63 protein-coding genes and 3 pseudogenes (1 of these 66 cut by a window edge) are annotated in these 55,255 nt (G+C 53.4%); 44 read left to right on the top strand and 22 right to left on the bottom strand.

Annotation, left to right across the window (positions count from 1 at the left end; all coding sequences use genetic code 11):
• From HV477_RS22565 to HV477_RS22595, 7 genes and pseudogenes are all read left to right on the top strand, one after another.
• Positions 1-660 (top strand): annotated as a pseudogene (locus HV477_RS22565) (hypothetical protein); the annotation flags it as partial.
• Positions 661-663: 3 nt separating this feature from the next.
• Positions 664-1,578, top strand: coding sequence for a hypothetical protein (locus tag HV477_RS22570; RefSeq protein WP_175065399.1), 915 nt, complete (start codon positions 664-666; stop codon positions 1,576-1,578).
• Positions 1,571-2,854 (top strand): DUF2800 domain-containing protein, encoded by a 1,284-nt coding sequence (locus HV477_RS22575; RefSeq protein ID WP_175065400.1) that lies wholly within the window; start codon positions 1,571-1,573, stop codon positions 2,852-2,854. Before HV477_RS22570 ends, HV477_RS22575 begins: the two co-directional genes overlap by 8 nt.
• Positions 2,855-2,877: 23 nt before the next feature.
• The gene (locus HV477_RS22580) at positions 2,878-3,426 is read left to right on the top strand and encodes a DUF2815 family protein (RefSeq protein ID WP_175065401.1); all 549 of its coding nucleotides are present in this window, start codon (positions 2,878-2,880) and stop codon (positions 3,424-3,426) included.
• A 49-nt stretch (positions 3,427-3,475) separates the two neighbouring features.
• Positions 3,476-4,111 carry an Nmad5 family putative nucleotide modification protein gene (locus HV477_RS22585; protein ID WP_175065414.1) on the top strand — a complete coding sequence of 212 codons (636 nt, stop codon included), beginning with the start codon at positions 3,476-3,478 and terminating at the stop codon, positions 4,109-4,111.
• Positions 4,101-4,322, top strand: coding sequence for a hypothetical protein (locus HV477_RS22590; RefSeq protein ID WP_046376871.1), 222 nt, complete (start codon positions 4,101-4,103; stop codon positions 4,320-4,322). The genes HV477_RS22585 and HV477_RS22590 overlap by 11 nt, the downstream gene beginning before the upstream one ends.
• A gap of 81 nt (positions 4,323-4,403) precedes the next feature.
• A complete protein-coding gene (locus tag HV477_RS22595; protein WP_175065402.1) occupies positions 4,404-4,688 on the top strand; it encodes a hypothetical protein in 285 nt (94 codons plus the stop codon).
• 71 nt (positions 4,689-4,759) lie between these two features.
• Here HV477_RS22595 and HV477_RS22600 read toward each other — a convergent pair whose 3' ends face one another.
• Together HV477_RS22600 and HV477_RS22605 are read right to left on the bottom strand one after the other, a co-directional pair.
• Positions 4,760-5,233, bottom strand: coding sequence for a hypothetical protein (locus HV477_RS22600; protein WP_175065403.1), 474 nt, complete (start codon positions 5,231-5,233; stop codon positions 4,760-4,762).
• A gap of 237 nt (positions 5,234-5,470) precedes the next feature.
• Positions 5,471-5,641 (bottom strand): hypothetical protein, encoded by a 171-nt coding sequence (locus HV477_RS22605; RefSeq protein ID WP_175065404.1) that lies wholly within the window; start codon positions 5,639-5,641, stop codon positions 5,471-5,473.
• Positions 5,642-6,151: 510 nt separating this feature from the next.
• Between HV477_RS22605 and HV477_RS22610 the strand changes: the two genes are divergently transcribed.
• From HV477_RS22610 to HV477_RS22650, 9 genes are all read left to right on the top strand, one after another.
• Positions 6,152-6,916, top strand: coding sequence for a BRO family protein (locus HV477_RS22610; protein WP_175065405.1), 765 nt, complete (start codon positions 6,152-6,154; stop codon positions 6,914-6,916).
• An 85-nt stretch (positions 6,917-7,001) separates the two neighbouring features.
• Positions 7,002-7,745 carry a Rha family transcriptional regulator gene (locus HV477_RS22615; protein ID WP_175065415.1) on the top strand — a complete coding sequence of 248 codons (744 nt, stop codon included), beginning with the start codon at positions 7,002-7,004 and terminating at the stop codon, positions 7,743-7,745.
• Positions 7,746-7,760: 15 nt separating this feature from the next.
• Positions 7,761-9,821: a DNA polymerase gene (locus HV477_RS22620; RefSeq protein ID WP_175065406.1), complete on the top strand. Its 2,061-nt coding sequence runs from the start codon at positions 7,761-7,763 to the stop codon at positions 9,819-9,821.
• A 5-nt stretch (positions 9,822-9,826) separates the two neighbouring features.
• Positions 9,827-10,045: an ANR family transcriptional regulator gene (locus HV477_RS22625; protein ID WP_046376875.1), complete on the top strand. Its 219-nt coding sequence runs from the start codon at positions 9,827-9,829 to the stop codon at positions 10,043-10,045.
• Positions 10,042-10,311: a VRR-NUC domain-containing protein gene (locus HV477_RS22630; RefSeq protein ID WP_175065407.1), complete on the top strand. Its 270-nt coding sequence runs from the start codon at positions 10,042-10,044 to the stop codon at positions 10,309-10,311. Before HV477_RS22625 ends, HV477_RS22630 begins: the two co-directional genes overlap by 4 nt.
• Positions 10,308-10,538, top strand: a complete 231-nt coding sequence (locus HV477_RS22635; RefSeq protein ID WP_175065408.1) for a hypothetical protein — start codon at positions 10,308-10,310, stop codon at positions 10,536-10,538. Before HV477_RS22630 ends, HV477_RS22635 begins: the two co-directional genes overlap by 4 nt.
• Positions 10,535-11,152, top strand: a complete 618-nt coding sequence (locus tag HV477_RS22640; RefSeq protein ID WP_175065409.1) for an HNH endonuclease signature motif containing protein — start codon at positions 10,535-10,537, stop codon at positions 11,150-11,152. Before HV477_RS22635 ends, HV477_RS22640 begins: the two co-directional genes overlap by 4 nt.
• A 2-nt stretch (positions 11,153-11,154) precedes the next feature.
• The gene (locus HV477_RS22645) at positions 11,155-12,549 is read left to right on the top strand and encodes a DEAD/DEAH box helicase (RefSeq protein WP_175065410.1); all 1,395 of its coding nucleotides are present in this window, start codon (positions 11,155-11,157) and stop codon (positions 12,547-12,549) included.
• A gap of 1 nt (position 12,550) precedes the next feature.
• A complete protein-coding gene (locus HV477_RS22650) occupies positions 12,551-12,727 on the top strand; it encodes an Arc family DNA-binding protein (RefSeq protein ID WP_175065411.1) in 177 nt (58 codons plus the stop codon).
• On the opposite strand, the gene HV477_RS22655 is transcribed toward HV477_RS22650, so the two are convergent.
• The gene (locus tag HV477_RS22655) at positions 12,696-13,025 is read right to left on the bottom strand and encodes an Arc family DNA-binding protein (RefSeq protein WP_175065412.1); all 330 of its coding nucleotides are present in this window, start codon (positions 13,023-13,025) and stop codon (positions 12,696-12,698) included. The two genes, HV477_RS22650 and HV477_RS22655, sit on opposite strands and share 32 nt — an antisense overlap.
• Positions 13,026-13,141: 116 nt before the next feature.
• Here HV477_RS22655 and HV477_RS22660 point away from each other — a divergent pair, with 116 nt between their 5' ends.
• From HV477_RS22660 to HV477_RS22670, 3 genes are read left to right on the top strand one after another with little or no spacing between them, the layout of a single operon-like run.
• Complete coding sequence (locus HV477_RS22660) at positions 13,142-13,318, top strand: hypothetical protein (RefSeq protein ID WP_175065413.1); 177 nt, start codon at positions 13,142-13,144, stop codon at positions 13,316-13,318.
• A gap of 60 nt (positions 13,319-13,378) precedes the next feature.
• Positions 13,379-14,152, top strand: a complete 774-nt coding sequence (locus tag HV477_RS22665; protein WP_254621697.1) for a Rha family transcriptional regulator — start codon at positions 13,379-13,381, stop codon at positions 14,150-14,152.
• 55 nt (positions 14,153-14,207) lie between these two features.
• Complete coding sequence (locus HV477_RS22670) at positions 14,208-14,459, top strand: pyocin activator PrtN family protein (RefSeq protein WP_046376880.1); 252 nt, start codon at positions 14,208-14,210, stop codon at positions 14,457-14,459.
• An 81-nt stretch (positions 14,460-14,540) separates the two neighbouring features.
• Here HV477_RS22670 and HV477_RS28545 read toward each other — a convergent pair.
• Positions 14,541-14,606 (bottom strand): annotated as a pseudogene (locus tag HV477_RS28545) (hypothetical protein); the annotation flags it as partial.
• A gap of 87 nt (positions 14,607-14,693) precedes the next feature.
• Positions 14,694-16,004 (bottom strand): conjugal transfer protein TraF, encoded by a 1,311-nt coding sequence (locus HV477_RS22675; RefSeq protein ID WP_001039339.1) that lies wholly within the window; start codon positions 16,002-16,004, stop codon positions 14,694-14,696.
• Positions 16,005-16,250: 246 nt separating this feature from the next.
• Between HV477_RS22675 and zur the strand changes: the two genes are divergently transcribed.
• Positions 16,251-16,766 (top strand): zinc uptake transcriptional repressor Zur, encoded by a 516-nt coding sequence (zur, locus tag HV477_RS22680; RefSeq protein ID WP_000416271.1) that lies wholly within the window; start codon positions 16,251-16,253, stop codon positions 16,764-16,766.
• 99 nt (positions 16,767-16,865) lie between these two features.
• Here the strand turns inward: zur and HV477_RS22685 are convergent, their stop codons facing one another.
• From HV477_RS22685 to HV477_RS22705, 5 genes are all read right to left on the bottom strand, one after another.
• Positions 16,866-17,075, bottom strand: coding sequence for a CsbD family protein (locus tag HV477_RS22685; protein ID WP_001030592.1), 210 nt, complete (start codon positions 17,073-17,075; stop codon positions 16,866-16,868).
• A 21-nt stretch (positions 17,076-17,096) separates the two neighbouring features.
• Complete coding sequence (locus tag HV477_RS22690; protein ID WP_001575282.1) at positions 17,097-17,210, bottom strand: hypothetical protein; 114 nt, start codon at positions 17,208-17,210, stop codon at positions 17,097-17,099.
• Positions 17,207-18,532, bottom strand: a complete 1,326-nt coding sequence (dinF, locus tag HV477_RS22695; RefSeq protein WP_001128116.1) for an MATE family efflux transporter DinF — start codon at positions 18,530-18,532, stop codon at positions 17,207-17,209. The genes HV477_RS22690 and dinF overlap by 4 nt, the downstream gene beginning before the upstream one ends.
• A gap of 178 nt (positions 18,533-18,710) precedes the next feature.
• Positions 18,711-19,319, bottom strand: a complete 609-nt coding sequence (gene lexA, locus HV477_RS22700) for a transcriptional repressor LexA (protein ID WP_000646079.1) — start codon at positions 19,317-19,319, stop codon at positions 18,711-18,713.
• Positions 19,320-19,427: 108 nt separating this feature from the next.
• Positions 19,428-19,796 carry a diacylglycerol kinase gene (locus HV477_RS22705; RefSeq protein ID WP_000002902.1) on the bottom strand — a complete coding sequence of 123 codons (369 nt, stop codon included), beginning with the start codon at positions 19,794-19,796 and terminating at the stop codon, positions 19,428-19,430.
• Positions 19,797-19,966: 170 nt separating this feature from the next.
• Here HV477_RS22705 and plsB point away from each other — a divergent pair, with 170 nt between their 5' ends.
• Entirely contained in the window at positions 19,967-22,387 is a 2,421-nt protein-coding gene (gene plsB / locus HV477_RS22710; protein WP_000017360.1) for a glycerol-3-phosphate 1-O-acyltransferase PlsB, read from the top strand.
• A gap of 98 nt (positions 22,388-22,485) precedes the next feature.
• Here plsB and ubiA read toward each other — a convergent pair whose 3' ends face one another.
• The 5 genes from ubiA to malK form a co-directional block, all read right to left on the bottom strand.
• On the bottom strand, positions 22,486-23,358 hold the full coding sequence (ubiA, locus tag HV477_RS22715) for a 4-hydroxybenzoate octaprenyltransferase (protein WP_000455249.1): 873 nt from the start codon (positions 23,356-23,358) through the stop codon (positions 22,486-22,488).
• 13 nt (positions 23,359-23,371) lie between these two features.
• Entirely contained in the window at positions 23,372-23,869 is a 498-nt protein-coding gene (gene ubiC / locus HV477_RS22720; RefSeq protein ID WP_000019230.1) for a chorismate lyase, read from the bottom strand.
• Between the two features lie 179 nt (positions 23,870-24,048).
• Positions 24,049-24,966, bottom strand: a complete 918-nt coding sequence (malM, locus tag HV477_RS22725) for a maltose operon protein MalM (RefSeq protein WP_000782504.1) — start codon at positions 24,964-24,966, stop codon at positions 24,049-24,051.
• A gap of 163 nt (positions 24,967-25,129) precedes the next feature.
• Positions 25,130-26,488 carry a maltoporin gene (locus HV477_RS22730; protein ID WP_079899277.1) on the bottom strand — a complete coding sequence of 453 codons (1,359 nt, stop codon included), beginning with the start codon at positions 26,486-26,488 and terminating at the stop codon, positions 25,130-25,132.
• Between the two features lie 88 nt (positions 26,489-26,576).
• Positions 26,577-27,686 (bottom strand): maltose/maltodextrin ABC transporter ATP-binding protein MalK, encoded by a 1,110-nt coding sequence (gene malK / locus HV477_RS22735; RefSeq protein WP_000179176.1) that lies wholly within the window; start codon positions 27,684-27,686, stop codon positions 26,577-26,579.
• Positions 27,687-28,047: 361 nt separating this feature from the next.
• On the opposite strand from malK, the gene malE reads away from it, so the two are divergent.
• From malE to malG, 3 genes are all read left to right on the top strand, one after another.
• Entirely contained in the window at positions 28,048-29,238 is a 1,191-nt protein-coding gene (gene malE / locus HV477_RS22740; protein ID WP_000695415.1) for a maltose/maltodextrin ABC transporter substrate-binding protein MalE, read from the top strand.
• Between the two features lie 131 nt (positions 29,239-29,369).
• Entirely contained in the window at positions 29,370-30,914 is a 1,545-nt protein-coding gene (gene malF / locus HV477_RS22745) for a maltose ABC transporter permease MalF (RefSeq protein WP_000382565.1), read from the top strand.
• 14 nt (positions 30,915-30,928) lie between these two features.
• Complete coding sequence (gene malG / locus HV477_RS22750) at positions 30,929-31,819, top strand: maltose ABC transporter permease MalG (RefSeq protein WP_001252081.1); 891 nt, start codon at positions 30,929-30,931, stop codon at positions 31,817-31,819.
• A gap of 164 nt (positions 31,820-31,983) precedes the next feature.
• Here the strand turns inward: malG and psiE are convergent, their stop codons facing one another.
• The 6 genes from psiE to pgi form a co-directional block, all read right to left on the bottom strand.
• Positions 31,984-32,394, bottom strand: coding sequence for a phosphate-starvation-inducible protein PsiE (gene psiE, locus HV477_RS22755; protein ID WP_079899278.1), 411 nt, complete (start codon positions 32,392-32,394; stop codon positions 31,984-31,986).
• Positions 32,395-32,536: 142 nt separating this feature from the next.
• The gene (locus HV477_RS22760; RefSeq protein WP_079899279.1) at positions 32,537-34,633 is read right to left on the bottom strand and encodes a YjbH domain-containing protein; all 2,097 of its coding nucleotides are present in this window, start codon (positions 34,631-34,633) and stop codon (positions 32,537-32,539) included.
• Positions 34,633-35,370 carry a capsule biosynthesis GfcC family protein gene (locus tag HV477_RS22765; protein WP_000977979.1) on the bottom strand — a complete coding sequence of 246 codons (738 nt, stop codon included), beginning with the start codon at positions 35,368-35,370 and terminating at the stop codon, positions 34,633-34,635. The genes HV477_RS22760 and HV477_RS22765 overlap by 1 nt, the downstream gene beginning before the upstream one ends.
• Positions 35,367-36,005 carry a YjbF family lipoprotein gene (locus HV477_RS22770; protein ID WP_000824800.1) on the bottom strand — a complete coding sequence of 213 codons (639 nt, stop codon included), beginning with the start codon at positions 36,003-36,005 and terminating at the stop codon, positions 35,367-35,369. The genes HV477_RS22765 and HV477_RS22770 overlap by 4 nt, the downstream gene beginning before the upstream one ends.
• Positions 36,006-36,068: 63 nt before the next feature.
• Positions 36,069-36,311 carry an exopolysaccharide production protein YjbE gene (gene yjbE / locus HV477_RS22775; RefSeq protein ID WP_001541297.1) on the bottom strand — a complete coding sequence of 81 codons (243 nt, stop codon included), beginning with the start codon at positions 36,309-36,311 and terminating at the stop codon, positions 36,069-36,071.
• A 443-nt stretch (positions 36,312-36,754) separates the two neighbouring features.
• Complete coding sequence (pgi, locus tag HV477_RS22780; protein ID WP_000790027.1) at positions 36,755-38,404, bottom strand: glucose-6-phosphate isomerase; 1,650 nt, start codon at positions 38,402-38,404, stop codon at positions 36,755-36,757.
• 344 nt (positions 38,405-38,748) lie between these two features.
• Here pgi and lysC point away from each other — a divergent pair, with 344 nt between their 5' ends.
• Positions 38,749-40,098, top strand: a complete 1,350-nt coding sequence (gene lysC / locus HV477_RS22785; RefSeq protein ID WP_000136394.1) for a lysine-sensitive aspartokinase 3 — start codon at positions 38,749-38,751, stop codon at positions 40,096-40,098.
• Positions 40,099-40,229: 131 nt separating this feature from the next.
• Here lysC and HV477_RS22790 read toward each other — a convergent pair whose 3' ends face one another.
• Entirely contained in the window at positions 40,230-40,577 is a 348-nt protein-coding gene (locus tag HV477_RS22790; RefSeq protein ID WP_000615248.1) for a Mor transcription activator family protein, read from the bottom strand.
• A 576-nt stretch (positions 40,578-41,153) separates the two neighbouring features.
• Between HV477_RS22790 and HV477_RS22795 the strand changes: the two genes are divergently transcribed.
• The 19 genes and pseudogenes from HV477_RS22795 to HV477_RS22885 form a co-directional block, all read left to right on the top strand.
• Complete coding sequence (locus tag HV477_RS22795) at positions 41,154-41,441, top strand: putative holin (RefSeq protein WP_001226439.1); 288 nt, start codon at positions 41,154-41,156, stop codon at positions 41,439-41,441.
• Between the two features lie 2 nt (positions 41,442-41,443).
• Positions 41,444-42,049: a lytic transglycosylase domain-containing protein gene (locus tag HV477_RS22800; protein WP_001270437.1), complete on the top strand. Its 606-nt coding sequence runs from the start codon at positions 41,444-41,446 to the stop codon at positions 42,047-42,049.
• Positions 42,050-42,061: 12 nt separating this feature from the next.
• On the top strand, positions 42,062-42,376 hold the full coding sequence (locus HV477_RS22805; protein ID WP_000777266.1) for a membrane protein: 315 nt from the start codon (positions 42,062-42,064) through the stop codon (positions 42,374-42,376).
• Positions 42,377-42,535: 159 nt separating this feature from the next.
• Positions 42,536-42,991, top strand: coding sequence for a Gp37 family protein (locus HV477_RS22810; protein WP_077464477.1), 456 nt, complete (start codon positions 42,536-42,538; stop codon positions 42,989-42,991).
• Positions 42,988-43,185, top strand: coding sequence for a hypothetical protein (locus tag HV477_RS22815; protein ID WP_000875314.1), 198 nt, complete (start codon positions 42,988-42,990; stop codon positions 43,183-43,185). Before HV477_RS22810 ends, HV477_RS22815 begins: the two co-directional genes overlap by 4 nt.
• Positions 43,175-44,602: a phage tail sheath family protein gene (locus tag HV477_RS22820; protein ID WP_079899280.1), complete on the top strand. Its 1,428-nt coding sequence runs from the start codon at positions 43,175-43,177 to the stop codon at positions 44,600-44,602. The genes HV477_RS22815 and HV477_RS22820 overlap by 11 nt, the downstream gene beginning before the upstream one ends.
• On the top strand, positions 44,602-45,126 hold the full coding sequence (locus HV477_RS22825; protein ID WP_000907494.1) for a phage major tail tube protein: 525 nt from the start codon (positions 44,602-44,604) through the stop codon (positions 45,124-45,126). The genes HV477_RS22820 and HV477_RS22825 overlap by 1 nt, the downstream gene beginning before the upstream one ends.
• A gap of 51 nt (positions 45,127-45,177) precedes the next feature.
• Positions 45,178-45,495: a phage tail assembly protein gene (locus HV477_RS22830; protein WP_079899281.1), complete on the top strand. Its 318-nt coding sequence runs from the start codon at positions 45,178-45,180 to the stop codon at positions 45,493-45,495.
• Positions 45,455-45,583, top strand: coding sequence for a GpE family phage tail protein (locus tag HV477_RS22835; protein ID WP_001185654.1), 129 nt, complete (start codon positions 45,455-45,457; stop codon positions 45,581-45,583). The genes HV477_RS22830 and HV477_RS22835 overlap by 41 nt, the downstream gene beginning before the upstream one ends.
• Before the next feature lie 96 nt (positions 45,584-45,679).
• Positions 45,680-48,034 (top strand): phage tail tape measure protein, encoded by a 2,355-nt coding sequence (locus tag HV477_RS22840; protein WP_079899282.1) that lies wholly within the window; start codon positions 45,680-45,682, stop codon positions 48,032-48,034.
• Positions 48,034-48,987, top strand: a complete 954-nt coding sequence (locus HV477_RS22845) for a phage tail protein (protein ID WP_079899283.1) — start codon at positions 48,034-48,036, stop codon at positions 48,985-48,987. Before HV477_RS22840 ends, HV477_RS22845 begins: the two co-directional genes overlap by 1 nt.
• Positions 48,987-49,196 carry a tail protein X gene (locus HV477_RS22850; RefSeq protein ID WP_001269716.1) on the top strand — a complete coding sequence of 70 codons (210 nt, stop codon included), beginning with the start codon at positions 48,987-48,989 and terminating at the stop codon, positions 49,194-49,196. Before HV477_RS22845 ends, HV477_RS22850 begins: the two co-directional genes overlap by 1 nt.
• A complete protein-coding gene (locus HV477_RS22855; protein ID WP_058116570.1) occupies positions 49,184-50,227 on the top strand; it encodes a phage late control D family protein in 1,044 nt (347 codons plus the stop codon). The genes HV477_RS22850 and HV477_RS22855 overlap by 13 nt, the downstream gene beginning before the upstream one ends.
• Before the next feature lie 9 nt (positions 50,228-50,236).
• The gene (locus HV477_RS22860) at positions 50,237-50,959 is read left to right on the top strand and encodes a phage baseplate assembly protein V (RefSeq protein WP_079899284.1); all 723 of its coding nucleotides are present in this window, start codon (positions 50,237-50,239) and stop codon (positions 50,957-50,959) included.
• A gap of 98 nt (positions 50,960-51,057) precedes the next feature.
• Positions 51,058-51,417 carry a GPW/gp25 family protein gene (locus HV477_RS22865; protein ID WP_001093501.1) on the top strand — a complete coding sequence of 120 codons (360 nt, stop codon included), beginning with the start codon at positions 51,058-51,060 and terminating at the stop codon, positions 51,415-51,417.
• Positions 51,408-52,525, top strand: a pseudogene (locus HV477_RS22870) (baseplate J/gp47 family protein). The gene HV477_RS22865 and the pseudogene HV477_RS22870 overlap by 10 nt, the downstream one beginning before the upstream one ends.
• Positions 52,518-53,150 carry a phage tail protein I gene (locus tag HV477_RS22875; protein WP_079899286.1) on the top strand — a complete coding sequence of 211 codons (633 nt, stop codon included), beginning with the start codon at positions 52,518-52,520 and terminating at the stop codon, positions 53,148-53,150. The pseudogene HV477_RS22870 and the gene HV477_RS22875 overlap by 8 nt, the downstream one beginning before the upstream one ends.
• Positions 53,151-53,152: 2 nt before the next feature.
• On the top strand, positions 53,153-54,907 hold the full coding sequence (locus HV477_RS22880) for a tail fiber protein (RefSeq protein ID WP_079899287.1): 1,755 nt from the start codon (positions 53,153-53,155) through the stop codon (positions 54,905-54,907).
• A gap of 5 nt (positions 54,908-54,912) precedes the next feature.
• Positions 54,913-55,255 carry the 5' portion of a DUF4376 domain-containing protein gene (locus HV477_RS22885; RefSeq protein WP_000049617.1) on the top strand. It continues 272 nt past the right edge of the window, so the window shows 343 of its 615 coding nt (coding positions 1-343); the start codon lies at positions 54,913-54,915; its stop codon lies off the right edge, out of view.

The raw sequence follows: 55,255 nt of genomic DNA on the forward strand, positions 1-55,255 counted from the left end.
GGCAACTGCTCCGCCGCCAGCAACACAGGCGACTGCTCCGCCGCCAGCAACACAGGCAACTACTCCGCCGCCAGCAACACGGGCTACCGCTCCGCCGCCAGCAACACAGGCAACTACTCCGCCGCCAGCAACACGGGCTACCGCTCCGCCGCCAGCAACACAGGCGACTACTCCGCCGCCAGCAACACGGGCTACCGCTCCGCCGCCAGCAACACAGGCGACTGCTCCGCCGCCAGCAACACAGGCGACTACTCCGCCGCCAGCAACACGGGCTACCGCTCCGCCGCCAGCAACACAGGCGACTGCTCCGCCGCCAGCAACACAGGCAACTACTCCGCCGCCAGCAACACGGGCTACCGCTCCGCCGCCAGCAACACAGGCGACTGCTCCGCCGCCAGCAACACAGGCGACTACTCCGCCGCCAGCAACACGGGCTACCGCTCCGCCGCCGAGGTGATCGGATCTCACTCAGTGGCGGTCGCGTTCGGTATTGAGAGCAAAGCCCGCGCCTCAGAATCCAGCGCCATTGTCGTCTGCTACCGCAACGATGAAGGCGAATTAATCCACATCCGGGCCAGCAAAGTAGGTGAGAACGGCGTTAAACCTGACACCTGGTACACCCTGGACGAAGACGGCCAGTTTGTAGAAATTGAGGAATAATCCATGAGCTTAGAAGCAAATCTCGAACTTAATAACCAGTTACTTACGCAGCAAAACGAACTACAGGCGCGCAATATCGCACTGCTTGAGCGTCTCGTCAGTACGCTGGCGTCTGGTGTGGCTATGCGCCCGGATACCACAGCGAAAGTACAGGAATATCGCGAAGAGCGCCCGGAACCGAAGCCGGAGCCACAGCCTGAAACTAAAGCGGCGCTGGCACTGGACGATCTGGAGTTCAGTGACGTTATCGCGCTGGCGGTTTTCTACCCCGAACAGGTGGAACTCAGCGAGACCATGCTGCAACGCGCGATTGACTACCGTGATGCTGAGGGTGGAAAACGCGTAATACAGATCGACGCGCTGGACAGCGCATTGCTGGGGGTAAAACGTGCCACAGAACTGCATAAAGATGTTCTGTTGCAACTGGCCCGCGCCATTCTGGTAAACCAGGAGGATTTACCGACCCTTGCCAGCCGCCGTGCATTCGCTGAAACCTGGCTGGATGCAAAACCGGGCGAGCGTGACACAGTGAAGCCGAAGAAGGCCAGTAAGCAGCCGCGTAAAGGTCCGTTCTTTGTGCGCCATGAAGACGGCAAAATCGGTGAACTCAGTACGGAAGACGAGCTGAAAACCCACCTTGAGGCGGGTTATACGGAAATTAACAAAGTCGAGTATCTGCAACGCAAGGAGGAAGCGGAAAAGGAAAAGGCTGAACCGGATACCGGAGAGCCTGATTTTGCGGAACTGCGTAATCAGGCTCAGGACCTGCTCGTGCGGTTGGCAAAAAGCGGCTACAGGGCGGAGGCCGTTGCCGCGCTCGACAGTTTCGGCGCTCAGAAGCTGAGGTTTGTTGAGGATAAGGACCTCCCGGCACTGATTTCCCGTCTGGATAAAGAGCTGGAGGCGGAAGATGCCTGACGCACACGCAAAGCTCTCACCGTCCGCAGCCCATCGCTGGCGGTGGTGCAGGGGCTGTCTGGCGCTGGAGCAGTTCGAGCCTGACACCGAATCGGAGTATGCCGTGGAAGGGTCAACCGCGCACCGGCTGGCTGAGATTGTGCTGACCAACCGCCAGAAACACCCACCTGAATACGCAGGTTGTGACGTGAGAACGTACCTCGGTACTTACCCGCTGGCGCATCCGTCAAAACCTGATGCAGGTTACCAGGTGGATGAAGAGATGGTCGAAAAGGTGGGCGAGTATGTGGAAGCCATCTGGCAGGGGCCTCACGAACCGGGCGAGCTGATGATCGAGCACCGATGCGACTTCTCCGGTGCGCTGGGTATTACCGGGCAGTTCGGTACCGCAGACGCCGTGGTACTGGCGGGTAACGAGCTGCAAATCCACGATCTGAAATACGGCTTTACCCGTGTGGATGCCACTGAAAACCAGCAACTGATGCTCTACGCACTGGGAGCCCTGCCGGACTTTGAACTGGTCGCTGATATTGAGCAAATCCGGCTTGTCATTCACCAGCCCCGCATCAGTCACCGCAGCGAGTACGTATGTGATGTAAACACCCTGCATCAGTTTGGCGAAGAAATGAAGGTTATCGCCGCTGAGGTACTGGCGCTGGCAGAACAGGCCGCCGGGGGTCAGGACATCCCCGACGAAGCGTTTTTGCCGGGAGAACACTGCCGTTACTGTAAGGTTAAGGGCAAATGCATACCCCGTGAGCAGTACGTGTTTAATACTGTGGCAGATGATTTCGTCGACCTGACGCGCCCACTGGAACCGCAGCTTTCCGGCGCGAGGGAGCGGCTGATTAACAGCGACAGCGCCCACCTGGCAGAATGCTACCGTTCGCTGGACATTATTGAGGCCTGGTGTGGCGACGTACGAACGAGGGTGAACGGCGAACTGCACGCGGGCCATACCGTACCGGGGCTTAAACTGGTTGCAGGTAAACCCGGCAACCGTACCTGGAGCGACGAGGCGCGGGCGGAGGAAACCCTGACCACATTCAGGATCAAGGGCAACCCGATATACACCCGCAAGCTTATCAGCCCGACACAGGCTGAGAAGCTGTTCAAATCCGGTGCCATAAGCGAACGCCGCTGGCCGAAGCTGACCGCACTGATTACCCGACCGGAAGGTAAACCCACTGTAGTACCCGAATCCGACCCGCGCCCGGCGCTGGTTGTGAATGTAGTTGATGATTTCGACGATGTTTCCGTCGCTGATTTACTTTAATCCGTCAAAGGAGAGTTTCATTTATGAAAGTGAAGTTAAATAACGTAAGACTGGCATTTCCGGCGCTGTTTGAAGCCAAAACCGTGAACGGCGAAGGCGATCCGCGTTTCTCCGCCACGTTTATTCTCCCCCCGGACCATCCAGGTGTGAAGGCGGTGGACGAGGCTATTGAAGCCGTGGCAAAAGCTAAATGGGGTGACAAGGCTGAACTCACCCTTAAAACCCTGCGTGCGAAGCTTAACGTCTGCCTGCACAAAGGCGACGAGAAGCCCGAGTACGATGGTTTTCCGGGCAACATGTTTGTGTCTGCGGCCAACAAGGCGCGCCCTACCGTTCTTGACCGTGACCGTACGGCACTCGTTGCCGCCGACGGTCGCCCGTATGCAGGGTGCTACGTTAACGTGGTGATCGACCTGTGGGCGCAGGATAACAACTTCGGTAAGCGCGTCAATGCGTCGTTGTCAGGGGTTCAGTTCCTGCGTGATGGTGACGCATTCACCGGAGGGCAGCCGGCATCCGCGGATGAATTCGACGACATCAGTGAAGGTGCTGACGCGGACTCGCTCATTTAAACCTGAACGCCCGGCGAAACGCCGGGCATACCCGGAGGAACCGAACACCATGAACCCGATACTGAATAAATCCATTAAAGAGAAAATCGTGGATAACGCACTGGCAAAAGCCGGTATTCCGCAACGTAAAAAAGCCCTGCGTGCTGCCCGTGCAGACTGGGCGGAGCGTGTAAGGCTGGCGGCAATTGGCGGACCGGAAGCAGAAGCTGAGGTATTAAAAACCGAAAAGAAAATTGCAGCGCTTGTTGCGAAACTGCCCGAATCACTGCGGACAAACACTACGTTTGTCAAAAAGGATAGAGATATTTATCTGAATATCGCGGGCTCACAGACTTATGCCTACTTCAACGGCAATTATCGTGCGAACGAATCAGACGAGCCAGACCATATCTACAAAGTTACGCCATACAAATTCACTTTATTACCTGATGATCCGCTCGTTACCGAGTTCTACGGATTTGACGCGCTTTACAGGGAAATAAAAAGTGACGAAACAGACATTCGCCAGAACGTCACCGCCGCACTGGATAAAGCCAGAACGGTGAAGCGCCTGCTTGAACAGTGGCCGGAGGCCAAAGAACTGTTACCTGCTGAAGATGCCGCCGTTCCCCTGCCCCCTGCCATTCGCCGGGAAGCGCTGAACGAGATGATTGGGCTGCCTACGGAGGTGGCGGATGGAGACTGAACAAACCTTTACCGTGGTCGTTGTCGCTGATCCGGGTATGGCTGATGAGGTAAAATTAGCCGTTACCCTTAAGGCTGACGGATTAGGCGATGCGCTGTATAAAGCAAAGCTGGCGCTCGTTAATAAGGGTTATCATCACTTCGAAGATATATCGGTGGAAATTGCGAGAGATGATGAAGCTACGGGAATACGGCTGGCTGAGCATGATTAATTTTAAATGGTGGGCGCTGATCACCGCTGCCAATGATAACAGTGGCGGTGACGGCCTGAGAGCGAAAACAAGGTGGGTTATATGAAACAATTACCCGAAGAAACAGAAGCCTGTACCCCCGAAGAATGGCGGGCGTGGGTCGGGAAATATATTAAACCAAAGCACGCAACAACAGGTAGCGCATGGGAACGCATATCGACTGACGGAAAAAAAGCCCGGTTTGTTGCAATGCTGCTGACGGACAGGGTGACCGAAGAATTTATTCTGTATGTGGCGGGGGAGCCGGATGAGTTTCTGTCGAAACTGAAAATCCGGCAGATCCCCCCGATAATCATTCCATGGTCTTCTGAAACCCCGGGGCAGTAATACGGTTAAGCCGACGGTTTATCAGCTCCAGTACCCGTTTTTTCGCGTCTTCAAAAGCATTCAACATGAACTCAGTCGTCCGGGTCCGGAAAAACCGCATCCGTTGCGTACTCGTTCTTACACCGGGGGCAATAATGGATATAGTAACCGCCGTGAAACAAAAGGTCTGGCTTGGGCTGAAGGACAGATATTACTCGGCTCTCGAAACAGCAGGCACAAAAGTATATATGAGGCTCTTTAGATTCTACATGCGTCTTCGGGATCAGAACCCACGACCCCGCCGCCGTAGCGTGAAATATATAATTGACGCGTTTAACTTCGAACTCTTCGAGCTGATTGAGCTTATCCTCAAGCTCACGACCGTGTGCACGCTCCGCCGAATAGAGATCCGTAACTGCCGCATTAAACATCTGTAACTCCGCTATTTTCTGTTGAAGTTCACCGACGGCCTCATCTACCTGCTTTTTATCACGCGCGGTCTTGATGGCGCTAATGAGGTCATATACCTGCTTAATCAGGGTAACACCTGACGAAAGGTCAATCATCTTAATCACTCTCATGCTGTAGGGGTGATCGGATGATACTGTGGTTCTCGCTGTAGGGGTACAGCGAAGGAACCCTCGCCGCCTGAGAGGGTTACCAAAGCAGGCACTCATGAAAAACAGGTTAAAATTTATACTTTGGTTCCCCGAAATGGGGGAATCAAAGTACAAAATATAATCAGGTGTTTGTCAGAGGCGCAACGGGTGGTAGCCGCCGCGCCTCAGGTGCGTTTCAAACGTTTAAGGTAACGGTTTGATCAATTGCAGGATTGCAACAATGATTTCGAGTACCAGTTTAATAACGGTTAATATCTCAATCATCCGCTTTTCCCCTGTACAGGGAATGCAGCCGTTCAGCTTAGCCCTTCCATTTCCCCAAAGCTGAACGTGCAACAGCGTTGAAGCGTGCATGCCGCATTCCGTGCCAGAGCTTTGACGACACCACTCGTTTCAATGGGGAAAAATCGGCGTTTCAGCAAGGAGTGCGGGGCGTTCGCAACAACAGGACGTATTGTAGCGAGGGTATGTATGAGGGGCTACGTTAAACTTGCAAAATTTTGCAAGTTTGATGATAATCTCCTTGTTGAAGCGTGCATACCGCGAAAGTTGTAAAGTAAAAACCCCTGTTCCTCACCAGTTCGGGGGTTTTTGCTGTCTGTAATCTGCAAAATTTTGCGATTTGACAAATCCGCAATGCCGGGGATATAGTCCGCTACAGGTGCTGAACACACCTTGCAAAGCGGACGCCGCACCCGACAGACATGCGGATTTTTTATGTCCATTTTTCAGATATGGTCGGGTAGCGCGTATACCGAACAACAGCCGAAAGGCTAAGGATACGGGCCGACTTTGCACGGTGTTCAAGTACCTGGCCGCCCTGCTGAACACAGGGTATTCTGAACAAATGCAAAGGACATAAAGATGAACACTCAACTCGTATTCAAATCCCGCATTCTGGAAGCTGTCGAGCACGAAGGTAAACCCTGGTTTACCGCCGCTACCCTGGCTAAAGCACTTGAGTATTCAGATACAAAAAGAATAACGGTACTGTATAACCGCAATTCCGACGAGTTCACACCCGGTATGTCCGAGGTACTCAAATCGAGTACCTCGGGGAATTTACGGGTCTCACGGCGTATTTTCTCCCTGCGTGGTGCGCATCTGATAGCTATGTTCGCCAGCACTCCAGTGGCGAAGGAGTTTCGCAAATGGGTACTCGACCTGATCGAGAAAGAAACTACCGTTCCGCGATCTTCTACGGTGTTAGCTCCCCATCGCGAATGTCTGCCGAAAATGGTTTACCATCACCAAAGCAAATATAACCCGTACCGTGCATACGCGTGGGATGGCGAGCAATCTGTTTATATTGGCGTTTACCCTACAGTGGATGAAGCAGTCGCTGCGCAACAGCGTTTCTACCAGAACGGCAGCACGAAACGCATTCAGAAATCAAAGCCAGAAATCAGCGAAGCCGAAAAGGAAATGTTCATCGGCAATCTTCGCGCTATCTGCCATAACTTCCGCCGTATCAATGAAGCATGGGAAGCACAAATACGCCCTGCCCTGGAAATGCTTGACTCTAAGCTGGTCTACAAACTATATGACCGCTTCAACGACAGTATGTGCATTCTCCCAACGATAGAAAGCCGTATCGGTAAATACATACCGCCTTCACAACAACGTTAACCCATTCCCTGCCCCTGCACTGACAGGGGCTTTTTGTAACCAACGCGTTTTAAATAACGAGGACTTAGCTATGCCTGAATCAACCATGTCTTTATTAGCAACAACCAACCCCATTTCGATGACACACAAAGAGATCTCTGACCTGGTGGAATTACGCCCTGACAATGTCAAACGTACCATTGAAACACTGGCAGAAAAGGGCGTTATCCACAAACCTCAAATTGAGGTTTGTGGAAGAATCAATGGGTTAGGTTTGAAACAAAAAGAAGAAGTATATGTTTTTGAAGGTGAACAGGGTAAACGTGACAGCATTATTGTAGTGGCTCAGTTGTCCCCTAAGTTTACTGCCAGACTAGTAGATCGCTGGATGGAACTCGAAAAAGAAAAAGCGGGTCAATCCACCTCACAATTCCCCGTTCCGCAGACGAAAGTTGAAGCGCTGGCATTAGCGCTGGAGCTTGCAAAAGAGAACGAGAAACTTGCAGAAGAGCGCGACGAAGCCATCCGCACTAAAGCGCAAATCAGCCAGACACGTGAGGCGACGGCGTGCCAGCGAAATGCGGTTTACCAGCGTCTTGCAAATAATGCCATAAAAGAACGTGAAGAAATGGCGGCGTTGCTTGGCGCGAGTAAGGAATGGGCATCAACCCGCGCGGTATGGCGTGCAACGGGAATGTGGTACGGCTACCGCCGTTTGATGAACTGGTGCGACGACCACAACATGCCGGATACCTATTGTTTTGACCCGAAAAGTGATGACCGTATGCTGTGCTACCCCCGTCAGGCATGGGTGGAAGTTTACGGCGTGGACATCGCGAAGCTATTTTGATCTCCGGAGGTTCCCATGCCTTTACTCTATGCTGATCTGGAAACGTTCAGCGAAACGCCCATTAACTGTGGTACGCATCGCTACGCTGAGAAAGCCGAAGTGATGCTGTTTGCGTATGCTCTGGACGACCAGCCCGTACAGGTATGGGACGTGACCACGGGGCAACCCATGCCATCTGATCTCCGCGATGCGCTGAACGACCCGACGGTAATGACCGTCTGGCACAACGGTGGGATGTTTGACTCAGTAGTGTTACGCCCCGCGATGGGTATCGACCTGCCGCCGGAACGCATACACGACACGATGGTACAGGCGCTCGCGCACGGCCTGCCCGGTTCACTGTCTGACCTTTGCGATATCCTCAGTGTGGATTCTGACAAGGCAAAAGATAAAGCCGGTCGCCAGCTTATTTTGCTGTTCTGCAAGCCCAGACCCAAAAACAGCAAAATTCGCCGCGCCACACGACAGACGCATCCGGAAGAATGGAAACGCTTTGTCAGTTATGCGGGGTCTGATATTGAGGCCATGCGGGAAATATACCGCAAATTACCACGCTGGAACTTCACCCCGGAAGAGCGCGCGTTGTGGTGTCTTGACCAGCGTATTAACTGCCGCGGCGTTGCTATTGATACTGACCTTGCGCTGTCGGCTATTGCCGCCGTTGAGCAGGAGCAGAAGAGCCTTGCAGAACGCACGCAGGACATGACAGACAACGAGGTGCAGGCAGCCACTCAGCGCGATGCCATGCTGCGGCATATCGCAACCTCTTTCGGTATAGAACTACCTGACATGCAGGCCGCCACGCTGGAACGGCGTATTGCCGATCCGGATACACCGCCCGCACTGCGTGAACTGCTGGCGGTAAGGCTGCAATCCTGTACCACCAGTGTAAGCAAGTACAAAAAGCTGATTAACTGCGTGAGCAGTGACGGACGACTGCGCGGCACATTGCAGTTCTGCGGCGCATCGCGTACAGGCCGCTGGGCGGGTCGCTTATTTCAGCCCCAGAATTTACCAAGACCAGCACTGGAACAGTCCGATATTGATTCCGGTATTGAAGCCCTAAAAGCCGGATGTGCAGACCTGCTGTGTGACGACATTATGCAGTTAACCAGTTCCGCACTTCGCGCCAGTATCATCGCACCGCCGCGTAAAAAACTGGTGGTTTCCGACCTCTCAAACATCGAAGGTCGTATGCTGGCCTGGCTTGCCGGTGAACACTGGAAAATCAGCGCATTCAGGGACTACGACGAAGGCCACGGTGCTGACCTGTACAAGCTGGCCTATGCCCGTGCATTTCACATATCGCCGGACGACGTGACCAAAGACCAGCGTCAGATCGGCAAGGTGATGGAGCTGGGCTTAGGCTACGGTGGCGGTGTGGCGGCGTTTGTCACCTTCGCTGCGGCCTACGCGCTGGACCTTGACGCGCTGGCAGTCGCTGCCCTGCCAGGCATTCCGGCAGGTATCCGCCAGGAGGCAAAACGCTGGTATGACGAATCGGTGAAACAGAAGAAAACCTACGGGCTTTCTGAGCCGGTATTTATCGTCTGCGATTCACTGAAACGCATGTGGCGCAACGCGCATCCGGAAACCGTAGCCTTCTGGTATGAACTGGCAGATGACGTTAAACGCGCCATTGCACAACCGGGAACAACCGTTATCTGCCGTAAGCTGAAAATACGGCGTGATGGAGGCTGGCTGCGTATCGTTCTGCCTTCCGGTCGCGCCGTCTGCTATCCGGGTATCCGGCTGGCAAACAACGAAATCAGCTACATGGGTATCAATCCCTATTCGCGTAAGTGGCAGCGCCTGCGCACATACGGCGGGAAACTGGTAGAAAACGTCACGCAGGCCGCTGCCCGCGACGTTCTGGCAGGGAACATGCCGCTGGTCGAAGCTGCCGGTTACAGCATTGTACTGACAGTACACGATGAGGTGCTGACAGAAGCGCCGGACACTGACGGTTTCAACGATACGGCGCTTTCCGCGCTGCTCTCCACTAACCCCCAATGGGCACCCGACATTCCGCTGAACGCTGGCGGCTTTGAGGCGTACCATTACCGCAAAGAGTAAGCACTATGTCATTTAAATATCGGGACAGTCCGCTTTATTACCGTACTGCGCGGGAGGCTGTGCGCATCGAACGGGAAGGCGATTACCGGCGCGCGGCGAAGGTATGGGCCAAAGCCAACCGCGAATCACGCAACGAACTTAATCAGGACTGGAGCGAGCGCCGTTCTGATTTCTGCCTGATGCAAATCGGGCGCGAAAGGCTGAAAGAGGGAGTGAAAGGATGACGTACTACCGCGAAAGTCTTATCGAAAAGCACCTCGTCGCCGAAGTGAAAAAGGTCGGCGGTGTGGCTTATAAGTTTATATCGCCCGGTCGTCGTTCGGTACCGGATCGCCTTGTTCTGTTACCTGGTGGCCGTCTCGTCTTCGTCGAATGCAAATCACCCGGCAAACCACCACGCGCCGACCAGTTGCGCGAACACGAACGGCTACGTGCGCTGGGCTTTAGCGTGATGGTGCTGGCCAGCAAAAATCTGGAGGGGCTATTGTGAAAAACACTATTCAGGACTTAATGAATCACCAGTTTGCCATGCTGGAAACTGTTACCGACCCGAATATTAAAGGCGAGGTATTACAGGAAGAACTGGCGAGAGCAAAATCAGTTGTGGATATCTGTAACACGATGGTTAATACCTACCGGATCGCACTTTATGCGCAAAAAGCCGTATACGAAGGCACTGCCGGAGGTGTTCCAAAAGTCATGGGGCTGGAAAAATGAGCGAAAGATACACTGAATTTCAGAACTTATATTTAGCCCAGAACTGCAAGGGTAAAACCATAAAAGAACTGACTGATGAATTTAATGCGCATTTCGGGACAAATAAAAGCACTTACGCAATCCGGATTAAGCTACGTACTGAAGGTTTGTATAAGTTTATAGCCCTTCAGGGGAAATATTCGGATGAACAATTAACTTTTATCTATGCAAACCGATGGGAAAACTTACAGGAACTGACCGCTAAATTTAACCGAAGATTCAATACCTCAAAATTCCCCGAGAATATCCAGGGTGTATTAAAAAGCCGTGGCTGGACGAAAGGAACCACAAACCATACCTATCAGGCACAGCGCATTAAAGTGGGGAAAAAATATATTCGGCTTGATTGCTATGTATGGGAATGCATAAACGGACCCGTGCCTGCGGGATATACAGTTATCCATCTGGATAATGACAAAACCAATAATCAGATTAGTAACCTTCGGTTAGTACCGGACTCAATAAAACGTGCTTTTGCCGCTTTGGGATTTAATAAAATGCCAAAAGTACTCGCACCAGTCCTTTACGCACAGTTAATGCTCAATGCCGCTATTACACAACGATTAGCGAGGTGAAGATGCCACCTGCAATTTTCACTCCCCGCGATTATCAGCATCTCATTATCAACCACGAAATCGACATCCCCCGCTGCAACGTCTGGTGTGGTATGGGGATGGGCAAAACAATAGCGACGCTTACCGCGCTGGAAGACCTCTTCATGGCGGGAGCGGAAACACAGCCCGCGCTGGTGCTCGCACCGCTGCGCGTGGCCGCCAGCACCTGGCCGGATGAAGCGGTGAAATGGGCGCATCTGCGCAATATCGAGATGCAGCCGATTGTCGGTAGTGCCAAAGCGCGCGTTGCGGCGCTGGCGAACAGCAACGCCAGCGTGTTCACCATCAACTACGATAATCTGGTGTGGCTGGTTGAAACGCTGGGCGACCGCTGGCCGTTCGCTACCGTGATTGCAGATGAAAGCACCAGGCTGAAATCCTTCCGGCTGCGCGGTGGCGGTAAGCGCGCTGCGGCGCTGGGCAAAGTGGCACATAAGCACGTCCGGCGCTGGATGAACCTCACCGGTACGCCCGCACCTAACGGCCTTATAGATTTGTGGGGGCAGGCGTGGTTTGTTGACCAGGGCCAGCGACTCGGGCGCACTTACGGCGCGTTTACTTCCCGCTGGTTCAACTCGATACAGTTTCCTGGTCAAAGCTGGACGAAGCTGGAGCCGTTCGCCCACTCGCAGGACGAAATACAGCGCGCGCTGGCCGATGTGACTATCTCCCTGGATGCCGCCGACTGGTTCGATATTCAGGAGCCCATCCATAACGTGATCCGCGTGGATATGCCGCCGAAGGCCCGCCAGCAGTATCGCGAAATGGAAAAGGAAATGTTCCTTGAGCTGAACGGCGAGGGTATCGAAGCCCCGAACGCGGCAGCAAAGACGGTGAAATGTCTGCAAATTGCCAGCGGCGCGATATACACCGACGACACCGGAAGCTGGTCAGAACTGCACGATGCCAAGCTACAGGCGCTTGACAGCATACTGACCGAAGCAGCCGGCGCACCAGTGCTGGTTGCCTACCACTGGAAACACGACCTTGAACGACTGCTTAAAGCATTCCCGAAAGGCCGTCACCTCGACCAGGACCCACAGACGCTGCGCGACTGGAACGCCGGAAAGATACCGGTTCTTTTCGCGCATCCCGCCAGCGCAGGCCACGGCCTGAACATGCAGGACGGCGGTAACATACTGGTGTTTTTCTCGCACTGGTGGGACCTGGAGCAGTACCAGCAAATTATCGAACGCATCGGGCCAACCCGGCAGATTCAGGCCGGACACAACCGCCCGGTGTTCATTCACCACATCATCGCCGCCGGTACTATGGACGAAATGGTAATGGAGCGGCGCAACTCAAAACGAACAGTGCAGGACATCCTGCTCGATGCCATGAAGAAGAGAGGGTTTTGATATGGGAAAACGTGAAGACCCGCAGTTACGGGTTCGCATACCGCAGGACCTGAAAGACGCATTGGAAAAATCAGCCAGGGATAATGATCGCACTCTAACCGCCGAAATAACCCGGCGGCTTCGCGAAAGTCTGCGAGATGATCTTGCTATTCATGCTCGGGATTTAACAATTCTTTAAGACGATCCATAACTTCAATCAATTCGCCTTTATTGTTAAAAACCCACTCGGCCTGGTACTCTCGTTCGTATGTAGACTTTAGTTTTTCAATACGCTTCCAGAGTAGACTGATTTCATCAACCGTTTCTTCAAACCCCCTGGATGTATGTAATAAATCATCCTGGGACATAGTAGCTTCAAGCCTCGTAACAATTTCGGCTGTCAGGGTTCTTTTATTAGCCCGTGCTTTTTTCTCCAGGCCTTCTTTCAGCGATTCCGGTATGCGAACCCTCAACTGCGGGTCATCTCTTTTGCTCATCAAACAGCCCTCAAAAATGTGAGTACAAAGTGCCTCACAAACTTGTTGACTTCAAGCCTCACTGTGAGTACTAATATTTATAGTTCTCGCAATGAGTACAAAACGAGGTTAACGCTATGGCTATCAGGATAACGCAGTTACATCATGCAGACATTTTCGGGTATATCGCGGACTTTCTGGAGACGGCAAGGCTTCTTGGTTCGCTGGAGAAAGGGGAACAACTGGCTTTTGAACTGGTGGATTTTGCGCAACAGGCCGCAAGGGATGCCGCAAATTTGCCGTGGGATGAATGAACAAAACACGCTGATAGCCGTAACTATCAGCGCAATTTTATACTGAATGGAGATTGTTCTATGAACGAATCAACTTTATCACCGATAGCTGGCACCAAGCAACCCATGATGGGCAGTCGGAAAATTGCAGAAGTCACCGGCAAACAGCACAAACATGTTGTACGGGACATTCTGGCTATGCTTGAGCAGTTACAAATCTATAGTCCAGAACTGGACTCTATTGATTTTAAAGGGTTTATAGTTAAGAGCAAGGAGCACAACGGTCGCCAGGTTACTGACGAGATTTTACTCAATGAATCTTTATCGATGACCCTCGTTACCGGCTATGACGCAAAACGCCGACTGGCGCTGATTGAGCAATGGCAGGCAATGAAGCTTGAGTTAGAGCAGCCTCGCCCCGTAATCCTCCCACCCCCGGTACAACCGGCACCAGCTATTCAGGTTAACGAGGGTATCGTCCAGATCGCGCGCGTCATTGCGGAAGCAACCGCATCAGCCACGATGAAAGCTATGGCGGAGGTCATTACCCTTCCGTCGTATCCAACAGAAACGGCTGCGCCTGTGTATGCCCGGCAACCCGAAGGCGAATATGTACCGGTCAGTAAAGCCGCATGGGAAACAGGATTGTCCGATTCCGCATGTCGTAAGTTGATCGGCTTTTTCAAAGTGCCGGTACGCTCCAACGGTGGACTTCGTGGAATGCTCGTCAACCTTCCGGAAATGAAAAAAGCCGCTGAAAGACTGCTACGTGAATCCACCGCGCCGGAAGGCAAACGCAAGCGCTGGTCACATCCGCAGTTCGGTAATTTTACCTGCTACGCAGACCTGATTTAACAACCAGCATACGGCGGCCTGAGTGCCGTCGGTTATTTTGATTGAGAGGCCTGAAATGAATACAATGTTTTTATTGATGGCGGAATTTGAAACGCCTACTATTCCGCTATCCGAAATAGCGGAGCGTTATCTCGGCATGAAGCCTTCAACGGCGGACAAGAAAGCCGGTTGTGGGGATTTGCCGTTGCCAACATTCCGTATCGGTAATACCCAGAAAGCGCCCCGTATGGTGCATGTGAGTGACCTTGCGGAGTACATAGACAACCAAAGAAAAGAAGCGAAAAAAGAGCTAAAACACTTCCAGTAATCCCCGCGTTAATATCCCTTCGGTACACCAATAGTACACCATGAAATTTCAACTTATTGATTTACATGATACATCTTATCTATCGAGCATAGGCGCGATGGAGAAGCGATAAGCAGGTAAAGCGGAGGACTGGGTTTCAGGCTGCATGGCGAATAAATAAGCATCCGGTTAAAAAAGGGGCGTTACTATAGCATAACGCTAAACCGGAGGCGTAGCGCCTCCGGTGAAAGCACCTCAGAATGTCATTGTAAGCTGCGCGCCTGCCCCCCAGGTTTCATCTTCGCCGTACAGTCCCATTAAATCGAGATGCACACGGTTAAAGGGCGCAAAGCCAAGACCGCCGGTAACCACATTGCTATCGTTATTTTTCACATCCGCACGATACCCTGCGCGCACCGCCAGCCATGACAACGGTCGAACTTCAGCGCCGACGCCAACGTACTGTGAATTGTCTTCGCTCTTAAAGCCTTTCGTTTCCGTCAGATCGCCATCGGCGCTTACGGTCAGCAAATCGTTATGCCATGCGATGCCCGCGGTAACCAGGGGGCGGATTTGGTATGTATCTTTGTAGTTGGTGGTTTCTCCCGTCATACCATTAGTGATGTAAATATCTTTCGTATCGATATCGCGAGATACCAGATTTTGTCCGCTCACCCCCAGCGTCCAGTTTTCACCGATATCGGCAGCAAGCCCCGCATCAATGTTAAAACCCGTATCGTCATTGCGATAACGGCTGCTATTCCAGTCGCTACTGTCGTAGTTATAAATTGAGGTGGTGTAGTTATAGAGCCAGGTTTTTTGCAGTTTTGGCGTAACGCCAATGGAAACAGGCACCTCGCCCACCACAAACTGCTTCGCCAGCGCAATACCGTAGTCAGATACAATCGCTACCCGCCCCGACGCGGTAGAGTTTAAATGCTTTGTAATTTCGTCAGACCCCAGCAAAGCAGCGCGTCCTGCTTCACGAAGCGCGACACGTTCATCATGCTGGATATCGCGCAGATACTGAATATCGTTCTGATCAATGGACGAACTCACGCGCCCATGCGCATAACCTTTGGCGATAAACGCCACGGAAAGCGTTTGCCCTGGAATACTTACCGCCAACCCGGCGCCGGCATTGGCGCGGGCGGTTTTTCCGTTGAGATATTCCAGCTCATCGGCCAGGTCGCGCGCGGCGCCCTGAAATTGATTCAGCACGCCTCGCGGATTGAGCAGAATTTGCCCCAGCGTAAGGTTATCGACGACCTCATCGTAGTAATCCACTTTATCGCTGATATCGTCAATTTCATCCTGGAGATTGTCTTTATCCGTAATCTGGACGCCGACCGCAGGAAGGACAACAGTGATATTGTCTTCCGGTTTGGCTTTTGCCAGTAACGCCGGATTTAATAGTACTCCGCTGCCATAATTCGCGGACGCAACGCCCGTCCCGCCCATTGCGTCATTACGCGCTTCCGTCCAGGTATTGGCGGCGCTCGCCTGCTTTGCCATAAAAAGCGAGACCGCGATAGCAATCAGTGAAAGTTTGACGTTTTTGTTCACAGTTAGCCCATCTTATTATCAGGTGAAGTAATTCCTCCGCCACGCTTTACCGGACAGAGGCGAACTATTGCTGTGAAATAGTGATGTTAAATCCTGTTGTTATAATATCGACCCTCATTATGTATAGATGAGAATACTGGCGCGGAAAAGCTTAGCAGGCGATATATTGTCGCGGGGTAATTTCAGAGTTTTAAGCAGCTCGTGGTAAAGTAACGGATTAGACTTTCATGCCATTCGAGGTGCTACATGGAAAAGACCACAACGCAAGAGTTACTGGCGCAAGCTGAAAAACTCTGCGCGCAGCGCAACGTGCGCCTGACGCCTCAGCGCCTCGAAGTGCTGCGCCTGATGAGTCTGCAACAGGGTGCCATCAGCGCATACGATTTGCTCGATTTGCTGCGCGAAACGGAACCACAGGCCAAACCGCCCACCATTTACCGCGCGCTGGATTTTTTGCTCGAACAGGGTTTTGTCCATAAAGTGGAATCCACCAATAGTTATGTGGTTTGCCACCTGTTCGACCAGCCGACGCACAGCTCGGCCATGTTTATCTGCGATCGTTGCGGCGTGGTGAAGGAAGAGTGTGCCGAGGGCGTGGAAGACATCATGCATACGCTGGCGGCTAAAATGGGCTTTGCGCTACGACATAACGTTATTGAGGCGCACGGTCTGTGCCCTGCGTGCGTAGAAGTGGAAGCGTGTCGCCATCCGGGCGACTGTGGTCACGATCACTCGGTGCTGGTGAAGAAAAAACCGCGTTAGCCTGAACGGAAAACGGGCGGCAATGAGAGAGGGGCACGCCCGCATTCATAAGCAAACAGTGGGAAGCACATCCATGTACTCCTGGTAGGGGAAAACATATTACCAGCGATAGTTGTTACGGGTTTCCCAGTCAACAACCTCTTTTTCCGCCTGATCTTTCTGGTAACCGTAACGCTCCTGGATTTTACCTACCAGTTGGTCGCGTTTACCTTCGATAACGGTCATATCGTCATCGGTCAGTTTGCCCCATTGTTCTTTCATTTTACCTTTAAACTGTTTCCAGTTACCGCCGGCTTCGTCTTTATTCATCATCTTGTCCTCATCATTCGGTTAGGAATAGCAGGTGTTATTCGCCCAAATGCACTGCAATTTCTGCTGGACGTGATAATAATTGTAGGCAGGAATTCGGCCTTCGGTTTTATATTCAGAATTTTTAACCGTCACGATCTGGCAAACCATGTACCCTCGCGCCAGTGACGACGCCAGATAAGGCTCAACGACAGACCGCGAAGCGCCAGGAACACGGTTAATGCCAGCCATAAACCATGATTTCCTAATACCGGCAGGGCGAAGAGCGTCAGCGCAAATCCTCCCGCGGCGACTGCCATGCTATTGCGCATTTCGGCGGCGCGCGTCGCGCCAATAAACATACCGTCGAGCAGATAGCACCATACGCCCACCAGCGGTAATACCACCTGCCAGATAAGATACCGATCCGCCAGTAGCTGTATTTGCGGCAATGAGGTCAGTAACGCGACAATATGTTCGCCTGCCAGGGCATAGACTGTGGAAAACAACAAGGCCACAATTCCTGACTGACGACACGCCGCTCGCCAGACGTCCAGTAGCTTGCTACCGTCACGCGCGCCGTAAGCCTGACCGGAGTGCGCCTCCACCGCATAAGCAAAACCGTCCAGCGCATAGGCCGTAAAGGTGAGTAAGGTCATCAGGACTGCATTTACCGCGATAATATCGCTGCCCAGCCGCGCGCCTGACACCGTGATTGCGCCAAAACAAAGCTGAAGGAGCAATGAGCGCAGCATGATATCGCGATTGAGCGCCAAAAGGCGGCGCACGTTGCCGCGCCAGGCCTGTTTTAGCATATCCAACGACACACCGCGGAGATGGAGAACTTTACGTACCATCATGAGGCCGATCAGTAACGTGACATATTCTGCGATGACCGTCGCCAGGGCAGCACCCTGCACGTTCATATGAAGCCCCATCACCAGCCACAGGTCGAGCGCGATGTTGAGGATATTGCCCACGACCAACAAGATAACCGGCGCCCGCGCATACTGAACGCCTAACAGCCAACCGAGCAGCACCAGATTCGCCAGTGACGCGGGAGCGCTTAGCCAACGAATTTCAAGGAAGCGTCTCGCTTGCACCAGGACAGCGTCGTTCCCGCCGACAATATGTAAAGCCAGCTCGATAAGCGGCGTGCGAAATAGCACAATCATCACGCCAGCGCCCAGCGCCAGTAATAACGGTTGAATGAGCGCCCGGGCTAACGCCTGCGGATTTTTGGCGCCAAATGCCTGCGCCGTTAGGCCGGTGGTGCTCATACGTAGAAATAGCAGCAGCATGAAAAGAAAGCTGGTGGCAGTCGCGCCCACCGCCACGCCGCCCAGGAAAACCGGGCTGTCCAGATGACCAATCACCGCCGTATCGACCAGCCCCAGCAAGGGGACGGTGATGTTAGAAAAAATCATCGGCAGCGCGAGACGCCAGAGAGCTTTATCAGAGGAGGTAAAAAGCGGCATGGAGAAAAGCCTGACAAGGAGTTAAACGAAACGAGCGCATTGCCGGATGGCAACGTAACGCCTTATCCGGCCTACAAATTAATCATCTCAGGAACTGCATTCCCGTAGGCCTGATAAGCGCAGCGCCATCAGGCTGCACGATTGCCGGATGACGGCTTACAAGGAGATTAAAACGAGATTACAACCATTCCCCGTTGCGAATGACGCCTACCGCCAGCCCTTCAATCGTAAAGCTTTGTTCGCGCAGATCCACCACTATCGGTGTAAACTCGCTGTTTTCCGGCAGCAGCTCCACTTTATTGCCCTGCTTTTTCAGGCGTTTTACTGTCACTTCATCGTCAATGCGAGCGACAACCACCTGGCCATTACGGACGTCCTGCGTTTTATGTACCGCCAGCAAATCCCCATCCATAATACCGATGTCTTTCATCGACATACCGCTCACGCGCAGCAGGAAATCGGCGCTGGGTTTGAACAGTGAAGGATCGACCTGGTAATGGCCTTCAATATGCTGCTGCGCCAGAAGCGGTTCACCCGCCGCGACACGCCCGACAAGCGGTAATCCGTCCTCTTCTTCCTGTAACAGACGGATACCTCGCGATGCGCCGGAAACGATTTCAAGCACCCCTTTGCGCGCCAGCGCTTTAAGGTGTTCTTCCGCAGCGTTTGGGGAACGGAACCCCAAACGCTGCGCGATTTCCGCACGCGTCGGTGGCATACCTGTCTGGCTGATGTGATCCCGGATGAGATCAAACACCTCTTGTTGCCTGGCCGTTAACGCTTTCATTCCGCCCCCTGGGTGTATATACAGTCATGCTGTGAGTATATACAGTTAAAGGTGATTTTGGAACCACAAACGGCGCAAAAAACAAGAGATTTATAAAATTTGGAACCTTTATCGAAAATGTGACCATAACAGGATGCCCCAGGTCATCAGGGCAACGAAAATAGACAGCAGCACCGCAGCCGATCCCATATCTTTCGCACGGCCGGAAAGCTCATGGTATTCAGAACCGATGCGGTCCACGACCGCTTCAATAGCGCTGTTGAGGATTTCAACAATCATGATAAGTAAAACGGAACCTATCAATAACACACGGGTAATCGCATCCACATCCAGCCAGCAGGCGATGATGACGCCCAGCAATACCGCAAGGCTTTCCTGGCGAAACGCCGCTTCGTGAGTCCATGCGGCGCGAAATCCTTTCCAGGAATATCCTGCCGCTTTGATAATTCTGGTGAATCCAGTGGTATTATTGGCCATCAAAAGAACCTTTTTACATTATTAACGTCAATGACATTATACGGTTGCCCTGCACGATTCGGACTGCCGTAACGCAGCGCGAAGTATGACGGGATACAACAGAAATTCGCTAAACTTTCTGATATCCTTGCACCGCATTTGCATTATTAACCAGAGGCTTTACATCGTTTATGTCCGGCTGGCCACGAATTTACTACAAATTACTGAATTTACCATTAAGCATACTGGTAAAAAGCAAGTCTATTCCGGCGGAACCCGCCCAGGAATTGGGGCTCGATACTTCTCGCCCCATTATGTATGTCTTGCCATACAACTCAAAAGCGGACTTACTGACGCTGCGGGCGCAATGTCTGGCGCACGATCTCCCGGATCCGCTGGAGCCGCTGGAGATCGACGGCGCGCTGCTGCCACGCTATGTATTTATTCACGGCGGACCGCGTGTCTTTACCTATTACACGCCAAAAGAAGAGTCGGTGAAACTTTTTCACGATTATCTCGATCTGCATCGGAGTAATCCGGCTTTGGACGTGCAGATGGTGCCCGTTTCCGTGATGTTTGGCCGCGCGCCGGGTCGTGAAAAGGGAGAAGATAACCCGCCTTTACGTATGCTGAACGGCGTACAGAAATTCTTTGCCATCTCCTGGCTGGGTCGCGATAGCTTTGTCCGATTCTCGCCGTCCGTCTCATTGCGTCGCATGGCTGATGAACACGGCACCGATAAAATCATCGCGCAGAAGCTGGCTCGCGTGGCGCGTATGCACTTTGCCCGCCAGCGCCTGGCGGCGGTTGGCCCACGCCTGCCCGCCCGTCAGGATCTGTTTAACAAACTGCTGGCCTCGAAAGCGATCGCCCGCGCGGTAGAAGACGAAGCGCGCAGTAAAAAAATCTCTCATGAAAAAGCGCAGCAAAACGCCATTGCGCTGATGGAAGAGATCGCGGCGAACTTCTCTTACGAGATGATTCGTTTGACCGACAGGATTTTGGGGTTTACCTGGAACCGACTGTACCAGGGGATTAACGTGCATAACGCCGAGCGCGTACGCCAACTGGCGCACGACGGGCATGAAATCGTCTATGTGCCCTGTCACCGCAGCCATATGGACTATTTGCTCCTTTCTTATGTGCTGTACCATCAGGGGCTGGTTCCGCCGCACATTGCCGCCGGTATTAACCTTAATTTCTGGCCCGCTGGCCCAATTTTCCGTCGTCTGGGCGCGTTCTTTATTCGTCGCACCTTTAAGGGGAATAAACTCTATTCCACCGTCTTTCGCGAATACCTGGGCGAGCTGTTCAGCCGCGGCTACTCCGTAGAATATTTTGTCGAAGGAGGACGTTCGCGTACCGGACGTTTGTTAGATCCGAAAACCGGCACCCTGTCGATGACTATCCAGGCGATGCTGCGCGGCGGTACCCGTCCAATTACGTTAGTGCCTATTTACATCGGCTATGAGCACGTCATGGAAGTGGGCACCTATGCGAAAGAGCTGCGCGGCGCGACAAAAGAGAAAGAGAGCCTGCCGCAGATGCTGAAAGGCTTGAGCAAGCTGCGCAATCTGGGTCAGGGCTACGTTAACTTTGGCGAACCGATGCCGCTCATGACGTACCTGAACCAGCATGTGCCGGAGTGGCGCGAATCTATAGACCCTATAGAGGCCATACGCCCAGCCTGGCTGACGCCGACGGTAAATAGTATCGCCGCCGATCTGATGGTGCGTATTAACAACGCTGGCGCGGCAAACGCGATGAACCTGTGTTGTACCGCGCTGTTAGCGTCGCGTCAGCGCTCGCTCACCCGCGAGCAGCTCACCGAGCAGCTTGATTGCTATCTCGATCTGATGCGCAATGTCCCTTATTCCACAGACTCAACCGTTCCTGCCGCCAGCGCTGGCGAGCTCATCGCTCACGCGCTGCAGATGAATAAGTTTGAGGTCGAGAAAGACACCATTGGCGATATCATCATTCTGCCGCGCGAGCAGGCGGTGTTGATGACCTATTATCGTAATAATATCGCGCATATGTTGATTATGCCTTCGCTGATGGCGGCGATTATCACCCAGCATCGTCGCATTTCGCGTGATGCGTTGCAGCAGCATGTTGAAGCGCTCTATCCGATGTTAAAAGCGGAGCTGTTCCTGCGCTGGGAGCGCGAGGAGTTAGCCTCGGTCATTGACGCGCTGGCCAGTGAAATGCAGCGTCAGGGGCTAATTACCCTGCAGGATGATGAACTGCATATCAACCCGACGCATTCCCGTACGCTGCAGCTGCTGGCGGCAGGCGCGCGCGAAACGCTACAGCGTTATGCCATTACGTTCTGGCTGTTGAGCGCCAATCCGTCCATCAACCGCAGTACGCTGGAGAAAGAAAGCCGTACCGTGGCGCAACGTCTGTCTGTCCTGCACGGTATTAACGCGCCGGAGTTTTTCGACAAAGCGGTGTTCAGTTCACTCGTGTTGACGCTACGGGATGAGGGTTATATCAGTGATACGGGCGATGCCGAACCGGCAGAAACGATGAAGATATATCAGATGCTTGCCGATCTGATTACCTCTGATGTCCGTCTGACGATTGAAAGCGCGACGCAGGGCGAGTAAGCCAGTGCCTGAAATGCCCGATGGCGTAAGCTTATCGGGCGACTGATATGACGTATTGAAAATTTTGGCTTTGCAGGCCGGGTTCGCCCGGCATGACATCAGAAGTGCCAGTAACTCATCGCCAGCCCTAAAAATAGCACCAGGCCAACGTAGTTATTGTTCATAAAGGCTTTAAAGCAGGCTTCACGTTCACGGTTCGCAATCAGTTTTTGCTGGTAGACAAACAGCGCGCCCGCCACCAGCACAGCCCAGTAATATCCCCATCCCAGACCATTCAACCAGCCGATCAGCGCCATTAACGCCATGACGCCAAGCTGCAGAATCCCGATAATCAATGTGTCATAACGACCAAACAGGATCGCCGTCGATTTAATGCCTATCTTGATATCATCATCTCTGTCGACCATCGCATATTGCGTATCGTAAGCAACCGCCCAGAGAATATTGGCGAGGAACATCAGCCAGCAGCTCAACGGCAGGGATTCGCTCACCGCGGCGAACGCCATGGGGATTGACCAGCCGAAAGCGGCCCCCAGCACGACCTGCGGCAGGTGGGTGTAGCGTTTCATAAAGGGATAAACCCAGGCCAACGCCAGCGCCGCTACGGAAAGCAGAATCGTCATGGCGTTCAGCGTCAGCACCAACAGAAACGCCAGCAGCACCAGCACCACAAACAGGTTGCGCGCTTCTTTCTCTGTCACGGCGCCGCTGGGTAAAGGTCGGTTGACCGTACGTTTTACATGTCCGTCAAATTTACGATCGGCATAATCATTCACCACGCAGCCCGCCGCGCGCATTAACCACACGCCAGCGACAAAAACTGCCAAAATCCACAGCTGAGGCATACCCGGCGTCGCCACCCATAGCGCCCAAAGCGTCGGCCAGAGCAGCAGCAACGCGCCAATAGGCTTATCTGTACGCATCAAACGGTGAAACGCCAGCAGCTTACTCTGCGTCAGACTCCACTCCATCTTTATCTTCCTCTCAGTACAGCGGCGATGCAGGTAAAAAAAGCTCGGTAAGCAACAGCGGTTTTCCGCTCAACCGCAGTCGAGAGCGGCGCCCCCACAGCGTTGCATCGCGTCCAATTTCAATAAAATCGCGGGTCAGTGTCGATGATGTAAATAGATAACGTCCAAGCGGGGTTTTACCCAGATGTTGTAAGACCTGTTCAGGTCCGCATAGCGTGGATTCCGGTACCACGGTACGTCCGGCAAGCCAGGGCTCGCCGTCAGCGCAAAGCAGTATCTCACGTAACCAGTAGCGGGACTCGGATGGCAGTAAACCTGATGCTTCCTCGACCTCACTTTGGCCGACAAACGCTTCCCGAATCAGCGTCACGCTTACCCGCTTTCCCTGCTGCTCAAAACGTTTAGTCATAGAATCTTCCAGCAACAGCCAGTCCAGCAAATGGGGTTCAAGCGCAGGAATCGCATCAAAATAGCGCAGCGCACGCAGTCGCGTTAACGCAGGGTGTGACATGCCTTACTCTCCGATTCATAACCTAAAGTCATTGTATCTCAGAAAAGACATTACGGGGGGCGCAATCACAATTAAGTGATCTGTTGCGCAACAAAAAAATAACAATTCGCATGAAATGACAAAAAAGGTGCGCCAGGAGACGCACCAGTTGCTGCAAAATCAGCACTGTGGGGAAACAATTACCCCTTGCCTTTTACACTGCTGATAAAGGTGGAACGGGCAGATGTCGATCCCAGACGTTCGGCCTCATCAAGCAGTTTCAGCGCTTTATCGACGTCGCCTTTCGCTACGGCATCCTTAATCGCTTTATTAAAGTAGCTTTCCGTATCGTTCAACATCGGTTCGCTTTTCTTCGGCGCGACTGGCGCTGGCGCAGCGACCGGCGCGGCGGTATTGCCTACCGTTACCGGCCCGGTACCGGACGAGCCAAACAACGGCCCGACCAATACGCTGGAGCTGCTGTTGGTTTTCACCTTCAGTTTCACCACGCCGTCAGTGGTATGGCGAGCAACTGGATCGGGAATATCCGGGATAGAGTTACCGACGCCTTTGGCATAGGCTTTTGCCGGATCGAGCAGCGTAGTGGTTTGCTGAAGATCTTTTTCGGTCGTAAACACCAGAACATAGAGTTTCTGCTGCCCCAACGCAGGCGTCAGGCGCATCACGCCTTCCAGCCGGTCTGCGCTCATGACGCCCGGCTGCTGATAAGTAAAGTAACTGCTGGGGAAGAACGCCGAAGGCGTCATATTTTGGTCAAGAATCAACACGTTTGGCGCAAAAACGCTGGCTTGCTTATTGACCTCGCTGGTCAGAGTTAATGTCAGCTCGCCGATATTCGCCGGAACGCTATAAGCGGCGACCGGGCCGGTAATGCCGGCGACGTCAAGGCGCTGGCCGCCAGTCGCCAGTTGGGTAGACTGCGTTTTTGACTGATCTACAGGCGTCCAGGTTAATTGCTGTAGCGCAGCAGCAGGAATAACGGGCGCGGCGCTGGTATTTTGCGGTACATAGTTCACTTCCGCCAGGCTGATACCCGGCACGCTGGCGAACAGCCCTGCGGTTAAACAGAGGGCGACGAGACTTTTCTTCATTTTCATTATTCTCACCTCAATAAGGCGGGTTCAGCGGTAGCCAGGCAATAGCGCGCCAACCCAAACATATCGCCGAATGGCGGCTGGCGCCTTATTCGGCTTACAAGCATCATCAGACCTGATGTTTCAGAGGGGCTTGCGCCCCTCGTTACGTCAGATGACCATCGTATTACCACCAGATTTCCATCTGGGCGCCGAAGGTCCACTCATCGCTATCGCCACGGCTGTTGGTGGAAATGCCGGAGTTAGTCGCTGCGGCATAACGGGAAATGTTATCGCCGTCTTTGATATAGCCCCACTTCTCATCCCACTTCGCGTAGGTGGCGAAAATACGGATAGCCGGACGCGACCAGATGCTGTCGCCCGCCTGCCACTGTTGCGCCAGGGTGATTTTATATTGATTGTTACGATCGCCGGTCTGCTGAGATTTCACGTTGTCGTAGCCGACTTCCAGCAGGGTGCTCATGATTGGCGTCCACTTGTACATTGGACGTACGCCCACGGTCCACCACTCAGTACCCAGGTTATTATCCCAATCGATATTCTGGTACATACCGACGTACATCAAATCCCATTTATCACCAAGCGAGATGGCGCCATGATCCAAAATACGCCACATATCGCCATTATTATTGATGACCTTATTGGCATAATTAATTTTGGTTCCATCAGGCAATTCTTCAGTGAAAGATGAAGAACCGTCGGAACCGCGCGCCTGGCCTTTACCCTGCGTGGTCATGGCATCGGTGGCATATTGCACGACAAACTTGTTATAGCCTTTCAACATGCTTTGCGTGTGTTCGGCGGTGAACATCCAGCCGTCTTTCGATGCCCCATCCGCCAGCTTATAACCATCGGTCGTATTGGCGCGACCGTAGTCAACGCCCAGCTCCAGTACGCCGTCCGGGTTCGTTTGCAGACCAGCCAGACGTACGTCAAAGACGTCGTTAGCGGTATCTTTTACTTCATCATAAATATTCTGGCTGCTGAAGGTGTAAGAGCCGCCCGCTTCAGTAGACCGGGTCGCCGCCAGCGAAAGCTTACCGAAGCCCAGATCGATATTTTCGATACCCGCGCCAGGGCCTGAAATATCCCAGTAGTAGAAGTCGATCATGTGTACGTCATGACGCTGATAGAAGCGCTTACCGGCCCAGATGGTAGAGCCCGGCAACCATTCAATCAGGTTTTTACCCTGCACGTTCGCTTCGCGGAAGGCGGGATCGGTCGATTCCCAGTCGTTCTGCTGGTTAACCGAATAAGCGACGTTGGTGTCGAAATAGAAGCTCTTATCGCCCTCTTTCCACACTTCCTGGCCCAGTTTCAGTTCCGCATAGGTTTCACATTCGTTACCGAGACGGTATTTACTTTGGGCACCCGTTGCCTGGAAACACTGTTGTTCGCCGCCGCTTCCCGTCCAGCCAATACCGGAACGGGCGTAACCGTGGAAATCGACAGCCATTGCCTGAGCGGACATTATGCCCGCTGCGACAGCAACCGCCAGTGGGAGTTTGCGCAGAGTAATCATCATTCTATCTCCTGAGATCATTGCTTTTCTTTAAACGCTGCCACCTTCTAAAACTGCGAATGGTTTTGCGTTTCGTTTTTTTATGGAGGCCTTAAACACCCGGCTCTTGATGCAGACGACGACATGCGCTGCCATCCTCGCGGAACAGATGACAGCGCTCTGGCGGCAGGCCGATAGCGAATGTGGCGCCCTCTTCTACCAGCACCACGTCATTCTGGCGATAAACCAGGTTTTGACGGATGGCGGGGATCTGGATATGAATTTGTGTTTCATGACCAAGCTGCTCGACCACCTGGACTTCACCTTCCAGGGTGACATCAGCGATATCGCTCGGCAGCAGGTGTTCCGGCCGAATGCCTAAAGACATATTGGCGCCGACCTGCACGCCGCGACTTTCGACCGGCAGCCAGATTTGCTGGCGATTCGGCAGTTCGACCTGGACTTGTTCAATCGCGGTGGCGGTCACTTTCACCGGCAGGAAGTTCATCTTCGGCGAGCCGATGAAGCCCGCGACAAAGCGGTCCGCCGGATAGTGGTACAGCTCCAGCGGCTTACCGACCTGCGCGACGCGACCGGCGTCCAGCACCACGATTTTGTCGGCCAGCGTCATCGCTTCGACCTGATCGTGGGTGACGTAAATCATCGTGCGGCCCAGACGTTTATGCAGGCGAGAAATTTCAATACGCATCTGCACGCGCAGCGCGGCGTCCAGGTTAGAGAGCGGTTCATCCAGCAAAAACACACGCGGCTCCGCCACCAGCGTGCGGCCAATCGCTACGCGCTGACGCTGCCCGCCGGAAAGCGCTTTTGGCTTACGTTCCAGCAGATGCGCCAGTTGCAGCACTTCCGCCACCTGGTTGACGCGTTGATTCATTACCTCTTTTTTGGCGCCCGCCAGCTTGAGGCCGAAAGACATGTTTTCTGCAACGGAGAGATGGGGATAGAGCGCATAAGACTGGAATACCATGCCCACGCCGCGCTCGGCAGGCGGAATATCATTCATACGGGTTTCCCCGATAAACAGGTCGCCACTGGTGATGGTTTCAAGCCCGGCGATCATACGCAGCAAGGTCGATTTACCACAGCCTGACGGTCCGACAAACACCACGAACTCCCCGTCATGGATATCGAGGTTAATATCTTTCGATACCACCACGTCACCCCAGGCTTTCGTTACATTTCGTAGCTGTACGCTCGCCATGCCCTTCTCCCTTCGTTACAACCTGTCATTGACAGCAACATTCATGATGGCCTGACTATGCGCGATCCCTGACTGGGGTAAATCCTCCACCCCCCGGCTTTTTTATGGGGGAGGAGGCGGGAGGATGAGGACACAACGCCTGAGACCACGGGCGCGGACAGAAAAGGAATTTCGTGATGCCGCCCGCAAAAATCGGCGTGTTTTTGTGTGCGCCAGCACGCATTACTCACATTTATGCAACACAGATCACATAAAGCCGGGGTGGGGCGTAGGGGTAGGGAGGATGGAAAGAGGTTGTCGTATAAAGAAACTAGAGACCGTTAAACCACCTCTGTGTACATCACCAAAAAGGATGGGAGATATGAAGATTAAAACTGGCGTAGGCATCCTCGCATTATCCGCACTTACGACGATGATGATTTCCGCCCCGGCTCTCGCCAAAATTGAAGAAGGTAAACTGGTTATCTGGATCAACGGCGACAAGGGCTATAACGGTCTGGCCGAGGTCGGTAAAAAATTTGAGCAAGACACCGGCATTAAAGTGACCGTTGAGCACCCGGATAAGCTGGAAGAGAAATTCCCGCAGGTGGCAGCCACCGGCGACGGTCCTGACATTATCTTCTGGGCGCACGACCGTTTTGGCGGCTACGCGCAGTCTGGTCTGCTGGCGGAAGTTACTCCGGATAAAGCGTTTCAGGACAAACTCTATCCGTTTACCTGGGATGCGGTACGTTATAACGGCAAGCTGATCGCCTACCCCATCGCCGTTGAAGCCCTCTCCCTGATTTATAACAAAGACCTCGTCCCGAACCCGCCGAAAACCTGGGAAGAGATCCCAGCGCTGGATAAAGAGCTAAAAGCGAAAGGGAAGTCGGCGATAATGTTCAACCTGCAAGAGCCGTATTTCACCTGGCCTTTGATCGCCGCTGACGGCGGTTACGCGTTCAAATTTGAAAACGGCAAGTATGACGTGAAAGACGTTGGCGTCGACAACGCCGGCGCGAAAGCGGGCCTGACTTTCCTGATCGATATGATCAAGAACAAAAATATGAGCGCCGATACCGATTACTCCATCGCCGAAGCAGCCTTCAATAAAGGCGAAACGGCAATGACCATCAACGGTCCGTGGGCATGGTCGAACATCGACAAGAGCAAAGTCAACTACGGTGTCACCCTGCTGCCGACCTTCAAAGGTAAACCCTCGAAACCGTTCGTCGGCGTGCTGAGCGCGGGGATTAACGCTGCCAGCCCGAATAAAGAGCTGGCGAAAGAGTTCCTCGAAAACTACCTGCTGACCGATCAGGGTCTGGAGGCGGTGAACAAAGATAAACCGCTGGGCGCCGTGGCGCTGAAATCTTTCCAGGAGCAGTTAGCGAAAGACCCCCGTATCGCCGCCACCATGGATAACGCCCAGAAAGGCGAGATCATGCCGAATATTCCGCAGATGTCCGCCTTCTGGTATGCGGTACGTACGGCTGTGATCAACGCCGCCAGCGGCCGTCAAACCGTGGATGCCGCGCTGAAAGATGCACAAAGCCGTATCACTAAGTAATGCCGCGAGCCTGTGCCGGATGGCGGCATAAATACCTTATCCGGCCTACAACACACCGTAGGCCTGATAAGCGCAGCGCCATCAGGCACATCTCCGGCCAGGAAGTTTCAACGCTGTAGAGGAAAATCCCCATGGATGTCATTAAAAAGAAACACTGGTGGCAAAGTGACCAGCTTAAATGGTCAGTAATTGGTCTGCTGGGCCTGCTGGTGGGTTACCTTGTAGTTTTAATGTACGTACAAGGGGAGTATCTGTTCGCCATCATGACGCTGATTTTAAGCTCTGCTGGCCTGTATATTTTCGCAAATCGTAAAACCTATGCCTGGCGCTACGTTTACCCTGGCCTCGCCGGCATGGGGCTGTTTGTGCTATTCCCCCTGGTGTGCACCATCGCTATCGCCTTTACTAACTACAGCAGCACCAACCAGCTCACCTTTGAACGCGCCCAGCAAGTGCTGATGGACCGTTCTTATCAGGCAGGAAAAACCTATAACTTCGGTCTTTACCCGGCCGGCGACGAGTGGCAACTGGCCCTCACCGACGGAGAAACGGGCAAACATTACCTGTCTGACGCATTTTCCTTCGGCGGTGAACAAAAATTACAGCTGAAAGAGACCGATGCCCTGCCGGGCGGCGAACGCGCCAATCTGCGGATAATCACCCAGAACCGTCTGGCGCTGAACCAGATAACCGCCGTCCTGCCGGATGAAAGTAAAGTGATTATGAGCTCGCTGCGTCAGTTTTCCGGTACCCGTCCGCTGTACACACTGGCTGATGACGGCCTGCTTACCAATAACCAGAGCGGCGTAAAATACCGGCCAAATAACGATAGCGGTTATTATCAGTCGATCAACGCCGACGGAAGCTGGGGTGATGAAAAACTCAGTCCTGGTTATACCGTTACTATCGGCGCGAAAAACTTTACGCGCGTCTTTACAGACGAAGGGATCCAGAAGCCCTTTTTCGCTATCTTCGTCTGGACCGTGGTCTTTTCGGTCCTCACTGTGGTGTTAACCGTGGCGGTTGGGATGGTATTGGCCTGCCTCGTACAGTGGGAAGCGCTGAAAGGTAAAGCTATCTACCGCGTCCTGCTGATTCTGCCCTACGCCGTACCGTCGTTTATTTCAATTTTGATTTTCAAAGGGTTATTCAACCAAAGCTTTGGTGAAATCAATATGATGCTGAGCGCGCTGTTCGGCATTAAACCTGCCTGGTTCAGCGACCCCAACACCGCGCGGGCAATGGTGATTATCGTGAATACCTGGCTGGGCTATCCCTACATGATGATCCTGTGCATGGGACTGCTGAAAGCGATTCCGGATGACCTGTACGAAGCCTCCGCAATGGACGGCGCCGGTCCATTTCAGAATTTCTTTAAGATCACCTTACCGCTGCTGATTAAGCCGCTAACGCCGCTGATGATCGCCAGCTTCGCCTTTAACTTTAATAACTTTGTCCTGATTCAGTTATTGACCAACGGCGGGCCAGACCGTCTCGGCACCACCACGCCTGCCGGTTATACCGATCTACTTGTCAGCTACACCTACCGTATCGCCTTTGAAGGCGGCGGCGGTCAGGACTTCGGTCTGGCGGCGGCCATTGCCACGCTGATCTTCCTGCTGGTAGGCGCGCTGGCAATAGTGAACCTGAAAGCCACGCGTATGAAGTTTGATTAAGGGAGATAATAACAATGGCTATGGTCCAACCCAAATCTCAGAAACTGCGTCTCTTCATCACGCACCTGGGGCTGCTGATTTTCATCGCGGCGATCATGTTCCCGCTGCTGATGGTCATCGCTATCTCGCTACGTGAAGGGAACTTCGCCACCGGAAGCCTGATCCCGGATAAAATCTCCTGGGAACACTGGCGGCTGGCGCTGGGTTTCAGCGTGGAACATGCGGATGGTCGGGTAACGCCGCCGCCCTTCCCGGTACTGCTGTGGCTGTGGAACTCGGTGAAAATCGCCGGTATTACCGCCATCGGCATCGTGGCGCTCTCCACCACCTGCGCCTACGCTTTCGCACGAATGCGTTTTCCAGGTAAAGCAACACTGCTCAAAGGGATGCTGATTTTCCAGATGTTTCCGGCGGTTTTGTCTCTGGTAGCGCTGTATGCGTTATTTGATCGCCTGGGACAATACATTCCATTTATCGGTCTGAATACGCATGGCGGCGTGATCTTCGCCTATCTTGGCGGCATCGCGCTGCATGTCTGGACGATTAAAGGCTACTTCGAAACTATCGACAGTTCGCTGGAAGAGGCCGCCGCGCTGGATGGCGCAACCCCGTGGCAGGCGTTTCGCCTGGTGCTGCTGCCGCTTTCCGTACCGATTCTGGCGGTGGTGTTTATTCTGTCGTTCATCGCGGCGATTACCGAAGTTCCGGTCGCCTCGTTGTTACTGCGCGATGTGGACAGCTATACGCTGGCCGTGGGTATGCAGCAATATCTCAACCCGCAAAACTACCTGTGGGGCGACTTTGCCGCCGCCGCCGTCCTTTCCGCTATTCCTATCACCCTGGTGTTTCTGTTGGCGCAACGTTGGCTGGTCAACGGCCTGACGGCAGGGGGTGTGAAAGGTTAAGTTTTATCGAAGTACCTGCCCGGCAACGGGCAATGCCACTGCCCTCAACTTATGTTATCCCCACTTATGGTCGTATTTTGGCGCTCTTCGGAGCGCTTTTTTTATGCGTTATAGACAGCGGCTAATTTATTGCCACTGACCCGTCCGTTACGGTGTGGCGACGCCTATTCTCGCCGTAGTCGGTTCGAATTACATAACCACAACGTGATAACCAACAGGAGGATCGCCGCCGAATAGAGTAATACATCCATTGGCGTTTTATGATCGACAATGATCAGGCGCACAATCGCCGTAATCCCAATGTACACGAAATAGCGCAGCGGAAAGTGAAGGCCAGACTTAAAGTACTTCACAATCAGCGCAATAAATTCGAAATAAAGAAAGTAGATCACCAGCCCTTCCACCAGTTCATATTTGCTGGCTTGCTCAGGCGCGAATAATGCATCCGCCAGATGAACCGTCTCTTTACCGAGAAAAACGACCAGGATCAGACCGAGGGTAAGCAGCCCCAAATTTAGTACGTTTTGTAAAATCGTGGCGATAAACTCAAGATGTGAGCGCGATAATGGCATCATAACAGCCCCCTCTTTCTCTGCGGCGAGGTTTCTGTATAACGCACAAATGTGACGGGCATCTATATTTTTTATTTATGTTTATATTTTGTTCAATAAGATAATTTGCCGGATAGCGCCGTAAACGCCTTATCCGGCCTGAGTATTAACGGAAATTTACGCTCCTGTCACTGGTCATATCATACAGGCCAAACTTACGGCCAAGCTGTTGACCACCGTCACGCGTCAGCGGCGTCCAGCCAATTGCCGCACGACTTCGGGTTGGGCCGGACGAGAAGAGATCCAGCGGCACGGAAACATATACGCCTTTGGTAAATTCCCCTTCCCCATATTCATCCGGCGACGCATCGGTAATCGTCGCGTAACCGCCGACAACGACGCCGCTATCGAAGCGTTTGGCGATCTCCAGCGTACCGCCTTTATCGCCCGCCAGATACTGACCAACGCTGGCTTTCACCAGCACATCCTGGGCGAACGACGGCGTCCAGTATGCGGTCAAATGTCCGGTCTTCACGCTGTAATCGGTAAACTTCATCATATCCTGCGCGCTACGCCAGTCACGCTGTTTCACGTAGTTGGCATCCAGGCCAAACGCCCAATTGCTGTCTACCGGGCGATACAGGACTTCCGCCCCGGCACCGCCAAACATGGTCTCCAGATAACCACCGTAGACCTGCCCATAGAAACCATTGCCAAAATACTGGAAGTAGTTGGCCTGTAGGTTATTCACATAAACATCGTTCTGCACATACTCACGGACATGCGTACGCACCCGCGGCAGATGCGAGTCCTTCGGCGGATTGGTGTAGTTAAATTTGTCGTAGTTGTTGGCGATATTGGCAAACACGCTGCCCGTGGTGAGCAGATGATCCGTGACCCACAGATCCGCAGTTCCCATTACGCCCAACTGATACATATAGAAGTTTTCCGGGCCGCCTACCGACTGATTCAGCACGGGATCAAGATGAAAATCAACGCGCGACTTGTCGATATACCAACCCTGTTCAGTACTCTCTGGCACGATCGGCTCCACGCGTTTTTGCGCCAGCGGAGTTTCATGTCCCAGCGGTTCGCCTTCCAGATGGCGTTTCAGGCTGGCGACATCGGTTTCAGTGGTGGCCTGCGGCAGATTAAGGCGGTTTTCCGTCACGCGGATCGTGCGGATCCCCTCCGGCAGATCGTTCATGACGATTCGGTTAGCGCGCACGATCCCTTCACGGGAGTCGCGGTACTTCACCTGTTCGCCGGTAACGTACAGCGTATCGCCTTTGACCTGGATTTTCGGGTCCGCCAGACCGGCATTATATTTCAATAACGTTAATTGATTAGCCACTACCGAATGTTGCAGGATGGCATCCTGCGGCTGTGGTCGGTATTGCGGGCGTGAATTGTCATGATACGCGGGACGTAAATCGTTGAAATTGGTGCGCAGCGTAACGCCAAACATAAAGGTGTTGCCGCGCTCGTAGCTGAGGTTAACGTCGGCCCAATCGGTGACGCGGTAAATGGCGCCGACGTTAAACTTGCTCTTCTGTTCCAGTTTCCCCGCAAAATCCTGCTGATAGTTATTGCCTTCATACTCCAGCTTCAGGCGTAGCGGTTGCCACGGGGTCTGGTATTCCACGCCGCCAAACAGCGAGGCCGGGCCGTGAAACATATCGCTACCGTCGACGGAACCTGCCTCTTTATAACTGTTATCACGCGAACAGAATTTATCACTATACGAACAGAAAGGATTAGACACATTGCCGCTGGTGCCAAGATAGCCCCAGCCGAGACCTAATGAAAAATCAAACGGCCCCCAGGCCTTACTCGCTACAATATATTCCGCATCAAACAGCCCCGTCCCGCCGATATCGCGCGCGCCAACCGCCACCTGCGGCATCCAGTAACTCTCTTCCCACAACCGCAGTTTCACATCAAACGCTTTATCTTTGTAAGTCTGGTCGCCGGAGAATGATTCCACGCTGCTGTACTTTTTCGTACGGACATCGGTATAGCGCAACGTGGTTTCCAGCCACGGGAAAAGCTGAACCGAAGCCGAGTAGTAGCGGTACTGATCGTTATCGCGATAGTTCAGGCTCATCTCCCCTTCACGCGCCATACGCGCTGTCGGCGTTTGCAGCAGGCCCACGCCGCCAAAGTCAGATTGTGAAGGCCCAACAGGGGCTGGATATGTTTCGGCATGGCAGGCCGCGCTAATACCCAGCGCCAGCACGCTGAGCAGATGTGTTTTTTTCATTATTCCGGTATCCGCTGCGTCAGGGTATGAAGAATGTCGGCATTTATCGCCTCCGGCGTGCCGCGCCAAAGGGAATCGGCAAAACCGACAAAAATAATGCTGCCGGGCATCGGCTCGATATGACGTTTATTCCAGTAAGCCACCGGCGCTTTTTGGCTGCGTCCATCAGGGTAAACCACCCAGGCATAGCTACGATCCGCGCCGCTGAGTAAGCGCTGATCCTCGAGATAACTGGCGACGTCCCGCCCAGGGACGAACGGCTGGCTGCCCGGCTGGCTAATCAAGCCAAAGAGCGTCACCTGCGTGGGTTGCGGTCCGACCCAGAGCATGTAGTGACCTTGCAGCGGCGGGTTACCTCGTTCGCTCACCCGAACCACGTCAGGATCAAGATTCACGAATTGTCTGCCCGTCACCTTCACCGCCTGAATCTGTCGGCGCAGTGTGTTTATCGCCGCCGCAGCATCGCCGTCTTCCTCAGCGCTGAGCACCGCCAGCCGCCCGAGAAGTTCCTGTTGCTGCTGACGCGCCGTCACGGTCGCCTGTTCTTCGCCTATCACCGCCGCAGGCCACCAGCTCGTTGCCAGGCGCGGCTGTCCGACTAAATCGAGCAGACGCTCAGCGTCTGTCAGCGTTTTAGGCTCGCTATTACCCTGGGTAAAAACGGTAACAGTGCCGCTGGCAAAGGCGGATGACGCGACAAAGGCCAGCGCCAGCGCGCTTATCGTCCTTTTCATCATGATTTTGCCGCCTTAATCAGCGTGGTTTTCACCGGAAAGTAATTCGCGCCCAGATACTGTTCCGTCTGGCGAATTTGGCCTTCGCTATCAACCCAGTAGCGATTACGCCAGCGCGTTTGATCGGTCGTCACTTCTTCATCTAACACCCGCACGGCGGTTTCCTCACTGCCGACGTTCACTCTATCGGTCCCTCGCCATGTAAAAACGGAACGGGCGGTGGCGTAACGCACCTGGCGATGTTCGGTCCAGCCCAGGGTGCGAGTCCAGGTCGCGCCATCGATAATCTGTCCTGGTTTCGCCAGCGGGTCGGTCGCCAGATTATTCACATCGATCAGGTTGTCGCCGCCGAGCAGAGTTTTGACCAGACGGCCATGCTGCGTCACGATCGTCGCGCCATCCTGCGTCACCCATTTCTGCTGCCCGTTTTCCGAGAAAGCGAGCACCACAAACAGTTGAGGACCGCCGTTAAGCTGCATGTACTGGCTGGCATAAGGCATGTTTTGAATATCGTCATCCGTTAGCTGTACGCCTGGCGTACCGAACAAACTGTCCCACAGTGAATCGCCCAGGCCTTTGGTGGTGGCCGAACACGCCTGTAATAGCAGGCAAATCAGGATAAGTGCGAGTCGCTTCACGACGCTTCTCCAGAGGGGCAAAATAACCACACCGGAGTGTGGTTATGGTTAAACGTACCGATACTACTGGGTACTGGTGGTCGTGGTGGTCGTGGTTCCGGTATTGGAACCATCGCCGCCGCCGGTTGCCGCTAACGCGACGCCCACCGCCGAACTTACGGTGCTAACGCTGGTAGCGGAGGAGCTTCCCGCCGATACCGACGTCGCTGCCGACCCTGCCGCTTCACCCACCTGAACGGGGGCTGCCGAGACAGATGTCGCCGCAAGCGCGGTTATGGCAAAAATGCCATACAGTACTTTTTTCATCATAATTTCCCTTCATTGAATGAATGGAGATTTACCCAAAAGAATTTCGGGCGCTACCGAGTATACACAACCAAAGCAGGCGAATTATGTCCGGGAGAAATAACAGCGAAGTTTTAGGATAATTAAACTTTAAAGAAACAACACATCCTCTATTTAATTAATAATTAAATTAAATCAATAAGTTATAATTACATAAAAACACAAAGACATCCGTATAATCTGAAAATAACGCAGAGTGATTTTCTGGTTATTGCTTATTTTAAGATTAAGCTCAATATAAAATTGTGGGGATAAAGACGGACAAGCGGAATTATCTTATAAAAAAAGCCGATGTGAATATCGGCCTTTTTATTATCTTATTCTCTTTTTGCCGGATGGCGGCGAAACGCCTTACCCGGCCTACAGACGCTATGCATTACGTAGACCGGATAAGCGCAGCGCCATCAGGCGCGCCAGGCTTTATAACGGTTAATCAGACCGTTAGTAGAGCTATCATGGGACGAAATAGCTTTATCATCGCCCAGCTCCGGCAGAATACGGTTAGCCAACTGTTTACCCAACTCAACGCCCCACTGGTCGAAAGTAAAGATGTTCAGGATGGCGCCCTGCGTAAAGATTTTATGCTCATACAGCGCAATCAGCGCGCCCAGGCTGAACGGCGTAATTTCGCGCAGCAGGATAGAGTTGGTCGGGCGGTTGCCTTCAAACACTTTGAATGGCACAACGTGTTCGAGCTGCGCCGGATCTTTACCCTGATCGCGATATTCCTGCTCAACCACCTCGCGGGATTTACCAAACGCCAGCGCTTCGGTCTGCGCGAAGAAGTTAGACAGCAGCTTCTGATGATGATCGGATAGCGGGTTATGGGTGATAGCCGGGGCGATAAAATCACACGGCACCATTTTAGTACCCTGGTGAATCAATTGATAAAACGCGTGCTGACCGTTGGTGCCTGGTTCGCCCCAGATAATTGGGCCTGTCTGGTAATCCACGGCGTTGCCGTTACGGTCAACGTATTTACCGTTGGATTCCATGTTACCCTGCTGGAAGTAGGCGGCGAAACGGTGCATATACTGGTCGTACGGCAGAATGGCTTCGGTTTCCGCGCCGAAGAAATTGTTGTACCAGATGCCAATCAACGCCAGCAGAATGGGTAGGTTTTTCTCCGCCGGAGTGGTGGAGAAATGCTTGTCCATCGCGTGCGCGCCGGAAAGCAGCTCGACAAAGTTGTCGAAACCGACGGACAGAATAATGGACAGCCCGATGGCAGACCACAGCGAGTAACGACCACCGACCCAGTCCCAGAACTCGAACATATTGGCCGTGTCGATACCAAATTCGCCGACCGCTTTGGCGTTGGTGGAGAGCGCAGCAAAGTGTTTCGCCACGTGTTTTTCATCGCCTGCAGTTTTCAGGAACCAGTCGCGCGCGCTGTGGGCGTTGGTCATGGTTTCCTGGGTGGTGAAAGTTTTAGAAGCGACCAGAAACAGCGTGGTTTCAGGGTTCACTTTCTTCAGCACTTCAGCGATGTGGGTGCCATCGACGTTAGAGACGAAGTGCATGTTCAGATGGTTTTTATACGGACGCAGCGCTTCGGTCACCATGAACGGGCCGAGGTCGGAACCGCCGATACCGATGTTCACCACGTCGGTGATGGCCTTACCGGTGTAGCCTTTCCACTGACCGGAGATAATCGCTTGCGAGAAAGTTTTCATCTTCTCAAGCACGGCGTTCACTTCCGGCATCACATCTTTGCCGTCCACGATGATCGGCGTATTGCTACGGTTACGCAGCGCCACGTGCAGCACGGCGCGGTCTTCGGTGCGGTTAATCTTCTCGCCGGAGAACATGGATTTAATCGCGCCGGCCAGATCGGTCTCTTTCGCCAGATCCTGTAATTTTGCCAGCGTCTCTTCGGTGATGCGGTTTTTGGAGAAATCCACCAGCATCAGATCGTCAAACGTCGCGGAAAATTTAGCGAAACGGTCGCTATCGTTCGCGAAAAGCTCAGCGATCGTAACGTCTTTCATTTCATCGTAGTGTTTCTGGAGCGCCTGCCAGGCAGAAGTCTGCGTTGGATTGATGTTTTTCATTAGCAATACTCTTCTGATTTGAGAATTGTGACTGGGATCGATTGTAACGCCAGTCACAGAAAAGTGTGATTGTTTTAGTGCCGTTGCCCCAGGCACTGTCGAATGAGGATAAAAAGTATATACCCTAAATAATTCGAGGTGCAGAAAGGCGGCAAATGGGTATCGGGGTTATAAGCGCTGTTACTGAGCCTAAACTCAGCATAAAAAATCCGCATAATCCCAACGTTGACAGTCCAGGCCACAACTTTTATTTATAAATACGTTACTTGCATTTGCGCCTGCACCGGTTTCTGTTCTGCCCTTGTGCCATGGTCGCGTTTTTCATTTCCTGACACGAGGTTGATATGACAGAGATCGTTGTTTCCAAATTTGGCGGTACCAGCGTCGCTGATTTTGACGCCATGAACCGTAGCGCGGATATCGTACTTTCCGACGCCAATGTTCGTTTAGTCGTGCTTTCCGCGTCTGCCGGCATCACTAATCTGCTGGTGGCGCTGGCCGAAGGGATGGAGCCTGGCGAACGTTTCGCTACGCTCGACGCCATCCGTAAAATCCAGTTCGATATCCTTGATCGTCTGCGTCATCCAAATGTCATTCGCGAAGAGATTGAACGCCTGCTGGAAAACATCACTATTCTGGCGGAGGCGGCATCGCTGGCGACATCGGCAGCCCTGACCGATGAACTGGTCAGCCACGGCGAGCTGATGTCTACCCTGCTATTTGTTGAGATCCTGCGTGAACGCGACGTACAGGCCCACTGGTTCGACGTGCGCAAAGTGATGCGTACCAGCGATCGCTTTGGCCGTGCGGAACCGGACGTCGCAGCGCTTGCGGAACTGGCCGCGCAGCAGTTGCTCCCGCGCCTGAGCGAAACGTTGGTCATTACTCAGGGTTTTATCGGCAGTGAAAGCAAAGGCCGCACCACGACATTAGGCCGCGGCGGCAGCGACTATACGGCAGCGTTGCTGGCTGAAGCGCTCCACGCCGCGCGGGTTGATATCTGGACAGATGTGCCCGGTATTTACACCACCGACCCGCGCGTAGTGCCCGTCGCGCAGCGAATTGATGAAATCGACTTTGAAGAAGCGGCGGAGATGGCAACCTTCGGCGCAAAAGTACTGCATCCAGCCACCTTACTCCCGGCCGTGCGCAGCGATATCCCGGTCTTCGTTGGCTCCAGTAAAGATCCGCAAGCGGGCGGTACGCTGGTGTGCAATAAAACCCAAAACCCGCCGCTGTTCCGCGCGCTGGCGCTGCGCCGCAATCAAACGCTATTGACGCTGCACAGCCTGAATATGCTGCACTCACGAGGTTTCCTGGCAGAGGTGTTCGGCATTCTGGCGCGGCATAATATTTCGGTAGATCTGATTACCACTTCTGAGGTGAGCGTCGCGCTGACGCTGGATACTACCGGCTCCACCTCCACGGGCGATACGTTACTGACCCAATCCTTATTGATGGAGCTTTCCGCGCTGTGTCGGGTCGAAGTTGAAGAAGGACTGGCGCTGGTCGCGCTGATTGGCAACAACCTGTCAAAAGCCTGCGGTGTTGGTAAAGAAGTGTTTGGCGTCCTGGAACCGTTCAACATTCGCATGATTTGTTACGGCGCCTCCAGCCACAATCTGTGCTTCCTCGTGCCGGGAGACGATGCCGAGAAAGTGGTGCAAAAGCTACATCAGAACTTATTTGAATAATCGCCCTGACACGGCAGCGGGTGAGCGCTATCAGCGCAATACGCTGCCGGATGGCGACGCAAGCGCCTTATCCGGCCTGTCGCAGCTCCCGGCGTATAGCGCTTGTCGCTATACGCCATACCCGATATCACTTACAGCATACGCCGCTGGTGCTGTTTTTCCGTGTGGACCCGCTTAACGATTTTATAGATCCACTGCAGTGTTAAATTGTACTTTTTGGCCAGCTCCGCATAATTACGCCCATCGCACTCGCTGTAAATCTGATAATCCCGTTCCGAGGCCCGGCCAGAGATACCTTTGGGGAAATAAATGCTTTGCCCGCCCCAGTTGCGCATCATTCTGTCAGCAATTGCCTGACCGGCATTTTCGGCTGACGCGCTATCAATATTCATGCTTTCAATAAGCACCTGCGACGCATGAAACGCCAGATCGTTAATAATCTCCGGAAGCCGAACCATTTCTTTTGATTTCTGAATCATATTTTATCTCCATATCCAGCACCATGCTCCCCGTGACGGCACCAAAAAGGGAAGCGTAAAAAACGGTGCAATAACTACCTATCAATACATTCAAAATATATATAAATATTTACTATCAACGGCATTTAATTATAAATTAAAAGAATGTATATATTGCTTTCAATTTATAATATGTATTTATTTTATAGGTGAAGTAAGCCTTCACTGATGTCATCATTTTACACAATACTGTATGTATATACAGTTAATTTTTTGCATTTTTTTCTGCGTTCGATCAAAAAGATCGCTTTCCTCACGATCGCGTGAATTTTTAAACTGACTTTAAAAATCAATAAGATAATTTTAATCAAAGATTATTATGACGCAGCAATACCGCCATCGTAGCCTGTCACAGACACATACTGACTCTCCGCAGGCAACCTCTACCCACTGCCTCGAAGGCTTTATTTATTCGTTTATTTGTTGGCATTTGACACCATGCGCTAAACATTTTTTAAAGTTATTTATTAAAGCCCTTTTCGTTCTTCCACTATGGGGAAAAGCGATACTTCTCTCTCAATTATCAGGAGATAGAGTATGCGAAAAATTATTGTTCCCCGACTTTCCGGCTGGCTGATTGCCTCTGTCGTACTGTTTGCGCTTATCGGCTGGACATCATCAGCGCAAATTCCGGTCGTCATCTATAAACTCAGCCTGGTTTCGTTATCAGCGGTGCTGGGTTACTGGCTCGACCGTAGTCTTTTCCCCTGGGCACGTCCCGACTCCTTTTGCCCCTGGGAAGAATCGCTGTGCTGCGCCGCGGCGATGATTCGTCGCGCGATCATCGTTGCGGCAATTTGCCTTGCCGTCGCGCTGGGGCTGTAACGATGCGTTATCAATACGTATGCCTGGTCTGCGCTATGACTTTCTTGTCTGCCGACGCTGCCGAACCGCCGCGCGCTTCTCTGCAATGGCGCAACGAAGTGATTCGTACCGCGCGCGAAATCTGGGGGCTTAACGCCCCCGTTGCTGATTTTGCCGGGCAACTACATCAGGAATCCGGCTGGGCGCCTGACGCGCTTTCTCCGGCTGGCGCGCAGGGTATGGCGCAATTTATGCCCGCAACGGCAAAATGGGTAAGCCAGTTGTACCCAGCGCTTCGCGAGAACAAGCCGTTTAATCCCGCCTGGGCGATACGCGCGCTGGTACAGTATGACCGCCAGTTGTGGAAAAGCGTGTTAGCAAAAAATAGCTGCCAGCGAATGGCTTTCACTCTGAGCGCCTATAACGGCGGGCAAGGCTGGGTGAACAGAGATAAAAAGCTGGCCGCCGCAAAGGGGTTGGATGCATCCATCTGGTTTGAACATGTAGAACGCGTTAACGCCGGGCGCAGCGCCGCGAACTGGCGCGAGAATCGTCACTATCCCAAAGCGATTTTATACCAACATGCTCCCCGTTATTTGCAATGGGGGCAGGCTAGCTGCATTCATTAATCAGAGGGAGTAATGAAACTCAGTATCGATTTTTGGGAAGTCATCTCCCTCTTACTTTCGTTTGTTGGATTAATGTTTGCTGCCGGTAAATTGCTGCTGGCGCAAATTGAAAAACGGCTGAATGAACGTTTTGAAGCACTGGAAGCTGCCCGGCGCGAATCAGAAGCGGGCTGGTCCAGGCTGGAGAGAGAATTTCTGGAATTTCGCGCCGATTTACCGCTGCATTATGTCCGCCGCGAGGATTATCTTCGCGGCCAGGCCGTTCTGGAAGCAAAACTGGATGCGCTATATAGCAAAATAGAACTGATTCAACGAGGTAACCATTAAACAAATCCCCGTCGTTTATACGCCGGGGATTTTTTATTTGTTTTAACTTTTTTCTCTAAAGGAGATTAAAAGACGCCTGATGCCTGATACATCAAAATACGTCTGAACGATAACGAAGAGAGAATATTATCTCTCCCGGTAAATCAAGGAAAACCGTATATGGAAACATTATCTGTTATACATACCGTGGCGAATAGACTACGTGAATTAAACCCTGATATGGATATACATATTTCATCAACCGATGCGAAAGTATATATCCCAACAGGACAGCAGGTAACGGTATTAATTCACTACTGCGGTTCGGTTTTTGCCGAACCAGAAAATACGGATGCCACGGTACAAAAACAACTAATCCGGATTTCCGCCACCGTTATTGTTCCGCAAATAAGTGACGCGATAAACGCGCTGGATCGTCTACGTCGCTCGTTGGGGGGCATTGAACTTCCCGACTGTGATCGTCCGCTCTGGCTGGAAAGCGAAAAATATATCGGCGACGCCGCAAACTTCTGCCGTTACGCCCTGGATATGACCGCCAGCACCCTGTTTATCGCGGAACAGGAAGGCAAGGACTCCCCCCTGCTGACAATCGTTAATTATGAGGAAATTCAATGAAATATATCTACAGTGGCCCGGCAAGCGGCGTCACGCTCGCCGACGGTCAGGAAGTCTTACTGTGGCCCAATAGCGAAATCTCGCTGCCGGAAGATAACGAGTGGGTAATCACCATGATTGCCCGCCGTCACCTGGTGCCAGTGGTTACGCAAGAAGTAGAAACTAATGAAGAGGAAATTGTCCATGGCAGCTAATTACCTGCACGGTGTAGAGACCATTGAGATCGAAACCGGCCCACGTCCGGTTAAGGCGGTTAAATCTGCGGTTATTGGTCTGATCGGCACCGCGCCATGCGGCCCGGTTAACCAGCCAACGCTGTGCCTTTCTGAAAGCGACGCGGCGCAGTTTGGCCCAGGTCTGGCGAATTTCACCATCCCGCAGGCGCTGAAGGCGATCTACGATCACGGCGCAGGAACGGTCGTGGTGATTAACGTGCTGAATCCGGCGGTACACAAAAGTACCATTCCCAATGAAGTCGTGAAGGTTGATGACAACGGTCTGATTCAACTCAAGCATGGGGCCGTACAAACGATGAGCATTGGCCGCAACACGAGCGCCGGAAACGCTTATGTCAAAGGCACCGATTACACCATTGATATGCTGACCGGTAAAATCACCTGTATGGGGAACAACCTGAAACCCGGCGTTCAGGCCTATGTAAATTATACTTACGCGGACCCCACTAAAGTGGTCGCTGCCGATATCGTTGGCGAGGTAAACACCGCGGGCGATCGTACCGGCATGAAGCTGTTACAGGACACCTGGAACCAGTTTGGCTTTTACGCAAAGATCCTAATTGCGCCGGTCTTTTGTACGCAAAACTCGGTCGCCGTTAAGCTTATCGCTCAGGCGGAAGCGCTGGGGGCCATCACCTACATTGATGCGCCCATCGGCACGACTTTCCAGCAGGTACTGGCAGGACGTGGCCCGCGAGGTTCGATTAACTTCAACACCAGTTCCGATCGCGTACGTCTTTGCTATCCGCACGTCAAAGTTTACGACAGCGCGACGGACAGCGAAGTCCTGGAACCGCTCTCCTCCCGCGCCGCTGGCCTGCGTGCCAAAGTGGATCTGGAAAAAGGCTTCTGGTGGAGCAACTCCAATCAGGAAATTCAGGGCATTACCGGCGTAGAGCGCTCGCTGTCAGCGATGATCGACGATCCGCAAAGCGAAGTGAATCAACTGAATGAAAACGGCATCACCACCATCTTCAACAGCTATGGCTCCGGTTTGCGCCTGTGGGGCAACCGTACCGCCGCCTGGCCGACGGTTACTCATATGCGTAACTTTGAGAACGTGCGCCGTACCGGCGATGTAATCAACGAATCGATTCGTTATTTCAGCCAGCAGTATATGGATATGCCGATAAACCAGGCGCTGATCGACGCGCTGACCGAATCGGTGAACACCTGGGGCCGCAAGCTGATTGCCGACGGCGCGTTGTTGGGCTTTGAATGCTGGTACGACCCGGCGCGTAACGAACAGACTGAACTGGCAGCCGGGCATCTGTTGCTGAGCTACAAATTCACCCCGCCGCCGCCACTGGAACGTCTGACGTTTGAAACCGAAATTACCTCTGAATATTTAGTTTCTCTGGAGAGCAATCGCTAATGGCTGGAAAAATTCAAATTAACCGTATTACCAACGCCAATATTTATCTCGATGGTAATAATCTTTTAGGTCGCGCGAGTGAAATTAAACTGCCTGATATCAGCATGATTATGCAGGAGCATAAAGCGCTGGGGATGGTCGGTAAAATTGAACTGCCTGCCGGTTTTGACAAACTGGAAGGTGAAATTAAATGGAACTCGTTTTACCACGACGTCATGCGTAAAACGGCAAATCCGTGGCAGGCGGTGGCATTGCAGTGCCGCTCCAGCATCGATTGTTATAACTCGCAGGGTAAAGCGGATCAGTTAGCGCTGGTGACGCATATGACCGTAATGTTTAAAAAGAACCCGCTGGGAACGTTTAAACAGAATGAAAACCCGGAATTTAGCAGCGCCTTCGGCTGCACTTATATTAAACAGGTGGTTGACGGTGAAACGCTTCTTGAACTGGATTATCTGGCGAATATTTTCCGCGTAAATGGCGCGGATCAATTAAATGCCTACCGCAATAATATTGGCGGTTAATTACTTCGGGGCTACGGCCCCGAATTTAACACGACGAATAAGGACTACACCATGAACGAAAAATATACCCTGAAATTCCCGTTTACCTCCGCCACCGGGGAACGTATCGACGTTCTGCAATTACGTCGCCTGAAGGTAAAAGATATGCGCGCCGCGCGCCGCGCCAGCGATAAACCGGAAGAGTGGGATGAGCCGCTGATGGCGGCTATGACCGGGCTGGTAGCCGAAGATCTGGCGGAAATGGATCTGCTGGACTATCAGGCATTGCAGAAACGATTTCAGGCCATGCTTAGCATGGCTACAGAACCCACAGCAACTGTGGCAGGCAATGGCGCTGCTGGCGAGGTGGTTTCGCTTTCCGCCCAGTGAAATTGACGCGCTGTCGGTTGACGATTTTACCTGCTGGCTGGACGAAGCCAGCGCGCAAATTAAACACGAATACGACTCGCAGGCTTAATGCCTGCGGGTTTCCTGACCCAAGCCCGGTTCACTCCTTCCCTGTCCTTTTTCCGGCAAGCAGCCTGTTACCGGGCAACTTATACGAGACACTATTTTGGCCAACGACATTATTACTCAGCTTCAGGCGCGTAATGAGACGTTGACGCAGGCAATAGCCCGTTACGGCTCACTCAACGCCAGCACGCTGCACACGCTCAGCTTTGAGCAAACAAAAATCACCCGGCTTACGCAACAGCTCGCTAACTCCGCCCTTCGCCGGGAAGAGAACGATAAACAGCGCGCCGGGTTGCTGGAAAAAACACAAACGTTCGCCGGACAGCTCGGCAAGCTCCTGAACGTTGAGACTCCCGACTGGAAGCTGCCTTACGAATTTCAGGGCAACATGGTCGATATGGCGGCGAAAGGCGGCATGGATAACACCGCGCGGGACGCCCTGAGCCTGAATATCCGCGACTGGAGCCTTGATTTCAATCAGGATCAAAAAGATCTGCAAAGCGCCGCCGCCACGATGATCGAAGGCGGCGTCAGCACATTGCAGGATCTTAGCCGCTACATGCCCGATATCGCCAAAGCCGCAACCGCCTCCCGCGACAGCGCGCAAAGCTGGGCGCAGGCGGCTCTGGCCACTCGCGACAAACTGAACATCGCCCCTGACGACTTCCGTTTTGCGCAAAATATGCTGTATAGCGTGGCAAAAAGCGGCGGCGGCTCCGTTGCAGAGCAAACCCAGTGGATTAACGCCTTTGCCGGAAAAACCGGCGCTCAGGGGAAAGAAGGCATTGCGGAACTGACCGCAACGATGCAAATCGCCATGAAAAATGCCCCTGACGCAGGCGCGGCGGCAGCGAATTTCGACCATTTCCTGAAATCCGCCTTCTCGAAAGAGACGGACAGTTGGTTTGCCCGCCAGGGCGTGGATCTTCAGGGATCGCTGCTGGAACATCAGCAAAACGGGATCGGCGTGACGGAAGCGATGACCCACATTGTGCAGATGCAACTGGAGAAAATGAACCCGCAGATCCTCGACACCTTCAGGCAAACCATGAAGATTGAGGATCTTTCCGCGCGCGGCGACGCGCTACAGGCCATGACGGAGAAATTTAACCTCGGCGCGATGTTCGGCGATGCGCAAACGCGGGATTTTCTCGCCCCGATGCTGGCGAATATGGCCGAATATCGCCAGCTAAAAGCCTCCGCAATGCAGGCGGCGGGGCAACATTTTATTGATGATGACTTCGCCGCGAAAATGACATCGCCCGGAGAACAGACCAAAGCGTTACAACTTTCACTTAACGATCTGTGGCTGACCGTCGGCCTGGCGCTGATGCCCGCCATTGGCGAACTGGCGCAAAGCATCACGCCGCTGGTGCGGCAGTTCAGCGCCTGGCTGCGGGAAAATCCGGCGCTGGTGCAAGGGGTCGCTAAAGTCGTTGGCGTTATCTGGCTGTTCAACGGGGCGCTGAATATTCTCAGGCTGGGAGCAAACCTCATTGCGTCACCGTTTATTCGCCTGATCGATATCTTCCTGAAGGTCAAAGCCGGTCTGGCGCTGGGCGGAGGCAGTCGCGCGCTATCGGTTCTGAAATCGTTTGGCAACGGTGCGAAAAGCCTGACGATGCTGCTGGGAAACGGCCTGATAAAAGGGCTACGGCTGGTCGGCCAGACGTTTATCTGGCTGGGTCGGGCGCTGCTGATGAACCCTGTCGGCCTGACTATCACCGCTATCGCAGGCGCCGCATACTTACTTTATCGCTACTGGGAACCGATTTCCGGTTTCTTTGCCGGAGTCTGGGAGCGTATCAAAACCGCCTTTGACGGAGGCATTGCAGGCGTCACGCGTCTGATTCTCGACTGGTCGCCGCTGGGGCTGTTTTACCGCGCCTTCGCCAGCGTACTGGACTGGTTTGGCATTGAACTCCCCGCCAGCTTCAGCGAATTTGGCGGCAATATTCTGGATAGCCTGATCAACGGCATTCTGAATGCGCTTCCTTTCCTGAACGGGGCGATTGAGAAGATAAAAGCGCTGATCCCCGACTGGGCGAAAAGCGCGCTGGGCATCAGCGCTGAAATGCCGTCTGTCGCCGCCGCCGTCCCCGGTATTGCCGGAACAATGGTCGCGCAACAGGCCGGCGCGCCGCTGGCATCGGGAGCGAAAGCGGTGACAACCTCGGCCAAAACGATGGCCTCGCCACAGCCTGTGAAGACGAAAAGCGCCGCCACGCCGCCGACGCCAGCCGCGCTTCCCGGCAAATCCGGCGGGAAACCTTATACGCTGCCCTCCCGCGCGCAAAGCAACGTGCAGGTACACTTTTCCCCGCAGGTTACCGTGCAGGGAAGCGGCGCGAATGCCGCCAAAGATATCAACAACGTGCTGTCGCTGAGTAAACGCGAGCTGGAGAGAATGATTAACGATGTCATGGCGCAACAACGGCGCCGGGAGTACGCATAATGTATGCCGTATTAGGCGAAATAGAATTTGACGTCGTCGCTTACTGGGACGAATTTGAAAGCACGATGGGCGTGGATTATACCAGCCATGCCCGTATTGAAGGGAAACCGGGTGTGCAATTTATCGGCGATAAGCTGGACAAGATCACCCTGAAATTCAACTTTCATAGTCAGTATTGCCAGCCGACCACCGAGCTGAACCGTCTGCGGGAAGCGATGAGCGCGCACCAGGCGATGGCGCTGGTGTTCGGCAATGGCGATTATCGCGGCTGGTTCGTGATTACCGATCTGACCGCTACCCACCAGCACACCGATCCTTACGGTAACGTCATTGCCCAGGGCGGCACTCTGTCGCTACAGGAGTACACCGGCGATCCGAAGAGCCCGTTGCTGCCTCCGGCCATCACCACCCAGGAACCGAACATTGACGAGATGTTGGATGAGCTTCCCGACGTTAGCGATTCCTGGTTCGATGAACTGCTGAGCGCCGTTGAAGAGGGTATGCGTGAAGCCAAAGAGATGATGGATGAGGTGGCCGACGCCATTGATGACATCAAAAAAACGATCGCCCAGGCGAAAGAACTGGTGAAGGAAGCCAAAGCGCTGAAAGAAAAATGCGCCGATATCGTCGATTCGCTGAAAAAAACCATTAGCGCGATAGACGCGCTGTTCCAGCAGCCGCTGGATTTGCAAACGCTGGCCGGGCTGCCGAAAGCGCTGGCGGCGAAAATGCAGGAACTGATCGACAGCCTGCCGGGGATCCGCGAATGCGCGGGCGATGCCGGCACGCTTATTGAACACGCCGAATCGCTGTTTGACGCTATCACCAGCAGCGTCGCGGAAGCGACTTACGACAGCGCCGCGACGCTGGTCAATCAGGCGCGCGGCACGCTGCAAACAAGCGCTCCTGACGTGAGCCAGCTTGCCGCTGCCGATATTACGAGGAGTCTGTAATGCGCTACCTTGAACATGTCACCACCGACGGCGAACGCTGGGATAATCTCGCCTGGCGCTATTACGGCGATGCGCTGGCCTACGAACGCATCATCGCGGCCAATCCGCACGTCGCTATTATGCCGGTTTTACCGTCAGGCGTGCGGCTGATCATCCCGGTTATCAGCGTCACGCAAACGACCCCGGAGCTACCGCCATGGCTGAGATAACGGTATCCGGCGGGGTGTTCGCCACCCTGACGCCTATTTTTACCCTTTGGTACGGACATAAAGAGATCACTTACGACATCGCGCCTTATGTCACCAGCATCAGTTACAGCGACAGCATTAAAAACGAGTCGGATGTTATTGCCATTGCGCTGGAAGATAGCGCCGGGCGCTGGGTAAACGAATGGTATCCGGGAAAAGGCGACACGCTGGCGCTGCGCCTGGGCTACCAGGGTGAAGATCTGCTCGATTGCGGAACCTATATCATTGATAAAATTGATATCAGCGCGCCACCTTCGACGGTCAATATCGACGGTATCGCCACCTCGGTCAGCAAAGCGCTACGCACCAAAAACAGCCAGGGCTTTGAGGAGACGACGCTTTCCGCCATCGCCAGTCGCATCGCGCAAAAACACGGTTTAACACTGGCGGGCAAGATTGCGCCGCTGACGATTGATCGGGTCACGCAATATGCCGAAACCGATGTGGCGTTTCTCAAACGGCTGGCGAGTGAATATGGCTATACCGTGAAAGTGACGGCGACGGAGCTGATCTTTTCGCATCTGCCGACGCTGCGCTGTCTGGCGCCGGTGAAGACGCTCAGGCGGACGGATGTTTCGCACTACACGTTCAAAGATACCATCAACCGGATCTACAAAAACGCCACCGTGCAGCATCAAAATAGCAAGCAAAAAGAACTGGTTATTTATACCCATGATAGCCAGGAAAAGACCTCGGCGCGCGGTGCGGCGACCAGCGCCGATACCCTGAAGATCAACAGTCGCGCTCCGGATACCGGCGCGGCGCAGGCTAAAGCCAATGCCGCGCTGGACAGCCACAACGAATACCAGCAAACCGGCACGCTCACCCTGATGGGCTGCCCGCAGTTGACGGCGGGCAACAAGATAGAACTGAGCGATTTTGGCGTACTTTCCGGGCAGTGGCTGATTGATAAATCCATGCACAAACTCACGCGCAGCGGCGGCTACACTACCGAAATCGACATTTCACGCGGACCGGCAACCAGCCAGTAAGGAGGCAATATGAAAGGCGTTACCCGCCAGACGGGTATTATCAGCGATATTGATGAGGCGGTCGTGCGCGTCAGAGTCACTCTACCGGAGTGCGATAACCTGCGCAGTAACTGGCTTGCGGTGCTGCAACGCAACACGCAGGACAACAAAGATTACTGGTTGCCGGATATTGGCGAACAGGTGGAAGTTTTGCTCGACGACAACGGCGAGGATGGGGTGGTGCTGGGCGCGGTCTACTCCAGCGTGGATACCGCGCCGCTGGCCTCGCGCGACAAGCGCTACGTGCAGTTTTCCGACGGCGCGGCCTTTGAATATGACCGTGCGTTACACCAGCTCACCGTCAACGGCGGCATAGAAAAAATCGTCATTGAAGTGAAGGAACGTACGCAGCTTACTTCACCGCAAGTAGAGGTCAGGGCGCAGCACGTCACGGTGATATCAGAAACCGTAGACGTGGCGGCCACCTCCGTGGGCGTCAAGGCGGTAGATGTCAACGTGGAAGCGCCCCATACGGGCATTAAAGCGCTGAATGTCACCGTCGATGCGCCGCTCAGCACCTTTACCGGCGACGTTACCGTGATGAAAAAACTCACCTGGCTTGGCGGTATGGCAGGCAGCGGCGGCGTCGGAAACAGCGCGGTTATCACGGGCAACGTGAATGTCCTCGGCAACGTTAACGCCAGCGGCACGCTGATGGATAGCGGCGGCAACTCCAACCACCACTCTCACTAACCCAACCCCGCCATCTCGGCGGGTTTTCTTTGTTTAATCAATTCGTTTCTTAAAGCGCTTTAATATCTCTCCCCCCGCCGGAAGGCGAAAATAGCCTCATGAACACGAAAACACGACCCTCGACCCTGCACTGGCAACCTGCCTTGCAACGTCCTGAAGAATACGTCTGCGGGCTGGATGATATTCATCAGGCAATACACATCATTCTGCGCACGCCGCGCGGCAGCGATCCCCACAGGCCGCTTTTTGGCAGCAATCTGTGGCGCTATATCGATTACCCGATCGAGCGGGCTATTCCGCACGTCGTTCGGGAGTCAGTGGAAGCGATTCGCATGTGGGAGCCGCGCTGCCGGTTGCTGAAGGTGACGCCGACGATTGACGGCGAACATCTGACGTTACGCGTGCAATGGCGCGCCGCAGACGGCGTAATCAACTCAACGGAGGTGTTATGGCGATAGCCGAACCCGATTTTATTGACCGCGATCCCGCGCAAATCACCAGCGAGATGATTGCGCAATATGAAGAAGCCAGCGGTAAAAAACTCTACCCGGCGCAGGCTGAGCGGCTGCTCATTGACCTGTTTGCCTATCGTGAAAACCTTGTCCGCATCGCCATCCAGGAGGCGGCGAAGCAAAACCTGGTCGCGTATTCCCGCGCGCCCATGCTGGATTATTTAGGCGAGCTGGTTGGCGTTCACCGTCTGCCCGCTCAGGCGGCAAAAACCACGCTGCAGTTTTCTGTTACTCAAGCGGCTAAAAGTAACCTGGTGATTCCACAGGGTACTCGCGCCAGCGCGTCGGATAGCGTGATGTTCGCCACCGACGAAGATGTTCTGTTGTCTGCGGGCAGCCTGAGCGTTGCGGTAACTGCAACCTGTGTAGCACAACCGGTGAATCCGGCAATAACTGGCAACCTGCGCAAATCAGCGCGCTGGTGGATCGGGTAGGCAATTACGATCTCAGCGTCACCAATCTGACGGCCTCAAGTGGCGGCTGCGGCGAAGAGAACGACGACGCGCTACGTAAACGCGTCCAGCTAGCGCCGGAAAGTTTCAGCAACGCGGGCAGCTATGGCGCCTATCGCTTCCATACGCTCTCGGTCAGCCAGTCGATTATCGACGTGGCGGTGCTGGGGCCGGATGAAGGGCTGGCGGAAGGCTGCGTGGAACTCTATCCGCTGACCCTGAACGGTCTGCCGGGGCCGGAGCTTCTTGCCCAGATCGAACGGGAGGTGAGCAAAGAGAAAAAGCGCCCGCTAACCGATAAGGTGAGCGCTAAATGTTCTCCGCGCGTACCTTATCAGATCCGCGCCCGGTTGACGCTGTTTACCACCGCCGATCAGGAGACGACGCTTGCTGCCGCGCGTGAAGCGATTAATAGATGGACGCGCTCGCGCCAGACCCGGCTGGGCCAGGACATTGTGCCAAACCAGATAATTAAAGTGCTACAGGTTGATGGCGTTTACGACGTGGCGCTGGATATGCCCGCGAAAAAGGTATTGCAGGCGCACGAATGGGCGGAATGCACGGCCATTGACGTGACGATTGCCGGAGTCAGCGATGGATAAACTGCTTCTGCCGCCGCCGCTGGCCAGCGACGAACGTTTCTCAATTCTGGCGAACATTGCCGCCGAACGTTTTGCGCAAATCGACCTGACGGCGTTGCTGGTCTATCTGGTGGATATCGTTGATGTCTCGGCACTGCCCTCGTTGGCCGAACAGTTTCATGTTCAGGGGCTGGAGGGCTGGCTATTTGCCGCCAATGAGCAGGAGAAACGAGAGTTAATTAAGCAGGCGATTGAACTGCATAAATATAAAGGAACTCCCTGGGCCGTTCGCCGCGTACTGGAAATATTATCCTTACCCGTCACGATTTCCGAATGGTTTGAGTATGGTGGTAAGGCTTATTTTTTTAAGGTTGAAATTGAGCTAATTAACCAGGGCATGGATGAAAATCTGTTTAATAACCTGGTCGATCTTATTCATGAGTATAAGAACGTGCGCTCAAAGCTGGAAGCGTTAATTGTCTGGATAATTAACCAAAGCGCTATTCCTGTTATCGGCAGCGCGCTTTACGGTGGAGAAATAACGACCGTCTTACCCTTCCAGGTTCTGGAAGTTCAACAAACTAAACCGTTCTATTTCGGTACAGGGCAATGGAGCCTTGAAATTACATCTATTTACCCGGAGTAATTATGGATAATGAGTTTTATACCCTCCTGACCGACAGGGGTATGGCGAAAATCGCCAGCGCCCTTGCGGACAAAAAACAGCTACATCTGCAAAAGATGGCGGTTGGCGACGGCGGCGGACAGTATTATGAACCGACCGCCAGCCAGACCAATTTACGCCACGAAGTCTGGCGCGGCGAGATGAATACGCTGACCGTTGCACCGAATAATCCCAACTGGCTGATTGCCGAACTGGTGCTGCCGGAGGACGTTGGCGGCTGGTATGTGCGTGAAGTAGGCGTGTTCGACGACGAGGGCGAGCTAATCGCCATCGGCAAATTCCCGGAATCTTACAAACCGCTGTTGCCCGGCGGCTGCGGCAAGCAGGTCTGTATCCGCCTGATTATGGAGGTCTCCAACACCACGGCGGTGACGCTGACGGTCGATCCAAGTATTGTGCTGGCGACGCGCGACTATGTGGATGCCCGGCTGGACGAGCATGAACATTCGACAAATCACCCGGATGCGACATTAACGCAGAAAGGCTTTACGCAGCTCAGTAACGCCACTGACAGCGATGACGAAACCAAAGCCGCCACGCCAAAGGCGGTGAAAGCGGCGATGGCGGAAGCGCGTAATCACACGCATACCTGGAACCAGATTACCGGCGTTCCGGACGGTACGCTGACGCAAAAGGGGATTGTTAAGCTTAACAGTGCGACGGACAGCACCAGTACAACGGAAGCGGCAACGCCGAGCGCGGTAAAGGCGGCGATGGATAAGGCGAATGCGGCAGCTCCGGCCAGCCATACTCACGCCTGGAACCAGATTACCGGCGTCCCGGACGGCACGCTGACGCAAAAAGGGATCGTGAAACTTAACAGCGCGACGGACAGCACCAGTACCACAGAAGCGGCAACGCCCAGTGCGGTAAAGGCGGCGATGGATAAGGCGAGTGCGGCGGCCCCGGCCAGCCATACTCACGCCTGGGGGCAGATCACCGGCACCCCGGACGGTACGCTAACGCAAAAAGGGATCGTGAAGCTTAATAACGCCACCGACAGCACCAGTACGACGGAGGCGGCGACGCCGAGCGCGGTAAAGGCGGCGTATGACAAGGCGAGCGCAGCGGCTCCGGCTAATCATTCCCATTATCAGTTTTTTACCGTTAATGGCACGTTTATTGTGCCTGATGGGGTTAATCGAGTTTTTGTTGAAGTTGTTGGTGGCGGTGGTGGTGGTGCTGGAGGTTCATTAGCAAATGAGGAGTGTTCCACTGGGGGTATTGCTGCCAAGTGTGTGGCTGGTTACGTTGATGTTGTTCCCAAAAGTCAGATACCTGTAATGATTGGTGCTGGCGGTAGTGGCGGTGCAAAAGGGAGTCGTTCACAAAGAAAAGGGTTTAGCGGGAACGCTGGAGGACAATCCTCCTTTGGCAATCTGAACGCGCCTGGTGGTGCGGGAGGGGCGGCCGGGGGCACAGGAGGAAATACAATAAGCTTTTTACCTCCAAGTGGGAATGGAGGAGCACGTATGTATGAATACGTGACCCTTGGGCTGAGAGGAAGTAATTCCGTCCTGGGCATAGGAGGGGTACCAGGAACGGTCACATTAGATCACTTAGAGATAGTGGCAGGCTCATTACCCTCTAATGCAAGCGGGTTTGGTGCCGGTGGTGCTGGTGGTAGTTCCAGTGCCAGTAACCGGGAGTATCTGGGGGATTGGGTCCTTAATAAGGGGTCAAGTGGTTCTCCTGGTATCGTCAGAATTTATTGGTGAAGATAATGTCAAAATATGCTTATTACGATCCTGCATCTTTACAAGTGCTAGACTGGATGGATACTGAATTATTCTGTTATCCAGAGAGAACAAGCCTTATCGAATTAACAGAGCAACAATGGCTGGAACATTTCAACCTGGGGCAATATGTATGGGTTAATGTTAAAGACAGAGCATTTATCACCAATTTACCACCAGGGGAATGTTATCGATTAAACGGCAATACGTGGGTTTATGACGCAGCCAGTTTTGCCATCGTGCTTGATAACGCTAAATCACGGGTTAAACAGGCAATAAAAGTACGGCGTGATGAAGTCACGGCTGACTATATCGTTATTGATGATTATC

It is taken from the genome of Salmonella sp. SG203, assembly GCF_013350575.1.
Lineage (GTDB): Bacteria > Pseudomonadota > Gammaproteobacteria > Enterobacterales > Enterobacteriaceae > Salmonella > Salmonella enterica.

Excerpts from the sequence above, each read along its gene's own strand:
- HV477_RS22835 (WP_001185654.1), top strand. The coding sequence starts at position 45,455 with ATGGCGCTGCTGGCGAGGTGGTTTCGCTTTCCGCCCAGTGAAATTGAC.
- HV477_RS22855 (WP_058116570.1), top strand. The coding sequence starts at position 49,184 with ATGGCTGAGATAACGGTATCCGGCGGGGTGTTCGCCACCCTGACGCCT.
- HV477_RS22685 (WP_001030592.1), bottom strand. The coding sequence starts at position 17,075 with ATGAATAAAGACGAAGCCGGCGGTAACTGGAAACAGTTTAAAGGTAAA.
- pgi (WP_000790027.1), bottom strand. The coding sequence starts at position 38,404 with ATGAAAAACATCAATCCAACGCAGACTTCTGCCTGGCAGGCGCTCCAG.
- dinF (WP_001128116.1), bottom strand. The coding sequence starts at position 18,532 with ATGCCGCTTTTTACCTCCTCTGATAAAGCTCTCTGGCGTCTCGCGCTG.
- HV477_RS22760 (WP_079899279.1), bottom strand. The coding sequence starts at position 34,633 with ATGAAAAAAACACATCTGCTCAGCGTGCTGGCGCTGGGTATTAGCGCG.
- HV477_RS22650 (WP_175065411.1), top strand. The coding sequence starts at position 12,551 with ATGGGAAAACGTGAAGACCCGCAGTTACGGGTTCGCATACCGCAGGAC.
- malK (WP_000179176.1), bottom strand. The coding sequence starts at position 27,686 with ATGGCGAGCGTACAGCTACGAAATGTAACGAAAGCCTGGGGTGACGTG.
- HV477_RS22620 (WP_175065406.1), top strand. The coding sequence starts at position 7,761 with ATGCCTTTACTCTATGCTGATCTGGAAACGTTCAGCGAAACGCCCATT.
- HV477_RS22585 (WP_175065414.1), top strand. The coding sequence starts at position 3,476 with ATGAACCCGATACTGAATAAATCCATTAAAGAGAAAATCGTGGATAAC.
- HV477_RS22610 (WP_175065405.1), top strand. The coding sequence starts at position 6,152 with ATGAACACTCAACTCGTATTCAAATCCCGCATTCTGGAAGCTGTCGAG.
- HV477_RS22615 (WP_175065415.1), top strand. The coding sequence starts at position 7,002 with ATGTCTTTATTAGCAACAACCAACCCCATTTCGATGACACACAAAGAG.
- HV477_RS22660 (WP_175065413.1), top strand. The coding sequence starts at position 13,142 with ATGGCTATCAGGATAACGCAGTTACATCATGCAGACATTTTCGGGTAT.
- HV477_RS22570 (WP_175065399.1), top strand. The coding sequence starts at position 664 with ATGAGCTTAGAAGCAAATCTCGAACTTAATAACCAGTTACTTACGCAG.
- HV477_RS22815 (WP_000875314.1), top strand. The coding sequence starts at position 42,988 with ATGAAATATATCTACAGTGGCCCGGCAAGCGGCGTCACGCTCGCCGAC.
- HV477_RS22820 (WP_079899280.1), top strand. The coding sequence starts at position 43,175 with ATGGCAGCTAATTACCTGCACGGTGTAGAGACCATTGAGATCGAAACC.
- HV477_RS22605 (WP_175065404.1), bottom strand. The coding sequence starts at position 5,641 with ATGCACGCTTCAACGCTGTTGCACGTTCAGCTTTGGGGAAATGGAAGG.
- HV477_RS22800 (WP_001270437.1), top strand. The coding sequence starts at position 41,444 with ATGCGTTATCAATACGTATGCCTGGTCTGCGCTATGACTTTCTTGTCT.
- malG (WP_001252081.1), top strand. The coding sequence starts at position 30,929 with ATGGCTATGGTCCAACCCAAATCTCAGAAACTGCGTCTCTTCATCACG.
- HV477_RS22850 (WP_001269716.1), top strand. The coding sequence starts at position 48,987 with ATGCGCTACCTTGAACATGTCACCACCGACGGCGAACGCTGGGATAAT.
- HV477_RS22765 (WP_000977979.1), bottom strand. The coding sequence starts at position 35,370 with ATGATGAAAAGGACGATAAGCGCGCTGGCGCTGGCCTTTGTCGCGTCA.
- HV477_RS22845 (WP_079899283.1), top strand. The coding sequence starts at position 48,034 with ATGTATGCCGTATTAGGCGAAATAGAATTTGACGTCGTCGCTTACTGG.
- HV477_RS22670 (WP_046376880.1), top strand. The coding sequence starts at position 14,208 with ATGAATACAATGTTTTTATTGATGGCGGAATTTGAAACGCCTACTATT.
- HV477_RS22575 (WP_175065400.1), top strand. The coding sequence starts at position 1,571 with ATGCCTGACGCACACGCAAAGCTCTCACCGTCCGCAGCCCATCGCTGG.
- HV477_RS22865 (WP_001093501.1), top strand. The coding sequence starts at position 51,058 with ATGAACACGAAAACACGACCCTCGACCCTGCACTGGCAACCTGCCTTG.
- psiE (WP_079899278.1), bottom strand. The coding sequence starts at position 32,394 with ATGATGCCATTATCGCGCTCACATCTTGAGTTTATCGCCACGATTTTA.
- HV477_RS22655 (WP_175065412.1), bottom strand. The coding sequence starts at position 13,025 with ATGAGCAAAAGAGATGACCCGCAGTTGAGGGTTCGCATACCGGAATCG.
- HV477_RS22590 (WP_046376871.1), top strand. The coding sequence starts at position 4,101 with ATGGAGACTGAACAAACCTTTACCGTGGTCGTTGTCGCTGATCCGGGT.
- ubiC (WP_000019230.1), bottom strand. The coding sequence starts at position 23,869 with ATGTCACACCCTGCGTTAACGCGACTGCGTGCGCTGCGCTATTTTGAT.
- HV477_RS22730 (WP_079899277.1), bottom strand. The coding sequence starts at position 26,488 with ATGATGATTACTCTGCGCAAACTCCCACTGGCGGTTGCTGTCGCAGCG.
- HV477_RS22795 (WP_001226439.1), top strand. The coding sequence starts at position 41,154 with ATGCGAAAAATTATTGTTCCCCGACTTTCCGGCTGGCTGATTGCCTCT.
- HV477_RS22880 (WP_079899287.1), top strand. The coding sequence starts at position 53,153 with ATGGATAATGAGTTTTATACCCTCCTGACCGACAGGGGTATGGCGAAA.
- HV477_RS22580 (WP_175065401.1), top strand. The coding sequence starts at position 2,878 with ATGAAAGTGAAGTTAAATAACGTAAGACTGGCATTTCCGGCGCTGTTT.
- HV477_RS22810 (WP_077464477.1), top strand. The coding sequence starts at position 42,536 with ATGGAAACATTATCTGTTATACATACCGTGGCGAATAGACTACGTGAA.
- HV477_RS22830 (WP_079899281.1), top strand. The coding sequence starts at position 45,178 with ATGAACGAAAAATATACCCTGAAATTCCCGTTTACCTCCGCCACCGGG.
- HV477_RS22630 (WP_175065407.1), top strand. The coding sequence starts at position 10,042 with ATGACGTACTACCGCGAAAGTCTTATCGAAAAGCACCTCGTCGCCGAA.
- HV477_RS22625 (WP_046376875.1), top strand. The coding sequence starts at position 9,827 with ATGTCATTTAAATATCGGGACAGTCCGCTTTATTACCGTACTGCGCGG.
- HV477_RS22825 (WP_000907494.1), top strand. The coding sequence starts at position 44,602 with ATGGCTGGAAAAATTCAAATTAACCGTATTACCAACGCCAATATTTAT.
- HV477_RS22805 (WP_000777266.1), top strand. The coding sequence starts at position 42,062 with ATGAAACTCAGTATCGATTTTTGGGAAGTCATCTCCCTCTTACTTTCG.
- zur (WP_000416271.1), top strand. The coding sequence starts at position 16,251 with ATGGAAAAGACCACAACGCAAGAGTTACTGGCGCAAGCTGAAAAACTC.
- plsB (WP_000017360.1), top strand. The coding sequence starts at position 19,967 with ATGTCCGGCTGGCCACGAATTTACTACAAATTACTGAATTTACCATTA.
- HV477_RS22875 (WP_079899286.1), top strand. The coding sequence starts at position 52,518 with ATGGATAAACTGCTTCTGCCGCCGCCGCTGGCCAGCGACGAACGTTTC.
- HV477_RS22790 (WP_000615248.1), bottom strand. The coding sequence starts at position 40,577 with ATGATTCAGAAATCAAAAGAAATGGTTCGGCTTCCGGAGATTATTAAC.
- HV477_RS22595 (WP_175065402.1), top strand. The coding sequence starts at position 4,404 with ATGAAACAATTACCCGAAGAAACAGAAGCCTGTACCCCCGAAGAATGG.
- HV477_RS22705 (WP_000002902.1), bottom strand. The coding sequence starts at position 19,796 with ATGGCCAATAATACCACTGGATTCACCAGAATTATCAAAGCGGCAGGA.
- malE (WP_000695415.1), top strand. The coding sequence starts at position 28,048 with ATGAAGATTAAAACTGGCGTAGGCATCCTCGCATTATCCGCACTTACG.
- yjbE (WP_001541297.1), bottom strand. The coding sequence starts at position 36,311 with ATGAAAAAAGTACTGTATGGCATTTTTGCCATAACCGCGCTTGCGGCG.
- HV477_RS22600 (WP_175065403.1), bottom strand. The coding sequence starts at position 5,233 with ATGATTGACCTTTCGTCAGGTGTTACCCTGATTAAGCAGGTATATGAC.
- malF (WP_000382565.1), top strand. The coding sequence starts at position 29,370 with ATGGATGTCATTAAAAAGAAACACTGGTGGCAAAGTGACCAGCTTAAA.
- lexA (WP_000646079.1), bottom strand. The coding sequence starts at position 19,319 with ATGAAAGCGTTAACGGCCAGGCAACAAGAGGTGTTTGATCTCATCCGG.
- HV477_RS22645 (WP_175065410.1), top strand. The coding sequence starts at position 11,155 with ATGCCACCTGCAATTTTCACTCCCCGCGATTATCAGCATCTCATTATC.
- ubiA (WP_000455249.1), bottom strand. The coding sequence starts at position 23,358 with ATGGAGTGGAGTCTGACGCAGAGTAAGCTGCTGGCGTTTCACCGTTTG.
- HV477_RS22640 (WP_175065409.1), top strand. The coding sequence starts at position 10,535 with ATGAGCGAAAGATACACTGAATTTCAGAACTTATATTTAGCCCAGAAC.
- HV477_RS22665 (WP_254621697.1), top strand. The coding sequence starts at position 13,379 with ATGAACGAATCAACTTTATCACCGATAGCTGGCACCAAGCAACCCATG.
- malM (WP_000782504.1), bottom strand. The coding sequence starts at position 24,966 with ATGAAAATGAAGAAAAGTCTCGTCGCCCTCTGTTTAACCGCAGGGCTG.
- lysC (WP_000136394.1), top strand. The coding sequence starts at position 38,749 with ATGACAGAGATCGTTGTTTCCAAATTTGGCGGTACCAGCGTCGCTGAT.
- HV477_RS22860 (WP_079899284.1), top strand. The coding sequence starts at position 50,237 with ATGAAAGGCGTTACCCGCCAGACGGGTATTATCAGCGATATTGATGAG.